This window comes from Streptomyces sp. NPDC055243 (genome assembly GCF_044544025.1).
In the GTDB taxonomy this organism is placed as follows: domain Bacteria; phylum Actinomycetota; class Actinomycetes; order Streptomycetales; family Streptomycetaceae; genus Streptomyces.
Genome location: NZ_JBITWR010000003.1, coordinates 560,797 through 618,467 on the forward strand (window position 1 = coordinate 560,797; position 57,671 = coordinate 618,467).

General features: G+C 72.4%; 45 protein-coding genes, 3 tRNA genes and 2 pseudogenes (2 of these 50 only partly in view). 28 read left to right on the top strand and 22 right to left on the bottom strand.

The genetic code is table 11. The features are described from left to right. The 3 genes and pseudogenes from ACIGXX_RS12355 to ACIGXX_RS12365 all read left to right on the top strand — a co-directional run. Positions 1–450: the 3' portion of a TetR/AcrR family transcriptional regulator gene (locus ACIGXX_RS12355; RefSeq protein ID WP_361462608.1), read on the top strand. 150 nt of this gene lie to the left of the window's left edge; the window shows 450 of its 600 coding nt (coding positions 151–600); its start codon lies beyond the left edge, outside the window; it ends in the stop codon at positions 448–450. A gap of 100 nt (positions 451–550) precedes the next feature. Next, positions 551–1,437 (top strand): annotated as a pseudogene (locus tag ACIGXX_RS12360) (aminoglycoside phosphotransferase family protein). A gap of 60 nt (positions 1,438–1,497) precedes the next feature. After that, positions 1,498–2,820: a pyroglutamyl peptidase gene (locus ACIGXX_RS12365; RefSeq protein ID WP_399975061.1), complete on the top strand. Its 1,323-nt coding sequence runs from the start codon at positions 1,498–1,500 to the stop codon at positions 2,818–2,820. Here the strand turns inward: ACIGXX_RS12365 and ACIGXX_RS12370 are convergent. Continuing rightward, the gene (locus ACIGXX_RS12370; protein WP_399975064.1) at positions 2,801–3,658 is read right to left on the bottom strand and encodes an EI24 domain-containing protein; all 858 of its coding nucleotides are present in this window, start codon (positions 3,656–3,658) and stop codon (positions 2,801–2,803) included. The genes ACIGXX_RS12365 and ACIGXX_RS12370 overlap by 20 nt on opposite strands. A 125-nt stretch (positions 3,659–3,783) precedes the next feature. On the opposite strand from ACIGXX_RS12370, the gene ACIGXX_RS12375 reads away from it, so the two are divergent. Both ACIGXX_RS12375 and ACIGXX_RS12380 read left to right on the top strand, forming a co-directional pair. Then, the gene (locus ACIGXX_RS12375; RefSeq protein WP_399975067.1) at positions 3,784–6,384 is read left to right on the top strand and encodes a M14 family zinc carboxypeptidase; all 2,601 of its coding nucleotides are present in this window, start codon (positions 3,784–3,786) and stop codon (positions 6,382–6,384) included. A 101-nt stretch (positions 6,385–6,485) separates the two neighbouring features. Continuing rightward, positions 6,486–7,640 (top strand): serine hydrolase domain-containing protein, encoded by a 1,155-nt coding sequence (locus ACIGXX_RS12380; protein WP_399975069.1) that lies wholly within the window; start codon positions 6,486–6,488, stop codon positions 7,638–7,640. 64 nt (positions 7,641–7,704) lie between these two features. On the opposite strand, the gene ACIGXX_RS12385 is transcribed toward ACIGXX_RS12380, so the two are convergent. Both ACIGXX_RS12385 and ACIGXX_RS12390 read right to left on the bottom strand, forming a co-directional pair. Next, positions 7,705–8,133, bottom strand: coding sequence for an organic hydroperoxide resistance protein (locus ACIGXX_RS12385; protein WP_351160091.1), 429 nt, complete (start codon positions 8,131–8,133; stop codon positions 7,705–7,707). Positions 8,134–8,248: 115 nt separating this feature from the next. Next, entirely contained in the window at positions 8,249–9,292 is a 1,044-nt protein-coding gene (locus ACIGXX_RS12390; RefSeq protein ID WP_399975073.1) for an NADP-dependent oxidoreductase, read from the bottom strand. 127 nt (positions 9,293–9,419) lie between these two features. Between ACIGXX_RS12390 and ACIGXX_RS12395 the strand changes: the two genes are divergently transcribed. Beyond that, a complete protein-coding gene (locus ACIGXX_RS12395; RefSeq protein ID WP_351160096.1) occupies positions 9,420–9,869 on the top strand; it encodes a MarR family transcriptional regulator in 450 nt (149 codons plus the stop codon). A gap of 24 nt (positions 9,870–9,893) precedes the next feature. Here ACIGXX_RS12395 and ACIGXX_RS12400 read toward each other — a convergent pair whose 3' ends face one another. From ACIGXX_RS12400 to ACIGXX_RS12415, 4 genes are all read right to left on the bottom strand, one after another. Beyond that, positions 9,894–10,604, bottom strand: a complete 711-nt coding sequence (locus ACIGXX_RS12400; RefSeq protein ID WP_366462066.1) for a hypothetical protein — start codon at positions 10,602–10,604, stop codon at positions 9,894–9,896. A 137-nt stretch (positions 10,605–10,741) separates the two neighbouring features. Further along, positions 10,742–11,590 (bottom strand): SMP-30/gluconolactonase/LRE family protein, encoded by an 849-nt coding sequence (locus tag ACIGXX_RS12405; protein WP_399975076.1) that lies wholly within the window; start codon positions 11,588–11,590, stop codon positions 10,742–10,744. 76 nt (positions 11,591–11,666) lie between these two features. Further along, positions 11,667–12,968, bottom strand: a complete 1,302-nt coding sequence (locus ACIGXX_RS12410; protein WP_351160701.1) for a helix-turn-helix domain-containing protein — start codon at positions 12,966–12,968, stop codon at positions 11,667–11,669. A 15-nt stretch (positions 12,969–12,983) separates the two neighbouring features. Beyond that, on the bottom strand, positions 12,984–13,136 hold the full coding sequence (locus tag ACIGXX_RS12415; protein ID WP_351160102.1) for a hypothetical protein: 153 nt from the start codon (positions 13,134–13,136) through the stop codon (positions 12,984–12,986). A 193-nt stretch (positions 13,137–13,329) separates the two neighbouring features. Between ACIGXX_RS12415 and ACIGXX_RS12420 the strand changes: the two genes are divergently transcribed. From ACIGXX_RS12420 to ACIGXX_RS12465, 10 genes are all read left to right on the top strand, one after another. Further along, positions 13,330–14,364 (top strand): DUF3068 domain-containing protein, encoded by a 1,035-nt coding sequence (locus tag ACIGXX_RS12420; protein WP_351160104.1) that lies wholly within the window; start codon positions 13,330–13,332, stop codon positions 14,362–14,364. A 217-nt stretch (positions 14,365–14,581) separates the two neighbouring features. Continuing rightward, positions 14,582–15,760, top strand: a complete 1,179-nt coding sequence (locus tag ACIGXX_RS12425; protein WP_351160107.1) for a glycosyltransferase family 4 protein — start codon at positions 14,582–14,584, stop codon at positions 15,758–15,760. Further along, positions 15,757–16,476 carry a class I SAM-dependent methyltransferase gene (locus tag ACIGXX_RS12430; protein WP_351160110.1) on the top strand — a complete coding sequence of 240 codons (720 nt, stop codon included), beginning with the start codon at positions 15,757–15,759 and terminating at the stop codon, positions 16,474–16,476. Before ACIGXX_RS12425 ends, ACIGXX_RS12430 begins: the two co-directional genes overlap by 4 nt. After that, the gene (locus ACIGXX_RS12435) at positions 16,473–21,032 is read left to right on the top strand and encodes an alpha-(1->3)-arabinofuranosyltransferase family protein (protein ID WP_399975081.1); all 4,560 of its coding nucleotides are present in this window, start codon (positions 16,473–16,475) and stop codon (positions 21,030–21,032) included. The genes ACIGXX_RS12430 and ACIGXX_RS12435 overlap by 4 nt, the downstream gene beginning before the upstream one ends. Continuing rightward, a complete protein-coding gene (locus tag ACIGXX_RS12440; RefSeq protein WP_399975084.1) occupies positions 21,029–22,651 on the top strand; it encodes a condensation protein in 1,623 nt (540 codons plus the stop codon). The genes ACIGXX_RS12435 and ACIGXX_RS12440 overlap by 4 nt, the downstream gene beginning before the upstream one ends. Further along, on the top strand, positions 22,648–23,388 hold the full coding sequence (locus ACIGXX_RS12445; protein ID WP_383818719.1) for a class I SAM-dependent methyltransferase: 741 nt from the start codon (positions 22,648–22,650) through the stop codon (positions 23,386–23,388). Before ACIGXX_RS12440 ends, ACIGXX_RS12445 begins: the two co-directional genes overlap by 4 nt. Positions 23,389–23,404: 16 nt before the next feature. Next, positions 23,405–24,310, top strand: coding sequence for a hypothetical protein (locus ACIGXX_RS12450; protein ID WP_351160703.1), 906 nt, complete (start codon positions 23,405–23,407; stop codon positions 24,308–24,310). Beyond that, complete coding sequence (locus tag ACIGXX_RS12455; protein ID WP_351160119.1) at positions 24,310–24,537, top strand: Trm112 family protein; 228 nt, start codon at positions 24,310–24,312, stop codon at positions 24,535–24,537. The genes ACIGXX_RS12450 and ACIGXX_RS12455 overlap by 1 nt, the downstream gene beginning before the upstream one ends. Continuing rightward, on the top strand, positions 24,534–25,373 hold the full coding sequence (locus ACIGXX_RS12460; protein ID WP_351160122.1) for an FkbM family methyltransferase: 840 nt from the start codon (positions 24,534–24,536) through the stop codon (positions 25,371–25,373). Before ACIGXX_RS12455 ends, ACIGXX_RS12460 begins: the two co-directional genes overlap by 4 nt. Continuing rightward, positions 25,354–25,977 (top strand): hypothetical protein, encoded by a 624-nt coding sequence (locus ACIGXX_RS12465; RefSeq protein ID WP_399975089.1) that lies wholly within the window; start codon positions 25,354–25,356, stop codon positions 25,975–25,977. Before ACIGXX_RS12460 ends, ACIGXX_RS12465 begins: the two co-directional genes overlap by 20 nt. On the opposite strand, the gene ACIGXX_RS12470 is transcribed toward ACIGXX_RS12465, so the two are convergent. The 6 genes and pseudogenes from ACIGXX_RS12470 to ACIGXX_RS12495 form a co-directional block, all read right to left on the bottom strand. Beyond that, positions 25,905–27,116: a Cmx/CmrA family chloramphenicol efflux MFS transporter gene (locus ACIGXX_RS12470; protein WP_399975092.1), complete on the bottom strand. Its 1,212-nt coding sequence runs from the start codon at positions 27,114–27,116 to the stop codon at positions 25,905–25,907. The genes ACIGXX_RS12465 and ACIGXX_RS12470 overlap by 73 nt on opposite strands. A 239-nt stretch (positions 27,117–27,355) precedes the next feature. After that, a complete protein-coding gene (locus tag ACIGXX_RS12475; protein WP_399975095.1) occupies positions 27,356–28,240 on the bottom strand; it encodes a RimK family alpha-L-glutamate ligase in 885 nt (294 codons plus the stop codon). Between the two features lie 99 nt (positions 28,241–28,339). Further along, positions 28,340–29,044: a response regulator gene (locus tag ACIGXX_RS12480; protein ID WP_399975098.1), complete on the bottom strand. Its 705-nt coding sequence runs from the start codon at positions 29,042–29,044 to the stop codon at positions 28,340–28,342. Beyond that, positions 29,041–29,642, bottom strand: a pseudogene (locus ACIGXX_RS12485) (sensor histidine kinase); the annotation flags it as partial. The pseudogene ACIGXX_RS12485 and the gene ACIGXX_RS12480, both read right to left, overlap by 4 nt. Positions 29,643–29,706: 64 nt before the next feature. Next, the gene (locus ACIGXX_RS12490) at positions 29,707–30,441 is read right to left on the bottom strand and encodes an HAD-IA family hydrolase (RefSeq protein WP_366462059.1); all 735 of its coding nucleotides are present in this window, start codon (positions 30,439–30,441) and stop codon (positions 29,707–29,709) included. Between the two features lie 121 nt (positions 30,442–30,562). After that, positions 30,563–30,859, bottom strand: coding sequence for a hypothetical protein (locus ACIGXX_RS12495; protein ID WP_399975101.1), 297 nt, complete (start codon positions 30,857–30,859; stop codon positions 30,563–30,565). Between the two features lie 219 nt (positions 30,860–31,078). Here ACIGXX_RS12495 and ACIGXX_RS12500 point away from each other — a divergent pair, with 219 nt between their 5' ends. Next, positions 31,079–32,788, top strand: coding sequence for a serine/threonine-protein kinase (locus tag ACIGXX_RS12500; protein WP_399975104.1), 1,710 nt, complete (start codon positions 31,079–31,081; stop codon positions 32,786–32,788). Positions 32,789–32,845: 57 nt separating this feature from the next. On the opposite strand, the gene ACIGXX_RS12505 is transcribed toward ACIGXX_RS12500, so the two are convergent. From ACIGXX_RS12505 to ACIGXX_RS12515, 3 genes are all read right to left on the bottom strand, one after another. Next, positions 32,846–33,232 (bottom strand): DUF488 domain-containing protein, encoded by a 387-nt coding sequence (locus ACIGXX_RS12505; RefSeq protein WP_399975107.1) that lies wholly within the window; start codon positions 33,230–33,232, stop codon positions 32,846–32,848. A 401-nt stretch (positions 33,233–33,633) separates the two neighbouring features. Further along, complete coding sequence (locus tag ACIGXX_RS12510) at positions 33,634–34,869, bottom strand: acyltransferase family protein (RefSeq protein WP_399975110.1); 1,236 nt, start codon at positions 34,867–34,869, stop codon at positions 33,634–33,636. Then, the gene (locus ACIGXX_RS12515) at positions 34,866–36,176 is read right to left on the bottom strand and encodes a glycosyltransferase family 2 protein (protein WP_399975113.1); all 1,311 of its coding nucleotides are present in this window, start codon (positions 36,174–36,176) and stop codon (positions 34,866–34,868) included. Before ACIGXX_RS12515 ends, ACIGXX_RS12510 begins: the two co-directional genes overlap by 4 nt. A 124-nt stretch (positions 36,177–36,300) precedes the next feature. Between ACIGXX_RS12515 and ACIGXX_RS12520 the strand changes: the two genes are divergently transcribed. Continuing rightward, positions 36,301–37,191, top strand: coding sequence for a hypothetical protein (locus tag ACIGXX_RS12520; protein ID WP_399975116.1), 891 nt, complete (start codon positions 36,301–36,303; stop codon positions 37,189–37,191). A 349-nt stretch (positions 37,192–37,540) separates the two neighbouring features. On the opposite strand, the gene ACIGXX_RS12525 is transcribed toward ACIGXX_RS12520, so the two are convergent. Continuing rightward, complete coding sequence (locus tag ACIGXX_RS12525; protein ID WP_399975119.1) at positions 37,541–41,239, bottom strand: S8 family serine peptidase; 3,699 nt, start codon at positions 41,237–41,239, stop codon at positions 37,541–37,543. A gap of 221 nt (positions 41,240–41,460) precedes the next feature. On the opposite strand from ACIGXX_RS12525, the gene ACIGXX_RS12530 reads away from it, so the two are divergent. Genes ACIGXX_RS12530 through ACIGXX_RS12545 form a run of 4 tightly spaced genes read left to right on the top strand, consistent with a single transcriptional unit; the run spans position 41,461 to position 49,081 of the window. Further along, entirely contained in the window at positions 41,461–41,811 is a 351-nt protein-coding gene (locus ACIGXX_RS12530) for a CU044_2847 family protein (protein ID WP_366462053.1), read from the top strand. 13 nt (positions 41,812–41,824) lie between these two features. After that, entirely contained in the window at positions 41,825–43,903 is a 2,079-nt protein-coding gene (locus tag ACIGXX_RS12535; RefSeq protein WP_399975227.1) for a trypsin-like peptidase domain-containing protein, read from the top strand. A gap of 44 nt (positions 43,904–43,947) precedes the next feature. After that, on the top strand, positions 43,948–44,964 hold the full coding sequence (locus tag ACIGXX_RS12540; protein ID WP_361462556.1) for a MoxR family ATPase: 1,017 nt from the start codon (positions 43,948–43,950) through the stop codon (positions 44,962–44,964). After that, positions 44,954–49,081, top strand: coding sequence for an SAV_2336 N-terminal domain-related protein (locus tag ACIGXX_RS12545; RefSeq protein WP_399975122.1), 4,128 nt, complete (start codon positions 44,954–44,956; stop codon positions 49,079–49,081). Before ACIGXX_RS12540 ends, ACIGXX_RS12545 begins: the two co-directional genes overlap by 11 nt. A 12-nt stretch (positions 49,082–49,093) precedes the next feature. Here the strand turns inward: ACIGXX_RS12545 and ACIGXX_RS12550 are convergent, their stop codons facing one another. Then, entirely contained in the window at positions 49,094–50,356 is a 1,263-nt protein-coding gene (locus ACIGXX_RS12550) for an MFS transporter (protein ID WP_351160710.1), read from the bottom strand. 250 nt (positions 50,357–50,606) lie between these two features. Between ACIGXX_RS12550 and ACIGXX_RS12555 the strand changes: the two genes are divergently transcribed. The 3 genes from ACIGXX_RS12555 to ACIGXX_RS12565 are packed head-to-tail and all read left to right on the top strand — an operon-like array spanning position 50,607 to position 53,560. Beyond that, positions 50,607–51,644 carry a rod shape-determining protein gene (locus ACIGXX_RS12555; RefSeq protein WP_249590079.1) on the top strand — a complete coding sequence of 346 codons (1,038 nt, stop codon included), beginning with the start codon at positions 50,607–50,609 and terminating at the stop codon, positions 51,642–51,644. 51 nt (positions 51,645–51,695) lie between these two features. After that, a complete protein-coding gene (locus ACIGXX_RS12560; protein ID WP_351160159.1) occupies positions 51,696–51,962 on the top strand; it encodes a hypothetical protein in 267 nt (88 codons plus the stop codon). Beyond that, the gene (locus ACIGXX_RS12565) at positions 51,959–53,560 is read left to right on the top strand and encodes a GAF domain-containing protein (protein ID WP_399975125.1); all 1,602 of its coding nucleotides are present in this window, start codon (positions 51,959–51,961) and stop codon (positions 53,558–53,560) included. The genes ACIGXX_RS12560 and ACIGXX_RS12565 overlap by 4 nt, the downstream gene beginning before the upstream one ends. A gap of 91 nt (positions 53,561–53,651) precedes the next feature. Here the strand turns inward: ACIGXX_RS12565 and ACIGXX_RS12570 are convergent, their stop codons facing one another. From ACIGXX_RS12570 to ACIGXX_RS12585, 4 genes are all read right to left on the bottom strand, one after another. Further along, entirely contained in the window at positions 53,652–53,885 is a 234-nt protein-coding gene (locus ACIGXX_RS12570; protein WP_351160165.1) for a hypothetical protein, read from the bottom strand. A 187-nt stretch (positions 53,886–54,072) separates the two neighbouring features. Continuing rightward, positions 54,073–54,146: transfer RNA gene (locus tag ACIGXX_RS12575), tRNA-Ile, on the bottom strand. Between the two features lie 175 nt (positions 54,147–54,321). After that, positions 54,322–54,394: transfer RNA gene (locus tag ACIGXX_RS12580), tRNA-Asn, on the bottom strand. A gap of 5 nt (positions 54,395–54,399) precedes the next feature. Further along, positions 54,400–54,472, bottom strand: a tRNA-Asn gene (locus ACIGXX_RS12585). Positions 54,473–54,652: 180 nt separating this feature from the next. Here ACIGXX_RS12585 and ACIGXX_RS12590 point away from each other — a divergent pair. The 3 genes from ACIGXX_RS12590 to ACIGXX_RS12600 all read left to right on the top strand — a co-directional run. Beyond that, the gene (locus tag ACIGXX_RS12590; RefSeq protein ID WP_351160168.1) at positions 54,653–54,955 is read left to right on the top strand and encodes a YtxH domain-containing protein; all 303 of its coding nucleotides are present in this window, start codon (positions 54,653–54,655) and stop codon (positions 54,953–54,955) included. Between the two features lie 62 nt (positions 54,956–55,017). Then, positions 55,018–56,454, top strand: coding sequence for an FGGY-family carbohydrate kinase (locus ACIGXX_RS12595; RefSeq protein WP_383818746.1), 1,437 nt, complete (start codon positions 55,018–55,020; stop codon positions 56,452–56,454). Between the two features lie 160 nt (positions 56,455–56,614). After that, a protein-coding gene (locus tag ACIGXX_RS12600; RefSeq protein WP_351160174.1) for an ABC transporter ATP-binding protein crosses the window boundary here: on the top strand, positions 56,615–57,671 show its 5' portion. It continues 677 nt past the right edge of the window; the window shows 1,057 of its 1,734 coding nt (coding positions 1–1,057); its start codon is at positions 56,615–56,617; its stop codon lies beyond the right edge, outside the window.

The following is a 57,671-nucleotide window of genomic DNA, read 5'->3' on the forward strand; positions in this document are numbered from 1 at the left end:
CTGACCCAGCAGGGCCTGCTGCACTACTTCCCCACGAAGGACGCCCTGCTCGTCGCCGTCCTGGAGGCCCGCGACCAGTGGGACGCGGTGCCGGCGAACGAGATCCGCCTGGACCTGCTCGGCTCGCTCGTCGAGTACAACGCGATGCGCCCCGGCATCATCCAGACCTTCTCGGCCCTGCTCGGCGAGAGTGTCACGGACGGGCATCCGGCACGGGAGTACTTCACCGAGCGGTACGGCTCGGTGCGGGAGAAGTTCGCGGCGGTCCTGCGCGTGGAGTACGGCGACCGGCTCCCCGGCGGCCTCACCCCGGAGGCGGCGGCGCCGCTGCTCGTCGCGGTGATGGACGGCCTCCAGTACCAGTGGCTCCTGGACCCCGAATCGGTGGACATGGCGGGGGCGTTCAGGGATTTCCTGGCCCTGCTCGGGGGTGGCGGCGGCGGTGAGTGACGGCGGGGAATCCGGTTGACCCGACCCGCCCCGGGCGGCTTCGATCAACGTCGGTCCTCGCTCCCCCGACGTCCCGGAAGGCCCCATGTCCCGCGCCAAGATGCACGCCGACGAAGCCGACATCGACACGTCACTCGTACGCCGGCTGCTCGCCGCGCAGTTCCCCGCCTGGTCGGATCTCGCGGTCGAGCCCGTCGACTCGAACGGCACCGTCAACGCCATCTACCGGCTGGGCGACGACATGGCCGTCCGGCTCCCGCGCATCGAGGGGGCGTCGAGGACGTACAGAGGGAGGTGCGGCATCTGCCGCGGCTCGCGCCCTTGTTGCCCCTCGCCGTTCCCGCGCCGCTGGGGATGGGCGAGCCCGGTGAGGGTTTCCCCTGGCCCTGGTACGTCTACCGCTGGCTGGAGGGCGAGAATCCGGTCGTCGGCGCGGTGGACCAACCCGGCCTGTTCGCCGCCGACCTGGCGGAGTTCGTCCGGGCGCTCCAGCGCGTCGACACCGCCGACGCGCCTCCCGCGTACCGCCGCGGGCCCCTCGCCTCCCGTGACGGCGCCACCCGCGAGGCCATCGCGCGGCTCGACGGGATCATCGACACCGGTGCCGCCACCGCCGCCTGGGACGCCGCCCTGCGCGCGCCCCGGTGGGACGGGCCGCCCGTCTGGGTGCACGCCGATCTGCAGCCGGGGAACCTGCTCACCGCCGACGGCCGGCTCAGCGCCGTCATCGACTTCGGGTGCATGGGGCACGGCGAACCCGCGGTCGACCTGATGACCGCGTGGAGCCTGCTGACGGCCGACTCGCGGCCGGGCTTTCGCGCCGCGCTGGACGTCGATGACGCGACGTGGGCGCGGGGGCGCGGCTGGGCGCTCTCGATCGCGCTCATCGAGCTGCCGTACTACCGGACGAGGAATCCCGTCGTCGCGAGGATCGCGCGCCACGTGATCGGGGAGGTCCTCGCGGATCACGCCGCCGTGGATCACTAGCGGGCGTCGCCTCTCTGCCGGGATACTGCGGCCACCCCCACCGGCCACGGAAGGACTCCCGTGTCACTCACGCCCAACGCACCCCACCGCATCGCCGCCATAGGCGTCACCCTCCTGCTGTCGCTGGCCGCCGTGCCCGCGTCGGCGGCCACCACCGCACCGGCCGCCACCGCCGAGGAGCAGCGCCTCGACCGGGCCGCGCCGCAGGAGATCCTGCGCCGCAGCGGATTCGACGCCGTGGCACCGCAGTTCGCGCGGGCCCTCGGCCGCGCCCACTCGTACGGCGAGGCCAAGCGCGTCGTCGAACGGCAGGGAGAGGCCCTGTGGCGGCGTGCCGTCGACCGGGCGCAGGGTCGGGGTCCAGCGGCAGGAGGAACCGACGAGCTGAGCCGGGACGACGACCGGCCGCTGTACTGGGCCCGGCTCGGCATGACCCGGGAGCTGCGGCAGTGGGAGCCGACCCGCTTCGGGGTGAGCCAGGCCCAGCACGGCCGTCTCGTAAGGGCGTTGGAGGACGCCTCGCGCGGGCACGACTCCATCGACTTCCCGAGGAAGGACCGTGCGGGGAAGGACGGCGCGGGGAAGGACCGGTCGGGGAAGGACCGCGCGGGCCACCGCATCAAGCGCATCCTCGTCACCGGCTTCGACCCGTTCACGCTCGACCGGGACGTCCGCATCAGCAACCCGTCCGGCGCCACCGCCCTCGCGCTCGACGGCACCGTCATCGACACCGCCGACGGGCCCGCCCGCGTGGAGGCCGCCGTCTTCCCCGTCCGCTGGGACGACTTCGCCAAGGGGACGGTCGAGCGCACCCTGCGCTCCCATCTCCCCCGCGTCGACCTCTTCACCACCATCAGCCAGGGCCGTGCCGGACGCTTCGACATCGAGCGGACCAACGGGGCCTGGCGGGGCGGCTTCCCCGACAACGAGAACCTCTCGCGCACGGAGACCGTCCCGGTCACCGACCCGGCTACGCAGCCGCAGTGGACGTCGACGACCCTCCCGTACAAGGAGATCGTGAGCGCCGAGACGGGGCGTTTCCCGGTGTACGACAACACGTCGGTGACCGAGATCCCGGCGGGCCAGACCGCTCCCGTGGTCCGCCCCGAGGGGCCCACCGCGGGGTCGACGGCCCGCGAGGGCGGCGGCGGCAACTACCTGTCGAACGAGATCGCCTACCGGGCGACGCTCCTTCGCGACCGCCTCGGGCTGCACGACCGGCTGCCCGGCGGCCATGTGCACACGCCGATCCTCCAGTTCGGGGCGGGCAACACGGACCCGGCCACGGGCAAGATCACCGATGCGGAGTTCGTGCGCAACCGCCTCGACATCATCGCGCAGGTGCGGGGAATCCTGACGACCGCTATGGACGCCCGCCGGTAGCGGACGCCTGCCCGCCGGGACCGGTCGAGTCGGCCGGGTCAGCTGTGTCGGCCGCGTTGGCCGAACCGGCCGGTCCCCGCGGGTCGTCCGGGCCGCCGCCGTCCTCGCCCATCAGTTCCCGCGCCATCAGCGTCGCTCCCGCGACCGCCCCCGGCATCAGGAACACCGCGACGAACGGGACCAGGAAGGCCACGGCGAGCGGAGTGCCGAAGCCCCACGCCAGCTGCCTGCGGGCGCGCAGCAGCGCGAGCCGTTCGCGGGCTTCGACGCCCCGGCGCTGCAGCGCCACCGCCGTCAGCTCCTCGACCAGGAAGAAGCCCGTCACGCAGAGGCCGACCACCGGGACCACGGTCTGGCCGACGACCGGGATGAAGCCGAGGGCGAAGAGCAGGATGCCCCAGACGGCGGCCCGCAGGACGATGCGGAGGCTGTCGCGTGCGGAGATCCACAGTTCGCGCCAGAGCGGCAGGCCCGACTCGGGGGCGTACCCGTCGACGGAGATGTCGACCTTCTCCGACAGCGACTCGTAGAACGGCTGGCCCACCAGGAGCGTGAACGCCGTGAAGGTGATCACCGAGAGCAGGAGCGCGAGGGCGAAGAGCAGCGCCGTGAGGAAGCCGCGGAACAGGCCGATCCACGGCGAGGACCAGTCGTCCGCGAAGGGCGTCGCCCAGCCGACGAAGTCCGCGCCCCACAGGGCGAGCGCGACGAGCGCGGCCGCGTAGAGAAGCAGGGTGATCAGGCCGGGCAGCAGGCCGACCCCGAACTGCTTGCCGTGCTGGGCGACCCAGCGCTGGCCCTTCATCAAATAGCCGAAGCCTCGTCCCAGATCACGCATGCGGCACAGCCTATCCGCCGGTCGGGGCCTCGCGGCCCATGGGACTCGTGCGGCCGAAGGCCCTCTTGTTGCGCGGGGGTTGAGACGGTAGACCACGCGTACCGACTTCATTCCCGGAGGTACGTATGGGCATATCCCGGCCATCCAGACCCGTTCTGCTCACCACCCTCGCCTCGGCGGGCGCCCTTCTGTTCACTACGCTCGCCCCCGGCAGCGCGACCGCGGACCCGAGTCCGGGCGGTCGCGACATCCTCCGCGAGGGCTCGCCCCTCAGCAGCACGGACCGGGCCGCCAAGGCGCCGAAGAGCGCCGCCGACCGGGCGCTGGGGGCCGCAAAGAGCCCCGGGCTCGATGCCGGGCGCGGCAAGAACCGCGGTTATCCCCGCGAGCAGAAGCTCACGCCGCCTCCCGCCAATCCTGACGACAAGTCGATAAAACTGGGCCTTTCCCCTTATCACTCCATAGCCCCGAAGCTGAACGACATCCAGGGCATCGGCGACCGCGTCAGCGTGGAGATCGCGGGCCGTTCGGCGGGCGGTCACCCGCTCTACCTGGTCACGGTCACCGCGCCGGAGTCGGCCAAGGAGACCGCCCGCCAGGAGCGGATGCGCGACCTCATCGAGAACGCGCCGGGCGCCGCCGCCAAGGATCCGGCGGTCAAGTCCTCGTACAAGACGCCGGTCTTCATCAACAACAACATCCACGGCAACGAGTGGGAGGGCACGGACGCCGCCCTGAAGCTCATCGAGAAGCTGGCGAAGGCGAAGGACGCCACGTCGAAGGACCTGCTCGCCCACAACCGGCTGTACTTCAACGTCACGGCCAACCCCGACGGCCGCATCGCGGGCACCCGCTCCAACGCCAACGGCTTCGACCTCAACCGCGACTTCATCACCGCGTCGCAGCCCGAGGTCCGCGCGATGCGACAGGTCGCCATCGACAAGCAGCCCGCGGTCATGATCGACCTGCACGGGTACGTCAACGGCACGCTGATCGAGCCGACGACTCCCCCGCACGGCGAGAACTACGAGTACGACCTCTTCCTCAAGAACACCTACGCCAACGCCCTCGGCATGGAAGCCGCGGTCAACGGCCTCGGCTACACCCCCGAGAAGGACGGCGTGGAGCCGGCCGTCATCCCCTTCCGCGACCAGGAAGAGGGCTGGGACGACTGGCCGCCGATCTTCACCCCGCAGTACATGCCGTTCCACGGCGCGGTCGCCGCGCACACCATCGAGTTCCCGATGGCGGTCAACAACGACGAGTACGACGAGTTGCCCGTGCCGGAGCTGCGGCGCCGCTCCGCGATCAACGTGGACATCGCGGGGGCCGCGATGACGGCGACGCTCGACTACACGCACAAGCACCGGACGTCGGTGATCGCCGACCAGATCGAGACGTTCCGGCGGGGCGCGACGGGCGCGGCGCAGGTGCCGGTGTCCCCGGAGACCGTGCCCGGGGTGCCGGGCATCGGCCCGGAGGACGTCTACACGACCGAATTCCCCCGTGCGTACGTGATTCCGCGGGGCAAGGAGAAGGGCGAGCGCGGCCAGCGTTCGGCGGCGGCAGCCTCGCGCCTGGTGGCACACCTGCTGGACAATGACGTCGAAGTCCGGCGTGCGACACGGGACTTCAGGCTCGGCGGCGTCTCGTACTCCGAGGGTTCGTACGTCATCGACATGCGTCAGCCCAAGCGCGGGCTCGCCAATGTGATGCTCGCCGACGGTCGGGACATCAGCGACAAGGTGTCCACCATGTACGACATCTCGGGGTGGAGCCTCGGGCGGCTGTGGGGCGCGACGGTGGACTCCGTGCGGGGCGGCTCGCTGACCGGTGTGCGCTCGCGCGTCGTCGACTCCGCGTCACGGGTCGGCCAGGTCGCATCGCGCGGGGATCTTCGGCTGCGGCTGGACGACGCGCGGGAGGTCGCTGCCCTGAACTGGCTGCTGGCGCGCGGGACTTCCGTGCGGCGGGCCGATGACGGGAGTGTGATCCTGCCGTCCTCGGCGCGGGGCGCGGCGAGCGCGGCGGCGAAGAAGTACGACGTCGCCTTCGACGCGACCAAGGCGAAGGGCGGGGCGCTCGTGCGCGCGACGCGGGTCGCGGCGGCCGTCACTCCTGGGGAGCTGTTCGCGCTGCGGGAGATGAACTTCGACGTGGTGCCGGTTTCCACGGATGTCCTCAACGCCGGTTTCGACTGGAAGAAATCGGGTGCGGACGCGCTGTTCGTTTCGGCGGGGCTTTCCTATGGCGAGCTGAATTCCGGGGCTCGGGCCGGGCTCGACGCTTTCCTCGCCGGTGGGGGCGGACTTGTCGGGCGTGGTGCGCAGGGCGCCGCGTTGAACTCGGACGCGAAGCTGCTTTCCGTTGAGGCGGTCTCCGGGAACGGGGATGCGAATGGCGTGGTGCGGGTGGTGAATTCCGGCGGTGCCGTGACCGGGGGTGCGGTGGAGCATTCGTTCGTCTATGCGCCCATGTGGTTCAAGGGGCTCGGGAGCGGGGTGCGGGTCGAGCAGTCCTACGGTGCCGGGAATCCGCTGCTTTCCGGGCACTGGCGGGCGGCGAACGGTGCGGGTGGCCCCGCGGACGCCGCGGGCCAGGCTTCTGTGGTGAGTGGTTCCGCCGCGACATCGCGTGTGGTCCTGTTCGGCACGGAGCCACTGTTCCGCGACCATCCGAAGGGAGTGTTCCCGCAGGTGGGGCGGGCTTTGTTGAGTGTGGGCTAAGGGGTAGCCCACACCGCCGAGTTCGTCCTCGAACGCCGGAGGGGCTGATAATTCAGCCCGTCCGGCGTTTGCGGGGCAGGCCCAGGGAGGTGACGCAACACATGACCCGTGAGATCAGGGTTCAAGGCACCACCGCGACCGGATACGAAGCCGTGCGGAGGGAATTCACCTCCCTGCTCGCCGGGGAGAAGCCCGATCACGCCGCGCAGCTCGTCGCGTACGTACGAGGAAGGCCCGTCGTCGATCTGTGGGTGGGACCGGACACCGGGCCCGGGACGCTGTTCGGCGTCTACTCCTCCACCAAGGGCGCCGCCCACCTCGTCATCGCCCTGCTCGTCCAGGACGGCGTCCTGGAGCTGGATCGCGAAGTGGCCCACTACTGGCCGGAGTTCGCCGCCGAGGGCAAGGGACGCATCACCCTGAGGGAGCTCCTCTCGCACCGCGCGGGCGTCGTCGGCGCCGACAGCGGGTTCAGCCCCGAGGAGATCGCCGACGACCGCGCCGTCGCCGCCCGTCTCGCGACCCAGCGGCCCTACTGGCGCCCCGGCAGCGCCTTCGGCTACCACGCCCTCTCCATCGGCGCGCTGGCCGGCGAGGTCGTCCTGCGGGCCACCGGTCGGACACTGCAGGAGACGTACGAGGAGCGGGTCCGCGCCCCGCACGGGCTCGACTTCCACCTCGGGCTCCCCGAGGCGCTCGAACCCCGCTTCCGCTCCGTCCTGCCGATGATCCCGTCCGCCACGGAGCAAGCCACCCTCGACGCGCAGCCGCCGCAGCCGGACACCCTGAACTCCATCGCCTTCAACCGCAACGGCGCCCACCCCACCGATCTGGAGGCGCTCCCCAACTCCCGTCTCGTGCGCGCCAAGGGGCCCGCGTCCGTCGGCGGTGTAGCCTCCGCGCGCGGTCTCGCCGGGATGTACGCGGCGGCGGTCACCGGGCTCGACGGCCGGGAGCCGCTCCTGAAGGCCGACACCGTGGCCGAGTTCGGGCAGATCCATTCCAACGGGTACGACCTGGTGGCGCAGGCCCACAAATCCTTCGGGGTGGGGTTCCAGAACACCGCCGAAGCGGGGTATCCGTTCCTCGGCGCGGGGTCCATCGGGCACAAGGGCGTCGGCGGCTCGCAGGCGTTCGCCGATCCGCGCAGCGGGCTCGCCTACGGCTACACGCGGCGCAGGTTCCCCTTCCCCGGCGGGCCGCCCCCGGAGGACGAGCGCCTTGTGCGGGCGATCCACACGGCCGCCGTCACCTGACGTGGCGGAGGGCCGCACCCCTTGTCCGGGGTGCGGCCCTCCGCCACGTAAGTGATCACGCCGATCAGGCGACCGCGAGCTCCACCTTGATGTTGCCGCGCGTGGCGCTCGAGTACGGGCACACCTGGTGCGCCTTCTCGATCAGGGACTGCGCGGTGGCCGCGTCCACGTTCGGGATGGAGGCGGTGATCGCGACCTCCAGGCCGAAGCCGCCGGCCTCGGTCTGGCCTATGCCGACCTTGGCGGTCACGGTCGAGCCGGAGATGTCGGCGTTCTCCTTGCGGGCGACCACGCCGAGCGCACCCTGGAAGCAGGCGCTGTAGCCGGCCGCGAAGAGCTGCTCGGGGTTGGTGCCCGCGCCGCTGCCGCCCATCTCCTTCGGCGGGTTGACGACGACGTCGAGCTTGCCGTCATCGGTGGCGACGCGGCCGTCACGGCCGTTCTCGGCGGTGGCGACGGCGGTGTACTTGACGTCGATCTGCTGGATGGACATAAGTGCCGGTTCCTCCTGAGATGTTCCGCGATGCGCGCCCACAGTCGCGACAATGTGGAATCACTTTATCGGATGCCGGAAAACCATCCGGCGCTGAGCCTCGTATGCCCGCGCCTCAGACCAGGGAAACGATCATCTTTCCCGTGTTCTCGCCGCGCAGCATGCCCAGGAACGCCTCGACGCCGTTCTCGACGCCCTCGACGAACGTCTCGTTGTACTTGAGCTCGCCGGAGCGAATCCACGCGCCGACCTCGGACACGAACTGCGGCTGCAGCGCCTCGTGGTCCCCGACGAGAATCCCCTGGAGGCGCAGGCGCTTGCCGATGATCATGGCCATGTTGCGCGGGCCCGGCGTCGGCTCGGTGTCGTTGTAGCCCGCGATCATGCCGCAGATGGTGGCGCGGCCGTGCACGTTCATGCGGCTGATGGCCGCTTCGAGGTGCTCGCCGCCGACGTTGTCGAAGTAGACGTCGATGCCGTCGGGGGCCGCCTCCTTCAGCTGCTCCACGACCGGGCGCGGGTCCTTGTAGTTGAACGCGGCGTCGAAGCCGTACTCCTCGACGAGGAGCTTGACCTTCTCGTCCGAGCCCGCCGAGCCGACGACGCGCGAGGCACCCTTGAGCTTGGCCATCTGGCCGACCTGGGAGCCGACGGCGCCCGCGGCGCCGGAGACGAACACCGCGTCGCCCTCCTTGAAGGAGGCGACCTCGAAGAGGCCCGCGTAGGCGGTCAGGCCCGGCATGCCGAGCACGCCGAGGTACGCGGAGAGCGGCGCGGCCTGTGCGTCCACCTTGACGGCTTGCTTGGCCGGGACGGTCGCGTAGTCGCGCCAGCCGCCGAAGTGCAGGACGTGGTCGCCCACGGCCAGGCCATCGGCGTTCGACGCGACGACCTCGCCGACCGCACCGCCCTGCATGGGCTGGTCCAGCTGGAACGGCGGGGTGTACGACTTCACGTCGTTCATGCGGCCACGCATGTACGGGTCCACGGAGAAGTGCAGGTTGCGGACCAGGACCTGACCGTCGGCCGGGGCGGCCACCGGGGCCTCGCGCAGCGCGAAGTCCTCCGGGACCGGCCAGCCGTGCGGGCGGCGCACGAGGTGCCATTCACGGCTGACGGCGGGGAGCTGCTCGGACCCGGGGGTGGGGGTGACGGACATGCGGGCGTCCTCCTGCTGCTCAGGCTGCCGTTTCCAGCAGGCTGTCGTATCGAAAATGCTTCATGTTGTGAAACAACCATGCTCCTACATATTTCATGATGTCAAGTAACGGAGTAGCCTGGAGTCCATGGCCACCACCAGCTCCCGCCCCCCGCGCACCGATCCCCTGACGCTCGAAGTCGTCGAGCTCATCGGCACGGTCGTCGCGCGCTACTACGAGGAGTACGACGCGGCGGCGGGCAAGCACGCCCTCACCGGTGCGCAGGCGCGCGTCCTGGGTCTGCTGTCCCTGGAGCCCCTGCCCATGCGCCGCATAGCGAAGAAGCTGAAGTGCGAGCCGTCGAACATCACCGGGATCATCGACCGGCTGGAGGCACGCGGCCTCGTCGAGCGGCGGCCCGACCCGGCCGACCGCCGCGTGAAGCTCGCGGCGCCGACGGAGGAGGGCCTGGAGGTCGCCCGCAGCCTGCGCGAGTCGCTGGACTTCGCGCGGGAGCCGCTGGCCGAGCTCTCCCGTGAGGAGCGGCTCGCGCTGCGCGGGCTGCTGCGCAGGATGATCGGCGAGGACGCGGGCTGACCGTCGCCCCCGGCGGCCGGTCCGTCAGGTGCACCACCACAGGAACCGGTCGCACGTCTGTGACGGCTCCGGCTCGGGCGTCGGGTCCGGCTGCTGCGTGGACGGCGGGGGCGTGGGGCGCGTCGTCCCGGGGGTGTCCGGGGCGTTTGGGGTGCCGTCGGGCGCGGAGGTCGTGGCCGGAGGTGCGGAACCGGGGTCCGTGCCGGCCTCGTCCGTCTTCTCTCCGGCCTTTTCCTTCTCCTTCCGCCCGTCCTTTTCCTTTTCCTTCTTCGCCGCCTCGGACGCCTTCTCCTTCGCGGACCTCGACGCCGAAGCCGAAGCCGACGCATCGGCCGCGGCGGCCTCCGCGTCCGCCGCCGTGCCGCTCTCCGGATCATCCGGCGTACGTGACGCGGACCTGCCCGCTCCCCCGTCCGGCGACGACGCCGCCGTCGGCTCCTCCGAAGGGCCCTCGATGCCGAGCTCGGCCAGGCTCAGGCCGCCGGCCGCGAGCGCGAGCCCGGCGGTGATCAGCAGGATCTTGCGGCGTCTGCGCCGGTGCGCCCGGCGGCCACGCTCCCGGCGGCGGCCCCTGCCGCGCGGCGCCGCATCGTCGTACGCACGCTCGGAACCGGCCGGTTCGTCCTGCGCGGTGACCGCCTCCGCGTACTCACGGCAGGCTTCGGCCGGCGTGCCGCACCCCGGGCAGGCCAGGGCGCCGTTGAGGTGCCTGTGGCACGGGTGGCAGTAGTCCATGAGGCACGGAGGCTAAGTGAGCCGCGGGTAACAGAGGAAGCCGCTGCCGTGAAGGTTGTGTGCGGAATCGAATGTTCCAACGGCATCGGCTCCCTCTCTGGGGCAAACCGCCTGTTCCGCGCCGGGCGCGGACGCCCCTAACCGGCGAACGCCGCCTGCGCCACGCCCTGCCCGGCGTCCGGCACCACCAGCACGGAGCCCGACAGGGGGTGCGGCGCCCCAAGTCCCGTGCGGGCGGAAGTGATGTACAGGTCGCGCAGCCCCGGACCGCCGAAGGCGCACGCCGTCGGGCGGCGCACCGGGAGCTCGATCACCCGGTCCAGGACGCCGGAGGGGGTGTAGCGGCGGACGGCGGCGCCGTCCCACAGGGCCACCCAGACGCAGCCCTCGGCGTCGACGGTGAGGCCGTCGGGGTACCCGGCCTCCTCCTCGATCGTCACCAAGGGGCGGCGGGAGCCGGGGAGTTGGTCGTCGCGCAGGTCCAGTACGTCGATGCGCCGGGTCGGGGTGTCGATGTAGTACAGGGAGCGGCCGTCCGGGCTCCACCCCAGGCCGTTGCTGACGGACACCTCGCCGAGGAGCTCGGTCGCGGCGCCGTCGCCGGTCAGCCGGATGAGGTTGCCGCCGCCCGTCCCCTCGTCGTAGCGCATCGTGCCCGCCCAGAGCGCGCCGTCGGGGGCGACCGCCGCGTCGTTGCCCCGGCGGCCGGGCACGACCTCGCGGTGCAGCCAGCGGAAGGCGCCGCCGTCGGCCACGGAGTCGTAGAGGCCCACGCCGTCCCGGAGGTTGACCACCAGGCCGCCGCCCGCGCGCGGCTTCGCGGCGCCGACGTGCTGCTCGGTGGCCATGACCGAGCTGTGCCCGGTCGACGGGTCGTACGTGTGGACGCGTGAACTCAGGATGTCGACCCAGATGAGCCGCTGGGCGGCGAAATCCCAGGTGGGGCCCTCGCCGAGTGCTGCCTGCGCGTGTACCGCCATGTCCATTGCGGCAGGCTACCCGCAGGGCTGTCCGTACGGCTGTCCGAACGCCCGGCTCAGTTCGCCCGCCCGAGCGCCCGGCTCAGTTCGCCCGCCCGAGCTCCCCTCGCAGCCGCCTCGCCCTGAGGACCAGCTCCATCTCGAAACGGCGGTCCGGGTCGTCGACCTCGTCGCCCCACAGCTCCCTGATCTGCCGAAGGCGGTAGCGCACCGTCTGCGGATGCACCCCGAGCCGTGCCGCGACCTCCGGAGCGCCGCCCCGCGTCTCCAGCCAGGCGAGGAGGGTCTCGGCAAGGCGGCGGGCGTGCGCGGGCCCGCAGTGCGCCAGCGGGGCCAGGCAGCGGCGGGCCAGGTCCTCGATGAGCTCCTCGGGCTGGAGCAGGACCAGGGCCTCGGTGTGCTCGGTGCAGTGCAGGACCTCGCCGGAGGGCAGCAGTCCGCGCTCCATCAGGCGGACCGCGGCCTCCGCCCAGCGCAGCGACTTCGCGGCGTCGGCCAGCGGCACGGGCGGGCCGATCGCGCCGGACCAGCCGGCCATGGCGCGCCGCAGGAGTTCGGGGCGGCCCGCCGCGTCCGGGTCGGGGACGACCATGCGGGGCTGTTCGGTCTCCATGTCGAGCAGGACGCCCTGGCCGACGGCGGGTGCCACGGCCTCGCGCGCGGGGCGCAGCAGTACGCCGACGGCGACCCGCTCGGGCAGCTGCCAGCCGACGCGGGCGGCCCGTTCGTCGAGCGCGCTGCGGGCGCCGGGCTGGCCCGACCCGGACGGCCCGGAGCGCGAACCGGAACCGGAATCGGCCGGTCCGCCGGAGCCGGATTCCCCGCGCCGCTCGGAGAGCAGCAGCTCCATCAGCTTCCGCTGAAGCCGCAGCCGTTCACCGGCCTGCCGGGCCGCGGCCTCGGCGTATCCGCGGACGGACTGGTCGACCAGGCCGTCCAGATACTCGAAGCCCGACTCGGCCAGTTCGTACATGGCCGGTGGCGGGATCTCGATCTGCTGGCCGATCTCGGCCAGGCGGCGCCAGGCGAGCCGTACACCGAGCCGGTAGATCGCCTGGAGCGAGTCGAGGCTGCGGCCGTGCAGGCCCTCGCCCCTGCCGAACTCCTGGAAGACCTCCAGCGGATAGCACGGCCGCCCTTCGGCGGACGCGATCTGCTGGACGAAGCCTTCCAGGGCACGGCGTATGCCGATGAGCGCCATGGGCTCGCCCGATTCGTCCAGGACGACGGGCAGGCCGGGGTACTCGGCGCGGATCTCCCGCAGTATGTCCTGGGCGAGTGCGGGCACTTCGTCCAGGGCGAGCGCGGCGAACCGCCGCACCTGCAGGGGAGGTACGTCCCGCCAGGCCGAGCGGACGGACAGCGAACCCTGGCTCTCGGTCACGGGCACGGCCGCCACTCACTGTCCCCGAGGGGCAGTCTCGTAGTGCACAAGGGGCGTGTTGGGCTGGTCGGGCGTCGCGTTCAGGGCAGCGACGATGCCGAGCGCGGCGGCCACGGCGAGTGCCGCGGCGGCTACGACGGTCAGACCGGCGGCGAGCAATCGGTGCATGTCAGGGTCAGCCTCTCTGCTGGAGGTCGTCCCCACCCAGGTCGCGCGGAAGATCGTGCGCACAGTCCCCTGCCGGCCCCGTCCGGCAGGTGCACAGTCTCATCAACGCATTGACACTTCGTCAAGGGTCCGCCTAGCGTTCCGGCCCCATACGGCTCGGTAACACTTCTCACCTGCCTCCAGGAGTGCCGGAATGCGCCGCACAGCCTCGCCCCTCTCGCTGATCCTCCTCGGACTCGGCGTCTTTCTGCTCGTCCTGGCCCCGATGCTCGCGTGGTACGTCGAGCCACGCGCGAAACGCACGCCCGTGGACATCGACACCACCACCGTCTTCAAGGGCAAGGGCAGCTATTTCGACACCGGGAAAATCAAGACAGTTCATGATAAAAACCTCACGATCACGCGTCAGGTACGCGGCGACGTGGACGACAGCAACAGCGACCACGCGGTCTGGGACGTGGTCACGTCCGTCGATCCGGACAAGTCCCTGCCGGCCGCGGACCCGCACGATTCGCTCCAGTTCACGACGGAGCGCTGGGTCACCGACCGCAAGACGAACAAGCCGGTGCACTGCTGCGACGAGAAGCCGTACTTCGAGGGTGAGGCCTACCTCAAGTTCCCCTTTGACGTGCAGAAACGCTCCTACACCTGGTGGGACAACACCCTCGGCGCGACGGTCCCGCTGACCTTCCGCGGCACGAAGAAGATCCAGGGGTACGAGGGCTACCGCTTCACCGCCAAGGTGAAGCCCGCGAAGACCGGCACCCGCCTGGTGCCGGGCCGCCTGGTGGGCCAGCCCAAGCGCAGCAACGTGCTCGCCGAGGAGTGGTACTCCAACCACGGCGTCGAGCTGGTCGCCGACAAGCGCACGGGCCGGATCATCTTCGCGGCCATCGGCCCCCGCAAGACGCTGCGCGCCCCCGGCTCGGACAAGGACGCGACGGTGCTGCTGGAGAGCAAGCGCATCGCGTTCACCACCGAGACGCAGAAGACGCAGGTGGGGCTCGCCGACGACGACAGCAGCCGGCTGAAGCTGGTGGGCGAGACGCTGCCGGTGGCCACGGGTGCGCTGGGTGCGCTGCTGGCCATCGCGGGAGGCGTGCTCGTCCTTCGCGGACGGCGGTCCGAAAGTGGGACACAAGGGTCGAACGGTCCCGGTTCGGCGCCGGAGTCGAACGGTCCGAATAGCGATACGTCCCCAACCGCCCTGCAACCCACCACGATGTGATGAGACGTCAGCTGTTGAAACACCGGAAGTTGTCACTTCGGTGAGTAGCCGCGTCGAACACGGCGGCGAAAACTAACCACCCCACCCCAAACACAGTCCCCGCACCGCCCTCGCACAGTCCGAGCACAGCACCTCCGCAAGCGACCCCGAACGGTGCACCCCCCTCTACGCCCCACAGCACCCTCACGGTTCCGCACCCTGACGAGTTGGAGCACGCATGCCCCAGCACGTGCCTTCCCCGCTGCGCACCGCCACACCGCGGGTCGCGCAACGGCTTCCGGCACCTCCCCCGCAGCCGCGCCGGATCGTTTTCCTCGCCCGGCGCGACCTCGGAAATCCGGCCGCGGGCGGATCCGAACTGCTCGTCGACCGGCTGGCCGACGGCCTCAGCAAACTCGGCCACCAGGTCACCCTCCTGTGCGGGGGTCCGGCCGCCTTCCGCGACTACCGCGTCGTGTCGGCGGGCGGTGACCTCGGGCACTACCTGCGCTCGCGCTCCGCCTTCACCCGGCAGGTCGGCGACTGCGACCTGCTGGTCGAGGTCTGCAACGGCATGCCGTACCTGGCGCCGCTGTGGCACCGCGGGCCCACGCTGTGCCTGGTCAACCACGTCCACACCGATCTGTGGGCGATGCGCTTCCAGGGCGCGCTCGCTCCCGCGGCCCGGCTCGGCCGAAGACTCGAGCACTGGTCGCTCTCCGGCGCCCAGCGCGGCAATCTCCTGGTGGCCGTCTCGCCGTCGACGGCCACCGCGCTACGCGCGATAGGCGTCGAGCGTGAGCGAATACGAATAGTCCACAACGGGGTCGAGGAGCCGGGTCCGCTCCATCCCCGCTCGGACGAGCCGCTGTTCCTGGCGATGGGACGGCTCGTCGAGTACAAGCGCATCGACCTGCTGCTGCGGCTCTGGGAGCGCGTCAGACCCGTCACCGGAGGACGCCTGGTGATCGTGGGCGACGGCCCGGAGCGGGCCCGCCTCGAACAGCTCGCAGGACCCGGCGTGGAGTTCAAGGGCCACGTCTCCGAGGCCGAGAAGCACCGGCTGCTCTGCGAGGCGTGGATGCTGCTTCACCCCTCCGCCGTGGAGGGCTGGGGCCTGGTCATCACCGAGGCGGCGACCCGCTCGACCCCGGCGATCGGCTTCGACGTACCGGGCGTACGCGACTCCATCGAGGACGGCGTCACGGGGCTGCTCGCCCGGGGCGAGAGTTCCTTCGCCGCCGCCTGGTGCACCCTGGCGCTGAGCGCCGAGCGCCGCAGGTCCTTCGGCAAGGCCGCCGGTGAGCGGGCCACCAGCTTCCGGTGGGCCAATTCCGTGCGCGAGTTCCAGGCGGTGGCCAACGAGGCGATCGTCACGCACCAGACCACCCACCAGACACCTCAGGGGTCCGTGTGAAGGACCCGTCCCTGCGCCGTTCCGTCACCCTCTTCCGGGCCTTCATGCGCGAACAGCAAGAGCCCGAGCGGTGTTACACCCTGCTCGCCCGTGACGCCGCCGACCAGGTCGAGGCCTACGGGCCGGTCAGGGACCGCGTCGTCGTCGATGTCGGCGGCGGCGGCGGTTACTTCACCGAGGAGTTCCGGCGGCGCGGCGCGCAGAGTTTCCTCTTCGAGCCGGACCCGGCCGAACTGGGCGCCAAACCGCCGGAGGGCTCCGTCGTCGCCGACGGCTACCTCCTCCCCCTGGGGGACGGCGTCGCCGACGTCACCTTCTCCTCCAACGTCCTCGAGCACGTGGACGACCCCCAGACGTTCCTCAGCGAGATGGTGCGGGTGACGAAGCCCGGCGGTCTGATCTACGTCTCCTTCACCAACTGGTACTCACCCTGGGGCGGCCACGAGTGGGCGCCCTGGCACTACCTGGGCGGAGCCCGCGCGCGGGCCCGCTATGAACGACGTACCGGCAAGGCAGCCAAACACACGCTCGGCGAGAACCTCTTCGCTCACCACGTCGGCCCGACCCTGCGCCAGGTGCGGGCGAGGAACGACGTGACCGTCGTGTCCGCACGGTCCCGCTACTGGCCCTTCCTGGCCAGTGGCATCACCAAAGTGCCGGGTGTACGCGAGTTCGCCACCTGGAATCTCCTTCTCATCCTCAGGCGGTGTCCATGACCACGGTGCAGGCCCCACCCCCGGCGGCAGTCCGGCCCACGGCTGACGCCCCCGAACCCGGCAGAGGCCCGCGCTCCAAGCGCTGGCTGCTGGGTTTCTGGGCCGTGGTGTTCGTCCTCTTCCTCGCCGTGAAGCCGGGGCGGATGACGTTCGACACCAAGCTGGGGGTCGCCGTCGACCCCTGGCAGTTCCTCTCCGACCTGGGCCAGCTCTGGCACGACCGGGGCGGCTTCGGCGGCATCCAGGACCAGTACGTCGGCTATACCTGGCCGATGCTGCCGTTCTACGGCCTCGCGGACCTGGTCCAGCTCCCCGTGTGGTTCGCGGAGCGGCTCTGGCTCTCGCTGATCGTGGCCACCGCCTTCTGGGGCGCGCTGCGGCTCGCGGAGCGGCTGCGGATCGGCAGCAGCTCCAGCCGGCTGCTCGGCGCGGTGGCGTACGCCCTGTGGCCGACGTTCACCGTCGTCGTCGGATCGACGTCGGCGGCCGCGCTGCCCGGCGCCCTGCTGCCGTGGGTGCTGCTCCCGCTGACCGACGACCGCATCAGCGCGCGGTCGGCGGCCCTGCGCTCCGCGCTCTTCATCCCCTTCATGGGCGGTGTGAACGCGGCGGCGACGCTGGCGTCCCTGCTGCCGGTGGGCCTGTACCTCCTGTCGCGACCGAACGGCCCGCGCAAGCGGAAGCTGATCACCTGGTGGGTGCCGGGCGTCATCCTCGCCACCGCCTGGTGGGTCGTGCCGCTGCTGATGCTCGGCATCTACGGCGAGAACTTCCTTCCGTACGTGGAGAACTCGGCCACCACGACCGGCACGATGTCGGCCACCGAGACACTGCGCGGCGCCGGCAACTGGGTCGCGTACCTGCACTTCGGCGAGGCCTGGCTGCCCGCGGGGTGGTCGGTCGCGACATCCGTGGTCGTCGTGGTCTGCTCCGCGTTCGCCGCCGCCCTCGGCCTCGCCGGGCTCGCGCGGCGCGATCTGCCCGAGCGGCGCTGGCTCGTCCTGACCGTCCTCTCGGTCGTGCTCGTCACGCTCGCCGGGTACGGCGGCTCGTTCGGCGCCCCCTTCCACGACACCGTGCAGTCGTGGCTGAACGGCGGGCTCGTCCCCTTCCGCAACATCTACAAGTTCCAGACGGGCCTCGCGCTCGCGCTGGTCTTCGGCCTGATGCACCTCGTCGGGGTGGCCGCGCAAGCGCGCGGGGCGCGGCCGGTGCGGGGGCGCAAGTTCGCCCCGCTGATCGCCGCCGTGCTCGTGCTGCCCGGTCTCGCCTTCCCCTACCTGAACGGCTCGATCCTCCAGCCCGGCTCCTTCCAGAAGCTGCCGAACTACTGGGAGGCCACGGCCGACTGGCTGGAGAAGTACTCCCCCGACTCCCGCGCCCTCGTGGTGCCCGCCACCGCGCACGGCATCTACACCTGGGGCTCGCCCATCGACCAGCCCCTGGACGTGCTCGCCGAGTCGCGCTGGGCGCAGCGGGACTACGTCCCGTTCGGCACGCCCGGCAACCGGCGCGCGATGGACGCGGTCGAGCAGGCGCTGGCGACGGGCGGCGCGGTCCCCGGCCTGCGCGACTACCTGACCCGTGCGGGCCTGTACTACGTCGTCGTACGCAATGACCTCGACCCCGACCAGATCGGGAACGTGCCGACCTCGACCGTGAAGCGGACCCTGGAGGAGTCGGGCTTCGACCGCGTCACCGGCTTCGGTCCCAAGGAGACCGGCGGGACCATCCCCGAGGACACTCCCCTCCAGGTCGAGGGCCTCTACCCGCGCGAGCGCGCGGTGGAGATCTACGCCCCGGGAGCGGGCGCCGAGCGTCCCGGCCAGGCCGGGATCAAGCCGGTCTCCAACACGGCCGTGGTGAGCGGTGGCCCCGAGTCGCTGCTCCAGCTGTCCGCCGACCCGGCGATGCGCGACCGCCCCTCCGTCCTGACGGGCGACAACCACCCGGGCGTCGGAACCCCCGGCCTGCAGGCGGTCGGTGACGGCCTGCGCCGCGCCGACACGCGCTTCGGCCTGGTCAGCTCCAACACCTCCTACACGTACACGCCGGGCGAACGCAACGCGAGCGACGCCCTGCAGGAACCGGGCAAGAAGCCGCATCAGATCCTGCCCACCACGGGGATCGCGCACCAGACGACGGCGGTGCTGCGCGGCGCGAAGTCCGTGACGGCGTCGAGCTACGGCAGCTGGCTCTTCCACCTGCCGCAGTACGACCCCGTGAACGCGTTCGACGGGAACCCCAGCACGGCGTGGGCCGAGGGCAGTCCGGGCAAGCCCAAGGGCGCCTGGATCAAGGCCGAGTTCCGGTCCAAGGAGTCGATCCCGTCCTCGATCCGGGTCATCCCGCTGCCGCAGGAGGGCGTGCGGGCCGCGCCCACCCGGGTTCGGGTGGAGACGGAGCAGGGCAGCCGGACGAGTTCGCTCCAGCCCAACGGCATGCGCCAGAGCATCAAGGCGCCCGCCGGTGAGTCGAGCTGGCTCAAGGTCACCATCCTGGACGCGCAGATCGGCTCCGAGGGTCTGACGGGTGCCGGGTTCTCGGAGATCACCGTCCCGGGTGTGCGCGTGACGAAGCTGCTTCAGCTGCCCAAGGACACCGGGGCCGACGCCGGCCGCGAGGCCGCCGCGGGCGCCGATGCCACGACGTACTCGATGCACCGTGCGTCGGACCCGGGCGCGCTGGCGCCGGTGAACGCCGAGGCGGGACTGCACCGCCGCTTCTCGACCCCGGCCGAGGCCGAGTTCGAGGTGCGGGCCAGCGCGGTCGCCCTGCCGGGGTCCGAGCTGGACAAGCTGCTCTACAAGGTGGCACCGGAGCAGAAGGACCAGATCGTCGCGAGCGCCGACTCCACGTCGAAGCTCGGCGGCAGCCTGTCGCCGCGCAACCTCACGGACGGCGACCTGACGACGGCCTGGATCGCCGGTGACAGTCCCGTGGTCCACCTGAAGTGGAAGGGCAAGCAGCCGATCGGCGAGATCGTCCTGCCCGCGGCGGGCGGACTCTCGACACGCCCCGAGAAGGTCGAGATCAGCTCGCCGGACGGCGCGGCGATCGTCGGCGTCGACGAGAACGGCAACGCGCGGTTCTCACCGATCACCACGGACGAGCTGACGATCAAGGTCACCGAGACCGCGCCGCTGGCGGTCCACAACCCGGTGGCGGACGACAATCTGCAGCTGCCGGTGGGCCTCACCGAGGTCTACGTCCCGGCCCTGGACCAGTACCGGACGAAGCAGCCCAAGGCGTCGAAGACCTTCGAACTCGCCTGCGGCGAGGGCCCGGACCTCGCCGTCGACGGCAAGCTGCACGCCACGAGCGCGAAGGGTTCGGTACGGGACCTGATCGAGCGGCGGCCCATCGAGGTGACGCTCTGCTCGCGGGGTTCGGAGAACACGGCCCTGACGCTCGGCTCCGGCGAACACACCGTCGAGGCCGGGGACGCGGGCCCGCTCACCCTCATGGACGTCTCGCTGACGCAGGGGACGCCGGGCACCATCGACAAGGAGTCCCGCTCCCTCGACATCAAGGACTGGCTCGGCGACCGCCGCGAGGTGTCGGTGGGCGCGGGCTCGGCCTCCTACCTCTCGACGTACGAGAACATCAACGACGGCTGGAAGGCCACGCTCAACGGCAAGGAGCTGTCGTCCGTACGGCTCGACGGCTGGCAGCAGGGCTTCCTGGTCCCCAAGGGCGAGGGCGGCACCGTCAAGCTGAGCTACGAGCCCTCGCGGATCTACGAGATCGGCCTGATCGGCGGCGGTGTCGGCGTCCTCGCCCTGATCGCCCTGGTCCTGATCCGGCGCCGCGACCCGAACCCGGACGGGCCCGACGTGGCGCCGCCCGCGCCCGGTCTGATCCTGGGCACGGTCGCGCTGACGCTGGTGGCCGTGGTGATCGCGGGCTGGTTCGCCCTGCTCGTGCCCGCGCTCGCGCTGCTCGCGTGGCGCCGACACGCGCTGCTCGTCCCGCTCGCCTTCGTGGCGATGGCCGGGGCGGGGATCGTGGCGGCGACGGGAGCCGGTGAGCCGACCACGTCGGACGCGGGTGCCTTCAGCCCCGCGGCCCAACTCCTGGCGCTCATCGCGCTGTTCGCCGCGCTGGTGAGTGTGCGGGGCAGCGCCACGGTTGCGCCGGCGGGATCCGGGGACACGGGTGGAGGGGGCGAGGCCGCCGCATGGGGGCCGCCGCCTTCGCACCAGCCGCCTTCGCACCAGCCGCCCGCGGCTCCGCCGGTGACACCGGTTGCGCCTTCTCCGGTGAGCGGCAGTACGCCCGCGCCGGGTCCCGACCGGGATCTGGGGACGACGCCGCTGCCGCGCCGGAAGCGTGGGGAGAGCGGTCCTGGTGCGGATGGTGCGGATGCCGACGGCACTCCGCAGGCGGCCACCAGCTCGACCATCTCCGCCAGGGGCCCCGCTTCCGCCCAGCCGGAACCGACGCCGCCGGGCAGCACGCGGACCACGCGCTTCAGGCGGCGCAGGGCAAGGACGACGGACGGGCTCGCGGGAGCCGCGGCGCCGTCCGCCCCCGGGGAGGACACGGACCGATGACCGCACTCGATCAGCCGGCACGCCACGCGGACGGGCCCGAGCGGCCCCCGCGGCGTGTGCCGTTCCCCGTCGTCGACGAAGTCTCCCGGCACTGCCTCCAGGAGGAGGAGCCGGAGACGGTGCACATCGAGGTGCACCTGCCCGGCACACCGGACCCGGCCCGCCTGAAGGCCGCGTTCGACGAGGCCCTGCGCCGCCACCCGCGCATCCTGATGCGGGAGGCGCGGGGGCCCTGGTACCGCCGCCGTTACGAGTGGGAGCTGACGGCGGGGCCCGACGTGGAGGTGGTCACCTTCCCGACCCCGGAACGGGACGCCCTGAAGAAGGCCCGTACCCGCTCCCTCTCCGAGGCCCCGCCCCTGACGGCTTCCCCACCGATCCGCCTGGAGGTGATCGCTTCCGGCGAGGGTGCCGGGGCAGGCGGGGCGGTGGGCACGGGCGGTGCGGCGCATGCGGGCGACGCGGCGAGCACCACCGCCTCGGGCGACGCGGCCGGAGCGGGCGGCTCGACAGGGACGAGCGGCACGGCAGGGGCGGGCGGCACGGCCGGAGCGGGCGGCGCGAGCCGCGCGGCCGGTCTCGCCGGGCCCGGCAGTTCCGGGGCGGCCGACAGCCCGTCCGCGTCGGGGGCCGGCGCCCCCGACGCGGGCGTCACCCCATCCAGCTCAGGGCGCCCCGCCGGCAGCGGCAGCGTCCTCTTCCTCACCATCAACCACACCGCCCTCGACGGCCCCGCCTGCCTCCGTGTCCTCGCCACCGCCGCCGAGCTGTACGGCGGACAGGACAACTCCCCCGCCGCGCCCCCGCTGCGTACGCCCTCGGCCTCCGCGCCCGAGAGCGCGGAGCCGGTCGACGACGCGCCCGGCAGCTGGGCTCCCCCCGCCCGCGTCTCGCGCGGCACCCCCGAGCCCTCGCCCGGCAACGGCATGCTCGTCGCCGAGTTCCCGGTGCCGCGGCGGCCCAAGGGGGCACCGTTCACCGTGAACGATCAGCTCATGGTGGCGACCGCGCTGATGATCGCGCACTGGAACCGGGAGCACGGGGCCCGGCCGAAGCCCTTCCGGATCACCATGCCCGTCGACGACCGGCCCCGCAGCATGGAGATGCCCATCGGGAACGGCACCCGGCTCGTCGAAGTGCCGTTCACCGCAGCCGAGTTGACCTCCGAGGACTGGGGCCCGGAGGACATCGGCGCGCTGCTGCGCCGCACCGCCGACCGCACCCGCGCCCTCAAGGCGCTCCCCCGGCCCCAACTCGGCCGCGGCGCCGCCCTCCTGACCTCGCCCGTCCTGCCCGTCACCCTCAGGGCCGCCGTCACGCGCGGCCTGCGCAGAGCAGCCGCGCCCTGGACCTCCACCACGCTGCTCAGCAACATCGGGCGGGTTCCGTACTCCCTCGACTTCGGTGACGCCGGACGCGCGCACGCCGTCTGGTTCTCCGCGCCCGCACGGCTGCCCCGCGGCCTGACCGTGACCACGGCGTCCACCGCGGGCCGGCTGCACGTCGCCCTGCGGTGGTCGAAGACCCTGCTCAGCAGCGGCGACGGGGCCCACCTGCGCGACCTCTTCGAGCACTACCTCCACGCCACGGAGCACACGGAGGAGGGGACGACACCATGACGAGCACCAGCACCAGCACGGCACCCCGCGACCTGCGGGACTTCTACGAGGACCCCTCCGTCCCCGTCGCGTCCGGCGACGCCCGCAGCCTCCGCCAGGCCCGGATGCTCGCCGACGCACTCGGCCCCGCCACCGCCCGCACCTGCGTCGTCCTCGACATCGGCTGCGGCGACGGCACCGCCGCCGCGGCCGCCGCCCCGTTCCTCGCGGGGCACCGCGTCGTCGGCGTCGACTGGTCCCAGGACGCGCTCAAGCGGGCCCACGCGCATCTGCCGTACGTCGTACGCGGTGAACTCACCGACGGCGGGCTTCCGTTCGCCGACGGTTCCGCCGACGCCGTCCTGTTCAGCGAGGTCATCGAGCATCTCGTCGACCCCGACAGCGCCCTCGACGAACTGCGCAGAGTGCTCAGGCCGGGCGGGCATCTCATGCTGTCCACGCCCAACCTCGCCGCCTGGTACAACCGCGGGCTCCTGCTCGCCGGGGTGCAGCCCGTCTTCTCCGAGGTCAGCCTGCGCGGCATCCACGGGCGTCCGGGGAGCGAGGTCGTCGGACATCTGCGGCTCTACACCGCCCGCGCGCTGCGGGAGTTCGTCGCCGCGTCCGGCTTCGACGTGGTGCGGGTCGCCGGTGCGCCCTTCCACGGCGTACCGCGTCCGCTGCGCGCCCTGGACCGGCTCGCCTGCGCCGTGCCCAGCGCCTCGTCGATCCTGCTGCTGCACGCCCGAAGGACGTAGCGTCATGTGGTGGGGTGTGGCCGCGGCCCTGCTGGCGAACCTCCTCTACAGCACCGGGTTCGTCCTGGAGAAGCGGGCCCTGACCGCGATGCCCTCCGTCAGCGTGCGCAACCCCGCGCGGCTGCTCCGGCAGGTGATCTCCAGCCCGCTGTGGATCGGCGGATCGCTCGCGCTCGCCGCCGGGTTCGGCGCGCAGCTCGCCGTCTACCGGACGCTGCCGATCGCCGCCGCGCAGGGCATCTTCGTCTCCGGCCTCGTGCTCCTGCTGCTGCTCTCCTCCGTGCTGCTCGGGGAGCAGACGTCGGGGCGCGAGCGGTACGCCGTCGGGGCGATCCTCGCCGCGCTGCTCATGGTCGTCCTCTCGCTGAGCGAGGAGTCCGACACCGTGAGCCGCAGCGCGCCGGTGCCGCTCGTCCTCATGGTCTGCCTGCCCTCGCTCGCGGCGGGGGTGCTGCTGTACGGCTCCGCCGAGCGCCGGGCGAAGCACCGGCACCGGCTGCCCACGACCGGCGTCGAGTACGGGGTCGCCGTCGGCCTCCTCTACGGGGTCAGCTCGCTCGCCATCAAGGGCGTGTCCAGCTACCTGACCACGGACGACCTCGGCTCCGCCTTTCTCGACCTGCTGCGCTCCCCGTATCCCTATCTCCTGCTGTTCACCGGCGCGTTCGGCCTGATCATGTCCCAGGCCGCGCTCCAGCGCTGCCGGGCCTCGCTCATCGTCCCCGTGTGCACAACGGTTACCGCGCTGTTCACCGCGGTACTCGGGACGCTGGCGTTCGGCGAGCCGCTGCCCGACGAACCGCTGCGGCTCGCCCTGCGGATCGCGGGCACGGCGCTCGCGGTGTCCGTGCTCCTCGCCATGCCCAAGCATGACGCGCCCCCGCCCCAACCAACGCCCCCGACCAAGGAGTTGACCAGCTGATGAACCCCGAAGACCCGCTTCTGAAGATCCTTGCCTGCCCGCTGGACAAGGGACCGCTGCACCTCCTGGAGCCCGCGGAACCCCTCGTACCGCAGGAGGTGCTCTACAACCCGCGGCTGCGCCGCCGCTATCCGATCGTCGACGGCATACCGCAGCTCCTGCCCTCGTCGGGGGAGCAGATATCGGAGGACGAGCACGAGCAGCTCCTGAAGCGGATCTCCCCGTGACGGGGCCCGAAAGGCCCGACACCAAGCCCCACAAGACCGTGGCCGCCCGGCTCGCCCCGCACCTGCCCGGCCGGCTCATCGGCGCCCTGGCCCGCCTCGTCTACCCCCGCTTCGAACCGGAGCTCGCCCGCCTCGCCGACCTCTGCCCGCGCGGCTGCGGCACGGCGGTGGACGTCGGCGGCTGGTACGGCCCCTGGTCGCGCCGCCTTGCCTCGCGTGCGCGCCGCGTGGTGACCGTGGAGCCCGTGCCGCACCTGGCCCGGCTCCTGGAGTCCTCCACGCCGCGCAACGTCCGGGTGATCCAGGCGGCGGCCACCGACCGCCCCGGCACGGCCCGGCTCTGGCTGCCGCAGGGCGACCGCGGGGAGCGCGGGGTCTCCTCGCTCATCCGCAGGGACATCCACGCCAAGGCGGTCGAGGTGCCCTGCCTCACGCTGGACGGGCTCGGCCTGCGCGACGTCGACTTCATCAAGATCGACGTGGACGGCAACGAACTCCCGGTGCTCCAGGGCGCCCACGACCTGCTCACCCGGGACCGGCCCGCCCTCTTCATCGAGCTGGAGTCCCGCATCCAGCCGATCAAGCCGATCATCGAGCTGCTCACCGGGCACCACGGCTACCAGGGCTGGGTCCTGCCCCACCACACCTGGCTGCCGCTCGCGGACTTCGACCTGGAGGCGCACCAGAACGACACGTCGTACGTCGTGTCGCAGGGGCTGCTGCGCAGGGTGCTCACACCGCGCCGCCCCCGGTACGTCAATTCGGTGCTCTTCCTTCCCGGCGGGCGCCGCCCGGGAGCGGCCGTGGTGCGCGACCATGGAGCCCATGTCCGCTAGCTCCGCCCACGGCCCCGGCCCCAGGTCATCGGGCCCCTTCACGCCTCTCGACTTCCAGCTGGTCCTGTTGCGCCGCATGGCCGACCACAATCCGGACCTGGTGGAGGCGGCCCGCCACGAACTCGGCGTCTCCATCGCCGACATGCGCGAGGCCAACCGCCGCTGGCAGGCGATGAGCCGCTCCGCCCGTTCGCGCGGCGCGGTCTCCCGCTACCGCTCGGTGCTCGGCGCCCCCGAGGCCACCGTGGCCCGGCGGATCGGCGACCTGGAGTGCGAGGCCCTGCTGTGGCCGGTGCCGCTCTGGCCGAGCCTGCGCTTCGAGGTCCTGCGCGCACCGAACGGCGCGGTGTGGAACGAGTGGCTGATCCGCGCGCCCGGCGCCCCGGGGCCCGCGCTCGGCACGCTGGACGACCTCACCCCCTGGTCGTGCACGGTGGACGAGGCCGCCCGCGCGTTCACCCCGGCCCGCCCGATGGAGGGCACGGCGCCCACGCGCTGGCGGCTCGCCTTCACCGCGCCGGACGGGGCGGGTCAGCCGCGGCGCTGCGTCGCGGAGTTCACCTGGGGGCTGCTCCAGCGGCTCTCGTTCCCCGACGGCGGCTGACGCCTGCGGGCCAGGGCCACCGCCCCCACCACGAGGGCCGACGCCACCAGCAGCGCGCTGACCCACAGCGGCGCGCGGTGGCCGAGCCCCGCCGAGAGGGCGATGCCGCCGCCGACGGGGCCGACCGCCGCGCCCACGTTCAGGGCGGCCGTGGCGAAGCCGCCCGCGAGCGTGGGGGCGCCGGTCGCCGCGTACAGCGCCTGGGTGATCAGTGCGGAGCCGACGCCGAAGGACAGCGCGCCCTGGACGGGGACGAGGACGACCGCCGCCACCGGATGCCCGGCGGTCAGCGCGAGGAGCACCCATCCGGCGAGCAGCGCCACCGCGCCCGTGAGCAGGAACGGAACGGGCCGTGCGTCGGCGCACCGCCCCGCGACCGTGACCCCGACGAACGATCCCGCCCCGAAGAGCGCGAGCAGCGCGGGCACCCAGCTCTGCGAGAAACCGGTGACGTCGGTGATCACGGGTGAGAGGTAGGTGAACGTGCAGAAGGTCGCGCCGTTCACCAGCGCCCCGAGCAGCAGCGTCACCACGAGGCGCGGCGCGCGCAGCGACCGCAGCTCCCCGCGTGCGTCGGACCCCGCGGTGCCGGGCGCTGCGGCGGGCACGGACCGCAGGATCGCGAGGACGGCGGGCACCGAGACGAGGGCCACCGCCCAGAAGGCGGACCGCCACCCCCAGAACTGCCCGAGCAGCGCACCGCCGGGCACGCCCGCGACGCAGGCGAGGGTGACGCCGCCGAGCAGCACCGAGGTGGCCCGCCCCTTGGCGTTCGGCCCGACCATGCCGGCGGCGGCGACCAGGGCCACCGCGAGGAAACCGGCGTTGGCGAGCGCACCGACGACGCGGGTCGCGAGCAGCACGGCGAAGCTGGTGGTCAGCGCGCCGACGACGTGGACGAGCAGGAAGGTGACCAGGAAGGCGAGCAGCGCGGTCCTGCGGGGCCAGTTCCGGCTGAGGACGGCCATCACCGGCGCACCGATGACCATCCCCACGGCGAAGGCCGAGGTCAGGGTGCCCGCGGTGGACAGGGACACGTTCAGGTCGGCGGCGATGTCGGGGCCGAGACCGGAGAGCATGAACTCGGAGGTGCCTTGCGCGAAGACGGCGAGTCCGAGGATGTAAAGGGCAAAGGGCATGAGGAAGCTCCGCAGGGCGGCGCATGGCCGCCGGCCGGGAAAAGGGGGACGTCAGTCCGCGCGCCGGCGAAGGGTCCAGTGGCGCGCCCCCGTAAGGGGCGCGGGGCTTCCCGCGAAGCACTCGGCTTCGGCAGAACCGCTCAGCCACCGGACATGCCGGGCCGGTGGCTGGAGTCTGTCGGACTCGGGACTGGACATGGCGGCAGGCTATTCACGCCTCGCTCGCCACGTCCACCCGATTAACTCGCGGCGGTCAGGATCTCCTTCGTCACGGCTGCCAGCGAGGCCTGGTGCAGATCGAGGAAGAGGTTCGGCTCGACGAGTTCGAGCTCCATGACGCAGGGCCCCTCGTCATCCGCCACGTCGACCAGGTCGACACGCGCGTACAGCAGCTCGGGCGACCCCGGCACCGCGGCCAACGCCCGCTCGGCGACGTCGAGTTCGGCGGGGGTCGGCTGCCACGGGCGGAGGTCGGGGTGCGGCATCTTCTCGTCGTCGTACGCCGTGCCCGGCGCGAGCACCGCGCCCTTCTGTATGGCATGCAGGAACCGTCCGCCGACGTAGACGAGCGCGCGCTCGCCGGTCTCGTCGATGCGCGGCATGTACGGCTGCACCATCGCGGTCAGGCCTTCGCCGTGCATCCGCTCGATGTGCCGTACGGCGGCTTCGCGCTCGCCCTTCCCGTACCGGCCCGCGTAGCGTGCGCCCGCACCGGACGTGGGCTTGACGACGAACTCGCCGTCGTCCGGGACCTCGACCGTGTCGTCCGGCGCCAGATAGCGGGTCGGCACGACGGGCACCCCTGCCCCCGCCAGCTCCTCCAGGTACCGCTTGTCGGTGTTCCAGCGCACCACGGACGCCGGATTGGCCAGGACGGTGAGCCGCGCGACGCGTCCCGCCCAGGCGACGAACTCGGTGACGCGCTCGCTGTAGTCCCAGGCGGACCGGATGACGACGAGGTCGAACCGTTCCCAGTCCGCCTCCGGGTCGTCCCAGGACACGGTGGCGATGTCGGCGCCCGCCGCGCCGAGCGAGCGTGCCAGCTCGGGGAGGTCACGGTCGAGGCCGGTCTCCAGCTGAGGCCTGCTGGTGACCAGGGCGATCGTGGGGCGGTCGGGTGACACGTGGTCCTCCTGGGTTCGATGATCCGCCCCGCAGGCTAACAACTTGTCGACGTGCTCCCGACAAGACCCTTGCCCAGGTCAGCAGGAGTGCGGCGGAGGTCAGCGGGGCGACCCGACCAGGCCCGTCTCGTACGCCAGGATGACCAGCTGCACACGGTCGCGCGCGTCCAGCTTGGCGAGCAGGCGGGTCAGATAGGCCGTGGCGGTGGCGACGCCGATGGAGAGTTCGGCGGCGATCTCCGTGTTGGAGGGGCCGCCGACGACGAGGGTCAGGACCTCGCGTTCGCGGTCGGTGATCCCCGAGATGCCGCTCCGGGGGCGGGAGTTGGGCTTCGGACGGGCCGCGAACTCCTTGATCAGGCGGCGTGTGACGCTCGGTGCGATCAGCCCGTCCCCGGCGGCGACGACGCGGATCGCGGCGAGGATGTCGTCGAGCGCCATGTCCTTGACCAGGAACCCGGCCGCGCCGACGCGCAGCGCGCCGTAGACGTGATCGTCGTCGTCGAAGGTGGTCAGGACGGTGACGTGGGTGTTCCGGCTCGGCCCTTCGACGATCAGACGGGTGGCCTCGATGCCGTCCATGCCAGGCATGCGGATGTCCATCACCACGACGTCCGGCAGCAGTTCCTCGGCGAGCCGGACGGCTTCGGCTCCGGTGCCCGCCTCGCCCGCGACCTCGATGTCGGGGGCCTCGGTGATCACCATGCGCAGGGCGGCGCGGACGAGGGGCTGGCCGTCGACGAGTACGACGCGGAAGGGCGCCGGGGGTGCCGAGGCCGCCGCCGGGTGGCTCCGCGCGTTCACCGGACCCCCGCCGGGACGGGCAGCCGTGCCGCGACCCGGAAGCCGCCCTCGGGGCGTGGCGCGGCGGAGAACTCGCCGCGCCGCAGGCCGACCCGTTCGCGCATGCCGATCAGGCCGTAGCCGCCGTCCGGGGTGCTGCCGTGGCCGCGTCCGGCGTCGATCACCTCGATGGCCAGCTCGTCGGCGCGGCAGTCGACGGAGACGCTGCACGATGCGGTGCCCGCATGGCGTACGACATTGGTGAGCGCCTCCTGGATGATGCGGTACGCGGACACGTCGATCTCCGTTGGCAGCGGCCGGAGTTCGCCGAGCCACCGCACGTCGACGCGGACACCGGCGGCGGGCGTCGTCTCAGCGAGGCGGTCGACGGCGGCGAGACCGGGTCCGGCACCGAGACACACCTCCGCCCTCTCCGCCTCCCCCCCCCTCTCCGGCCTCCCCTGTTCCGCCGTTCCCGGTTCGCCTCGCGCAGGGCGCCGAGCATGCGGCGCAGGCCGGACAGCGTCTCCCTGCCGGTGGCCTCGATGACGGTCAACGCCTCGCGCGCACCGGCGGGTTGGGTGTCGATGACCCGGCGTGCGGCGCCCGCCTGGAGGGACGGTCTACGTCGTGTGGGCCCTGGCGGCGGCAGCGATCACGGTGGCAGCGGTGCGACGCCGCGATCAGTGAGGCCCCTCGACGAGCCGGAGCACGGCCCGCAGCCCCCGCACCGCCCCCGGCGCCGCCCCGCCCGGCAGCACGTAGGACCGCAGTCCCGCACTCGCGGCCCCGCCGTCCTTGGCGGGGTGGTCGCCGACCATCAGGGTGTCCGCGGGGGCCACGCCCAGCTCCGCGCACGCGTGGCCGAAGAGCCGCGGGTCGGGCTTCTCCGTGTTGTGTTCGTACGAGTGGACCCAGCTGCCGAACCAGCGGTCGAGGCCGTGCCGGGCGAACGTCGGCCGCAGATCCCAGCCGACGTCGCTGACCACCCCGAGCGCGATGCCGCGCGCGTCGAGCTCGGCCAGCGTGGGCCCGGTGTCCGCGTAGGGCAACCAGTGCTCCGGGGAACGGAGTTGATCGTAGAGAGCTCCGGCGTAGGGGGTGAGCGCCGGGGCGGAGGCGTACCAGGTGGTGAACGCGCGGCGGTGAGCCTCGGCCGAGACATCGCGCGCGTGCTGGGCCGCGACGACGGCGGGGTCCGCGAGGCCCGCCTCCAGGGAGGTGAGGATGGCGTCCATCGTGGGCCCGTCCACCGGGTCCGGCAGCGCGGCGCGGATGCGGTCCTCGTACGGCTGGATCTGGAACAGCGTCCCGGAGAAGTCGAAGAGCACCGCCCTGGGGCGCGTCACCGGGGCGGGGGCGGTGGCGCGGATCGGGCCCTCGGGGCCACGGACGGGCGGGAGCTGGGGAGTTGGCATGGGGTCTCCCTATCGGCCGCCGCGTAAAGCCGCGATGAGGGGCTGTCGGCACACGGCACCCGGCGCCCCGCGGGGACGGGGCGCCGGTGGCTCGTACTTTCTGGCAGGGCTCGGCAGGTGGTCAGAGGATGAAGACGCTCCGGGCGGTCTCCGTGTAGTACGTCTCGCCGGGGTGGACCAGCCATTCGACCGGGCCGCCGCAGCCGGGGCCGGAGTGGACCTCGGCGATGGCGTCGGTGTGGTTGGTCACCGAGGACGGGAACCAGTCGACGGGGTAGCAGCCGCTCGGGTCGTCGTACTCGACGCCGTTCACGATCAGGGTCCCCTCCGCCGCGTACGCCGATCCCGGCACCGCGATCGTCAGGGTCGCGGCCGCCGCGAGCGCCCCCAGGGTCACGGCCATGCGTCGTCGCATCATGTTGATGTCCCCTCCACCGTGCGGACCGCTCCCGACGCGACCCGCTGGAGTCACCCACAGTAGGCGATCAGGCACGCCTCGTATCCGGCGCGCGGAGGCACCTGCCCCCAGCATGTGCGCCGTTCACTTCCCTTCACCGCTCGGTCACGCCGCTTCCGCACCATGGACACCGATCGGCCCAACTGACCTGTGTGCAACGTGAGTTCGTATGATGCGGCCATGGCACGTCACGGGGATCTCATAGCGGGGCGCTACCGCATCACGACGCCGCTCGGGCGCGGCGGCATGGGCACGGTCTGGCGGGCACAGGACGACCTCCTGGGCCGCACCGTCGCGGTGAAGGAGCTGCACGTCGACGCGGGGCAGTCGGCGGCCGACGCCGCCGGCCGGCGCGAACGCACGCTGCGCGAGGCGCGCTCGGTCGCGCAGGTGAAGCACCCCGGCATCCTGGTCCTGCACGACGTCGTCCAGCACGACGCGCAGCCCTGGCTCGTGATGGAGCTGATCGACGGCCACTCGCTCGCCGACCGGATGGCCCTGGAGGGCCCGGTCCCGCCCGCCGAGGCGGCCCGCATCGGCCTCGCCCTGCTCGCCGCGCTGCGCGCCGCGCACCTGGCCGGGGTGCTGCACCGTGACCTCAAGCCCGCGAACGTACTCCTGGAGGCGGGCACGGAGCGCGTGGTGCTCTCCGACTTCGGGATCGCGCAGGTCGCCGGGCAGACGACGCTCACGGAGACGGGCGCGTTCGTCGGCTCGCCCGAGTACACCGCCCCGGAGCGCATGTCGGGCAAGCGCACGGGCCCGGAGTCCGATCTGTGGTCGCTCGGGGTGCTGCTCTGCGCGGCCGTCGAGGGCGAGTCGCCGTTCCACCGCGACTCGGTGGCGGGGGTCCTGCACGCCGTCGTCATGGACGACATCAGAATCCCGGATTCCGCCGGTCCGCTGGCCCCCGTCGTACGCGGCCTGCTGGAGCGGGACCCCGAGCGGCGGCTCGGCGCGGACGAGGCCGAGCAGGTGCTGCGCGGCTTCCTGGTGGAGGAGCGGATGCCCACCGTGCCCCGCACCCCGGTGGCCCCCAGGCCCGTACAGCCGCCCCCGCCCGACGAGGCGATCGTGCTCGGCTCCGCCCCCGCCGCACCGGCCGCGCGCCCCCGCATCCGTACGGCACTCCTGGCCGCCGCCCTGGTCGCCGCCCTCGCGGCGGGCGGCACCGGCACGTGGCTCCTGACGCGGGACGACTCCCGTACGGGCTCGGAGGCGCGGGGCGGCGGCGCCGCGGACGAGGTGCGCGAGAAGCAGGAGACCAAGGAGCCGAGCAGGACGCCGTCCAAGAACGCCGGCAAGCCGAAGAACCCCGGTAAGAACGGCAAGAACGACAAGGACGGCGAGAAGAGCCCCGCCGCTCCCAAGCCCTCCCCCGCCGAAGGCACCGGCAGGCCCGCCCCGACCGGGACGGGCGGCGCCGGCGAGGCGGACACCGACCCGGCACCCGCGGGCTACCGGACGGTCGCCGACCCCACCGGCTTCAAGATGGTGACGCCCACCGGCTTCGCCCGCTCCGCCGAACCGCCCCGCGTCTACTACAACTCGGCGGACAACGCCTTCCGCATCGGCGTCCACCCCCAGCCCCTGGACCCGGACGGCCCCGTGGCGGTGATGCGGCAGGCGCACAAGGACGGTCCCTCGGACTACCCCGGCTACCGCGACGGCTCGGTCCGGCAGACCACGCACAACGGCCACCCCGCGGCCGTCTGGGAGTTCACCTGGGACGGCGGCTCCGGGGACGGCGGACCGCGCCGCACGTACGACCTGAGCTGGGACGAGGGCGGCAAGATGTACGACCTGTGGGTCTCCGCGCCCGCCGGGCAGGCGGCGAAGGGCGAGCAGCACTTCGTCAAGGCGCACCGCTCCTTCGCCCGGACGGGCTGACGGCCCCGGCGCGCGTCGCCCTCAGACGCGCCCCTCAGACGCGCCCCTCCGACGCCCTCAGGCCCGCCCCTCCATCAACTCGGCCCGCAGCGTCGGCAGATGGCCGTGCTCCACGTCCTTCACGGCGGTGACCAGGGTGACCGTCCCCGCGTCCGCCAGTTCGCGCAGGCGGTGGAGGGCGTCCTGCTGCTCCGGGCCCGCCAGCTCGGCGCGGTAGCGGCGGCCGAACTCCTCGTACTGGTCGCGGTGCTGGTGGAACCAGGTCCGCAGCTCGTTGGAGGGCGTGACCTCCTTGGGCCATGCGTCGACGGCGGCGCGCTCCTTGGAGACGCCGCGCGGCCAGAGCCGGTCGACCAGGACCCGCACACCGTCCGCCTCGCCGGGCGGGTCGTACACGCGGCGCACGGGAAACACGTCGGCGGCCTTCATGGGCCCATCGTCCATACGCCCATCGTCGCGCCGCGCCAGGGCCTCCGCATCTCGAAAATGCGAACAGGGGAGCAGTTGTTCCCTGGAACAGGTGATCGTCGCGCCAGGGATTGCATGTGACGCATGTGATTGACGATGATTACGGAACGCAAGCAACGGGCTGCAGACCGTAGTTGCCGCGTTCCCGGTCCATGTCCCATACGAGGGCCGGGAGTTGGAACACCCTGAGAAAGTCCCACAAGGAGAAGCACCACCATGAACATCATCACTGACGTCGTCGCCGGTCTCGCCCACTTCCTCGGCTGGCTGATCTGACGTCACCCAGAACCTCTCGCAGCGACGCCGCCTCCCCCGTCCCACGGGAGGCGGCGTCGCCGCGTGCGGCGCACGCCACGTGCCGTACGCACCGGACGGCGTCAGCGCGTGGGTTCCGGATAGAAGTCCCGCGTCGCCCCCTTGGCGTCCTTCGCCCTGCCGAGCAGGCCCGCCGGATACTCCACGAGCCAGTAGCTCGCCGCCCCGACCGCCAGCGCCACCGCGAGGACCATCAGGGCGGCGACGGGAAAGCCCGCCTGTCCGGTCGGCACGAGCCCCGACTCGATGAGGTGCAGCATGACCGGCTCGTGCCAGATGTAGACGCTGTAGCTGATGAGCCCGACCGCCGTCACCCAGCGCGCTCTCAACAGGCCGTGCCAGCGCACCTGTTCACGCGGGCGGACGTGCAGCGTGGCGTAGAGCAGCGTGAACCACAGCAGGGCCGCGATCGGGTGGTAGAAGGTGTGGGCGACGTTCTCCGCCTCGGAGACGTACGACAGGGCGTAGAGCCCCGCGAGCGCCGCCACCGCGAGCGGAACCGTCGCCCGCGCGCTCAGCTTGCCCCGCTCCCCGAGCGCCACGAGCAGCACCGCGAGCGCCATGCCCGCCGCGAAGCCCCCGAAGCGGGCCTGCGGCCCGAAGTACACCGGCCAGTCGGTGTGCGGCGCCCCGACGACGTAGTGCGCGACAGAGATCCACACCAGCGGCAGCACGAAGAGCGCCGCACACCCCGACAGACACACGGCGACCCGCGCCCGCCGCGTCCCGAGCCCCCGGCACACCCGCACCGCGAGCGGCCCCAGCGCGACGAGCGCCAGGTAGAAGGTGACCTCCAGGGAGAGGGACCAGGTGGGACCCAGGGTGTAGAAGATCCGCTCGCGGTCGAAGACGTGCGTGAACGTGAGGTGCCCGACCAGATCGCGCCAGTCGCCCGGCAGCGTCGGATTGCGGGAGGACCAGACGACGAGCACCGCGAGGAAGTACAGCGGCAGGATGCGGATCGCCCGCCGGAAGAGGAACGTCCTGCCCGTACGGATCGGGCCTCCGTCGATGGCGGCGCGGGCGTACGACAGCGTGAGCAGGTACGCGGACATCACGAAGAAGAGGTCGATCACTTCGAGCGAGACCAGCGCGCCCAGCCACCGGCTGTCGACCGGCGGATGCGCACCGGCCGCGTCGTACGTGCAGTACTCCTGCCACACGTGGAAGAGGACCGTGCTCAGGGCGGCGAGACCGCGGTATCCCTGGAGTTCGAGCGCGCGCCCACGGGAGGCGGGCGGAGCGGGCGCGGGCTCCGACGCGTCGGCGAGCGGCCGGGCGGTCGTCAGCGCGCTCATGCCCGCACCGCCGGCTCCGCGACCGCCCCTGGTTCCGTGGTGGCGCGCGGCGTGACCCGCCACTGCCGGTCGCCGAGCGCCTCCTTCAGATGCGCCTGCCGCGCCACCATGTTCTTGAAGTGGGAGTAGAAGAACGTGGAGACGAGCAGGTAGCGCCAGAACCACGCCTTGCGGCGGCGCAGTTCGGGCACCGCGAGCCGCCACGCGAAGGCCGCCTGCACCACCCCGGCCGACATGGTGAACGCCGCCGCCGTCAGGCAGACCGGCACCGCCCAGTCCAGGCGGTCGGCGCCGCCCGCGCGCCACGCCGCGTGCATCAGGATCGGCAGGATCTGCAGCGTCAGCCACGGCTGGACCTCGCGCCAGCCGAGCAGCACGAGCAGGCCCGTCTTCTGCCTGCGCGAGTACACCGGCGAACGCAGCGCGCCCCACAGGTGCCGCAGCGAGACCTGGAGCCAGCCCTGCGCCCAGCGCGAGCGCTGGTTCCACAGCGGGCGCAGCAGCGTGGGCGCGAGCTCGCGCGAGATGAGCGTGCGGTCCATGGCGATCCGCGCGCCTTCGTTCAGGGCGCGCATCGTGGAGTCGATGTCCTCGGTGAGCATCGAGCCGTGCATCCGGGTCCTGGCGAGCAGATCCGTGCGCCAGAAGCCGTTCGACCCGCCGAAGACCCCGAAGCCGTACATCCGGGTCCGTCCGGGATGGCTGACCGCGTAGATCGTCTCGAACTCGACGCCGACGGTCCGCGCGACCCACGAGCTGTCGCCGTTGCGGATCACGCAGTGGCCCTGGACGACGTCGTAGCCGTTGGACAGCCAGTCCCACGCGTGCCGGAAGGCGTTCGGCGCGGGGTGGTGGTCGGCGTCGAAGATGCCGACGAACTCGCCGCGCACCCGCGTCACGGCCGCGTTGATGTTCTGCGCCTTGGACGTGCTCCCGGCCACCGGAAGCAGCACGAGGCGCGGATCGCGGGCGGCCATCTCGCGCAGGGTGTCCTCGACCGGCAGCGGGTGCGGGGTGTTGTACGCGAGGACGATCTCCAGCTCGGCCGGGTAGTCGAGCCGCAGGAACGACTCGACGGTGTCGACGATGGTCGCGGCCTCGTTCGGCAGGTACGCGGCGATGACGGCGCTGGCGGACGGATAGGGCTGGCCCGGCCGCTCCGGGCGGTCCGTCGCGTCCAGCGAGAACAGGCACTCCAGCATGATGAGCAGGGCGGAGAGCACGAGCCCCGCCACCACCACCCAGTACGCGGACCCGGCCGCGTCCCAGCCCAGTTCGTACGCCTGCTGATAGAGCAGGAACGGCACGCCCACCCCGAGGACCAGCGGAAGTCACGGGCGCAAGGAGCCGCGTTGCCCAGGTGAGCAGCGTCCGCAGCCCGGCGCGGGCCCTGCGGTGACCGTGCGGGGCGCTCCTCCGCATCCACGGCTCGTGGCGGACCGGGCGCAGGTCCCGGTGGCGCACGGCCTCGGCGACGGCGTCCCGCGCGTGCTCGACCGCCCGGGTGTGGTCGGCGTACTCGGCGAGCGGGGTCCAGCCGACGGCCGGGGTGAGCCGGACGTTCTCGTCGGCGACGACGAAGCGCGTCCCGGCCACGGCGACGGCGAACTCCCGCAGGCTCCGGGTGGCCGTCTCCTCGTCGACGCCGGGCATGAGGACGAGCAGCTGCCCGTCCTCGTCCCACCCGAGCCGGTCGCAGACACCGCCGAGCCTTCCCCGAGCTCCCGGCTCCGCTCGAGCGGGGGATGCCCCCATCGCCACCCCGGCGAGCCGCTCGGCGACCTCGCGCCGCACGCGCGGCCCGAGCCGTGTCTCCAGGGCCGCCATCTCGGCGACGCCGACCACGGCGAGGACACCGCCGCGCCGGGCCGCGGACGGGCGGCCGAGCTCGCGGTCGAGTTCGTCCATGAAGTGCGGCCCCGAGTAGAGGCCGGTGCGCGGATCGCGCGGCAGGTTCTCCACCGGGACCGGGACGCGGTGCAGCTTGGCCGCTATCCGCGCCGAGAGCTCGCGCGGGTCGGCGGCCTCCGGCAGGCAGTCGTCGGCGCCCTGCGTCAGCAGATCGGCGACGGCACCGGGGGCGTGGGTCCGGGCCGCCGTGACCATGAGCAGCGGAAGCGCCTGCCCCGCCGGGTCGGCGCGGACCTCGCGTATGACGTCGAGGCCCTGGCGCCGCCCGTCAGGACCGTCGTCGAGGGCCACGATCGCGTCCGGTGGCGCCTGCCTGACCTGGCGTTGTACGTCGCCGGGGACGGCGTGGGTGACGTCGTACCCGGTGAGTCTCAGGGTCCGGGTGAGCAGTTCACGGCTCGGCCCCGGTGAGCCGACGGCCAGGACGTGGCCCCCGGGAGCGGGGTCGGGCCGGGAGGAAATACTTTTCGGGCGCACGAGAGCACGCCCGGCGGGCGGTGAGATGGACATCTATGTGGTCCCATCCTGTTCGGATTGTGGGGGGAGGACCGTTTGGTTCTCGTCGAGCCGCCAACTGGCCCCGGAACAGGGGCCAATCGGCCTCACCAGCCTCAACGATCACTGTGACACCACACCTTCAGCGACGTAACGCTCGCATTACGTCCCCGTGCACAGAGTGAGCAGGCCGGGCCGGACATCCGGCCCGGCCTGCGTCCCAGGTGCGTCCACGTACGTCCGAGGTGCGTCCTAGGGGGTCCCGCTACCGCACCCCCACCGCCCGCACGATCTCCTGCGTGACCGACCCGCCCCGGTCGTCCTTGGCGGAGGCCCGCAGCGAGACGAACTCGGCGGAACCAGGCACCTTCAACTCCCCTTCCCAGGCGGCCCTACCGCCGTCCCGGTCCAGCGCGACGCCCTTCCAGCTCTTCCCGTCGTCGTACGAGACCTCCAGCTTCCCGCCGCCGATGGCCCCGGTGTCCACGGCTCCCTTCACGTACTCGGAGAAGATCCCGACATCCACGGAACGTCCGCCCCGGACATTCCCGCCGAGGTCCGTGTCCACATCGAACCCGAGATTCAGCAAGGGCAGGAAACTCTTCTTGTCGCTCGCCGTCTCCTTCGACGTGAAGGTCCACTCCGAGTGCCCCTTCGTGGCGAGCCGCCACCGCTCGGGATCGAGCGTCGTGTCCGTCACGACCTTGTAGGTGGTCGACGCCGGATCGGCGTCCCACACATACACACCCGAGCTCCGCCGCCGGTCGACCAACTCCCCGTCCGCATACACCTCACTGACCTGCGTCATGGAGTCGTCGTTCCACACGTCACCGAACCCCGTGTGATCGGGCCCGGAATCACCCCACCCGGGCACATTGAACTCCAGCGTGTTCCCGTACCGCTGCTGGCCCCAGCCGAGCCCCGTCCCCAGCCACGGATGCCACACGGGCTTGAACCAGTTCAACTCACCGCGCTTGCCGCCCCGGTAACTGACCAGACCACTGCGCTCCTCCAACGCGCCCGGCCCGACCGAAACAGACTCGTGCCACAGCTGCCCGGCCCCCGTGGACGCGTAGTCCGTCCGCTCGACCGGATAGTCGATCTTCTCCTGGAAGCCGATCCCGACGGCGAAGGTATCGGTCAGCGAGTAGCGGAACTCACCACCCGCCACAGGCTTCACCGCATGGAACTTGGTCTCCAGAACAGCGAGTTCACGCTTCGACGGCTCGTACGTCAGGTCGCGGGGCACCGCTCCCTCGTGCCCCTCCGACACGTCGTAGACATAGGGCGTGCGAGACGTCGCCGCAGTCTCAACAGCCCGCCCCGCCCTGGCCGCCGCGAGCAGCCGTGCCCCGTCCGCGGCGTTGACCGTGCCGATCTGCAGCGGCCGGTCCGCGTTGTCGTCCGTGCCGAACCAGGCGTTGAGCCTGCCCGGCGCGTCGTCCGTCACGAACAGGGCCTTCACACCGGCGTCCTGGGCGGCCTGACCGATCTCTTCAGGCGTCACCCCAGAGTCACCGGACCGCCGCACGACGACAGCCTTGCCCTTGACGTCCTTGCCCGCGTACTCGGCGGCGGTGCCACCGCCCACATCCACCACCCGCAGCCTGCTGCGGCCGTCGGTCACCGTGCCGCCGGGCTGCGCGACCACCTCGCCCAGACCCCTCACGTCCAGGGTGGGCTTGCCCAGGCGCCAGACGGTGCGGTACTCGAAGCTGCCGTCGGCCACCTTGGCGGTGGGCGCCGCGAAGATGCTGTCGTACTTGACCGGCACCTGGACCGCGCCCATCAGCTCGGCGCCGTTCGCCTTGCGGTCGTACTCCATCAGAAGCTGCCGGGTCTCCGTCCGCCTGCCGACGTCCACACCGACTTCCCGCAACTTCCTGCCGTCCAGGGTGACTTCACGGTCCCGGTCCAGGACGACCTCCGGCGCGGCGAGGAAGCCGAGGCCGAGGGAGTCCTCGCCCTTGCTGCCGCGCACGTCGAGGAACGAGGAGAGGGCGTACGTTCCGGGCTTCAGGCGCAGCTCCAGGGTGCCGGACTCGCCGACCTCCGCCTGGACGGGGTCGACCTGCTCGGCCAGCCGCTGGAACACGAGCCCGGCGCCGGTCGCCGCTCCGTCCCGGTCCTTGACATGAACGGTGAGCGAGTACCGCTCCTCCTCCTTGACCAGCCCGAACGCGGTGTGCGCGACCGGCTTCCCGGCGGCGCTGGCGACGATGCGGCCACTGGTGTTGCCGACGGGCGCCTTCGAACCGTCTCCGGTCACGGTGGTGGAGGCGGTGCCGTGCGCGGGAACGGTGAGCGTCTTGTCTCCGAGGCGCGCGACACCCTCAGCCGCACCTTCGACGGCGAGACTCAACTCGACTGCAGAGTCGCTCGAGTTCGAGTACGCGACTGTCTCCTTGACGGGTTCATTGCCCCCATAGGGCCAGGAGTAGAAGCCGAGATCGACGCTCCCGCTCGCGGTGACCTGCGCACCGACGGCATCGGGCACACTGACACGCCCCGCACCCAACTCGTATACGGACGCATCCAGTTGCTCGGAGGTCGACATCAACGCGTCCTTGAGACGCGCACCGCTCCACTCCGGGTGCTTCTCGGCGAGCAGGGCGGCGACGCCCGCGACGTGCGGGGTCGCCATCGACGTACCGCTCATCTCGGTGTAGTAACCCTCGCCGGAGACGAGTTGCGAGCGGGCGGCGAGGATGTCGACGCCGGGCGCCGACAGGTCGGGCTTGAGGGCCTGGTCTCCGTGGCGCGGGCCCTGGCTGGTGAAGTACGCCGCCTGGTCCTCGGAGTCGACCGCGCCGATGGTCAGCGCGGAGTCGGCTGCGCCGGGCGAGCCGATCGAGGAGGGGGCGCCGGTGTTGCCGGCGGCGATGACGAAGAGGGCGCCGGTTTCCTTGGAGAGGGTGTTGACGGCGGCGGCCATCGGGTCGGTGCCGTCACTGGCCTCCTGCGAACCGAGGCTCATCGACACGACCTTGGCGCCGACGTCCTTGGCCGCCCACTCCATCCCGGCGATGATCTGCGACTCGCTGCCGGACCCCTCGTCACTGAGCACCTTGCCCACGGAGAGAGCGGCGCCGGGCGCGACACCCTTCTCCTTGTCGCCCTCGGACTCGGCGCCGCTGCCGCCGACGGTCGAGGCCACGTGGGTGCCGTGGCCGTTGCGGTCGGCGACTTCCTCGCCCGGTATGAAGCTCTTGGTGGCGTCCAGGCGGTCCTTGAGGCCGGGGTGACCGCTGTCGACACCGGTGTCGAGGACGGCGACCTTCACCCCCTTGCCGGTGAGCCCGGCCTCCCAGGCCTTGGGGGTGCCGATCTGCTCGTTGCTCTGCGCCATGTCGGCCTCGACACGCCCGTCGAGCCAGATCTTGCCGATGCCGTCGGCGAGAGTTCCCGCCGAACCGGCCTTCGTACGCCCCTCCTTGAAAGCGCCCGGGGCCACGTCCCGCCAGAACGCCTCCGGCTCGTCCGCCTTCACGGCCAGGCCGCCCACACTCGGCAGCGCACGCACCGTGTCGGCACCACGGGGCCCCGCACCACGGCGCGCGCCCTTCTCATACGTGACGATGAGCGGCAGCGCACGCTCTCCGATCCCCTGACGTATCAGCTCCGTCACGTCGAAGAGGCGCTCGTCGAGGGCGCCCGCGCTCAGATAGGGCCGGGCCTCGTCCGGTACGACGGTGATGCGGTCGCCCGCGATCTCGCTCCGGACGGCTCCGGTGGCCCCGGCGGGCCGGTCGACGGTGACGGTCTTCTTGCCGCCGCCGAGTTCCGTGACGGTGACCTTGTCGCCGGTCACCAGGGTGACCGTGTGGGCGGCGCGGGCGGCGGGGGTGGCCTGCGGCACGTCGGAAGGAGCCGCGGTAGCGGCCTGCCCTGCCGGTAGCAGCGCGAACGCGAGGCCGACGGCCGGCAGCAGCCTCGCTCTTCGCCACGCGGGTGATCGGGTCATGGGTGCCCTCTCTTCGTCGGACCCGGGCGGGGGTGGTTCCCGGGTGCTGCGAAGAGTGTCGGGGGGCTTGTGTTGCCGGGGTGTTGACGGGTGCTGGCGGGAAACCGCCAGGGCACCTTCCCGCCAGCCCCACCCGCACGATTCCGTTGCCCGTGACTTAGGTGACAGCCGCAAGCACCGTCCGCAACAATGCAGTTGGACCGCGCTACGAGGGGGCTTTGATGGACGATCTGGTGGAGTTCACGACCGCTGACGGCACGCAGGTCGTGATGGCCGACGTCGAGGACACCCACGGCTCCCACCTCATCTCCTCCCGCGGCGACGGCCCCTCCCGGGCGGTCCGCACCTTCGAGGAGTCGCTCGCCGGGGCACGCGCGGCCGCGGAGTCCGCGCTGCGGGTGTTCCGCGACGGCACTCTGCGCCCGGACTCGGTGGAGATCGAGTTCGGCGTACGGATGTCGGCGGAGGCGGGCGCGGTGATCGTGAAGGGCACGGCGGAGGGCCACTTGGTGGTACGCCTCGCCTGGACCCCGGACCCCCCGACGGCCACGCCGGCACCGGACCCGACATGACCCCGCATCGCCCCTGCGCCCACCGGACGCCAGCGAGGACGGACATACCGGCCCGGCACCGACCCCACAACAGGACTGGCCCCGCAGCACGCCCCACGCCCCGCAGCCGGCAACGCGACGCAAGGGGACGGGCCGCTATGTCCGCCCGGAGCACGGCTCCCAACCCTCCGGAACCGCAGCAACCCCACGGCCACCGGACGCCAGCGAGGACGGACATACCGGCCCGGCACCGCACCCACCACCTCGGCGACGCCGCAGCACAAACGCACCCGCAGTCGGAAGCGCCCGCGCACTCCCCGGAGGCCACCCCCACCCCATGAGCAGCGCATCGTGGCACGCCCGCATCGTCTGCGGCAGCGAGATCGGGGCCGGGTTCCTCGTGTCCGAACGGCACGTCCTGACCTGCGCCCACGTCGTACGCGGCAGCAACACCCACCCCGCCCCCAGCGCCACTCCCGTCACCGTCACCTTCCCCCACCGCGAAGACCTCGGCACGGTCACCGCCGCCGTCACCGTCCACGGCGGCTGGGACGGACACGGCGACAACCTGGGCGACCTCGCCGTCCTGGAGCTGGCGCACACCGTGCCGGTCCGCCCCGCCGAGTTCGCGGCCCCCGAAGACGCGTACGCCGACCCCCGCCCCCGCCTCCTCGCCTACGGATTCCCCAAGGGCTACCGCGAAGGCACCCTCGCCGAGTACCGCGCCACCGCCGCCCAGCGCATCGCCGACGAGTGGGTCCAGCTGGAGGCATGGAGCGCCCACGGCCAGCCCCTCGCCCCCGGCTTCAGCGGCGCCGCGGTCACCCTCGCCGACAGCAACCGCGTCGTAGGCATGGTGTCCGCCGCCACCCGAGCCTCCAGCGGCGTACGCAACGGACGGATGCTGCCCACCTCCGTCATGGCCCGCTACTGGCCCGCCCTCGGCGACCTGATCCCCACCCCCGGCCACCAGCGCGCCGCGAAGGAACGGCTGCGCGCCCTGGTGGACAGGGCGGCGGCGGACACCACCGCCGCCCGCGACCCGGAGCGCCTGTACCGCGACGCGGTGGGCCCGCTCGGCCCGCCCGTACCGCCGGAGGGCTTCAACTCGCTCTGGTCGGCGGCCTGGTACGTACTCTCCGAAGTGGACGACCCGGACGCGGTGACCCGCCTGGCCGACCGCCTCGCGGGCCTGCTCGACGCACCCGCGGCCCCCGCCGCACCGGCACCGGGCGAGCCACCGGCCTGGTCCCCCATCCTCATCGAGATCGACCACAGCGGCGCGGGCGACGACCAGCTCCTGGTCGAGGTGTCCGCGTACCGCGAGGGCCTGCGCCACCCCGTCGGCTCCCACACCCTCGCCGCGAGCAACGTCCGCCGCTACGTCCAGGAACGCGTCGACGACGCCTTCTCCCATCTCACCCCCGGCACGGACGAGTTGCTGGCCTTCGTGCTCCCCCGCGCCCTGCTCAACTGGCCGGTGGCCCACTGGGAGTGCGGCGCCGACGACCCGACCCCGCTCGGCTGCTCGTACCCCCTGGTCGTGACCGACCGGTCCCGCCGCAAGGGCGGACTGCGTCACCAACTCGCCAGGAAGTGGGAGGACTTGGACGACCGCCCCACGACCGTCCTGCACCGCGTCGAGTGCGGCACCCGGGAGAAGCCGAACAAGCTGAGGTTCCGGCTGCGGCACGACGGCGTGGACCTGGCGGGGTTCGCGGCGCCACCACGAACCGACCGCACCGGCCCCGGCCCCGGCCCCGACGGGACCGCGACACACGGAACAGCGGCACACGGAACGGCGGTGACCCACTTCGACGTCACCCTCACCGCACCCGTACCCGTACTCCTCTGGCCCCGCACCGGCTGCGAGGACACCGATCACACCAGCGACACGCCCTGCGCAGGCTCCGACTTCCTGGACCGCATCGCCGCCCACGTCGACGGCCACCCGCCCGCCGAACTCCCCCGCACCATACTGACGTTGCGCGAGAGCGCCGAGGCGTCGGACGAACCGGACAAGCACTGGGCGAGGGACGTACAGCTCCTCTGGGACGACCCGCGATGCTTCCCCGACGCCCCCGCGACCCACCGCCACTCCCCCGTCGCCTGAGCCCGCCGCCCGAGCCCGACGTACGAATACGGAGAACCCCGATCATGTCCCTGTGGCCCGTCTACACCGGCACGAACGAGCCCCACGACGGGATCTCCGAGCTGCCCCCGCCCCCGCCCTGGCGCGCCTTCGACGGCGGCCCGGTCCTGCGGACGCCCACGGACGACGGATCGGCGACCTCCCCGGACCGCGTGCACCGGGCGCACACGTACCGGGCGACGGAGACCTGCGTCCAACTGGTCAACGCCGCGCTGTACTTGCGGCGTCCGCTCCTCGTGACGGGCCCGCCCGGCAGCGGCAAGTCGAGCCTCGCGTACGCGGTGGCACGGGAGCTGGGCCTCGGCCCGGTCCTGCGCTGGAACATCACCAGCCGCAGCGCCCTGCGCGACGGCCTCTACCAGTACGACCCACTGTCCCGGCTGTACGCCGCGGGGCGCTCCCCGCGGACACGGGCGCCCCGGGACGGCGCGGGCGTCGAGGACCACCTCCGCCTGGGCCCGCTGGGCACCGCGCTCCTGCCCTACGACCGCCCCCGCGCCCTCCTCATCGACGAGATCGACAAGAGCGACCTCGACCTGCCCAACGACCTCCTGAACATCCTGGAGGAGGGCCAGTACGAGATCCCCGAGCTGGTGCGGATCGCCAAGCAGACCCCCAGGGCGGACCTCCTGACCGACGGCTCGGACGACCCGGTGACGGTGGAGCGCGGCCGCGTGCGCTGCCGGGCCTTCCCCTTCGTCGTCCTCACCAGCAACGGCGAGCGCGAGTTCCCGCCCGCGTTCCTGCGCCGCTGCGTCACGCTGCGCCTCCGCCAGCCGCGCGACGAGCATCTGGAGGAGATCGTCCGCGCCCACCTCGGCGAGCCCGACGCCTACGCCCGCACCCTCATCGCCCGCTTCCTCGAACGGGGCAGCGGCGGCGAACTCGCCACGGACCAGCTCCTGAACGCGATCTACCTGACGGGTGCGGCGGGCATCGACACAGCCTCGCGCGACGAGCTCGCGCACCAGCTGATGCCGTATCTGACGCAGGCCGCGGATCCGGGCCCCGATGCCCTCTGACGCGCCCCGGGGCCCCGTCGCACGCCTCGCCGATGTCCTGGCCCAGGCGTCGGAAGGCGCCCGCCCCACCTCGATCGAACTGGCCGAACTGCTGTGGCTGGCCGGGCAGACGGGCGGCGACGACCCGACGCCGCGAGGACAGGCCGCGGCCACACCGCCGACGACGCCCCCGCACCCGCCGGTGACCCCGTCGTCCCCGCCACCCCCGAAACCGGCCGACCCCGCTCCGGCCACCCCTCCGCCGGACGCCCCGGCCGACCGGGTGCCCCTGCGGCTGCCGACTCCGACGGGCAGGGACGCCCCGACGACGGCAGCCACCGCACCAGAGAGCCCGTCGAGCGCCACCGGCCCGACGACCTCGCCCGGCCACACCCCTGTCCGCGTCCCCGTCCCCCCGATGGTGACGCACCCCCTCACGCTGCAGCGCGCCCTGCGCCCCCTGAAGCGCCGCGTCCCCTCCCCGGTGGGCAAGGTCATCGACGAGGAGGCCACGGCCGACCGCATCGCCCGTCTGGGCGGCCACCCGCGAGGCTGGCTGCCGGTGCTCCGCCCCGCCGAGGAACGCTGGCTGCGCCTGTGCCTGGTGTACGACGCGGGCCCGACGATGCCGATCTGGCGCCCCCTGGTCCACGAACTGCACACCGCGCTCGCCCAGTCCGGCATCTTCCGCACGGTGGAGCTGCACCGGGCGGAGCCGGACGGCACGGTCCCGCCCCAGGCGGCCCACGCACCCGCCACGGGCCGCACGGTCACCCTGGTGATCAGCGACTGCATGGGGCCGCAGTGGCGCGACGGCGACGCGGGCGCCCGCTGGTACCGCACCCTTCGGCGCTGGGCGACGCAAATGCCGGTGGCCGTGATTCAGCCACTCCCGGAACGCCTCTGGCGCACCACGGCGCTGCCCACGACTCCGGGAACCCTCTCCTCACCGCACCCGGCGGCACCTTCGAGCGCCCTCACCTTCACTCCGTACGCCGCCGACGCGCCACCGCCCGCCGGGGCGCTGCCGGTCCCGGTGCTCGAACCCTCCGGGCCGTGGCTCGCGCACTGGGCGGGGCTGGTGGCGGACTCGGGCGGGGGCCGGCTGCCGGGCGCGGTGGGGTGGCTGGACCGCAGCCCGCCGTCACCGGCCCCCGGCGCCGACACCCCGGACATCGCGGACCTCACCCCGGAGGACCTCGTACTGCGCTTCCGCTCCACGGCATCCCCCGAGGCCTTCCGCCTGGCGGGCCATCTGGCGGTGGGCGAACCGCGGTTGCCGCTCATGCGGCTCGTCCAGGCGGCGGTGGAGGAACGTCCGCGCCCGCAGCACCTGGCGGAGGTGATCCTGAGCGGGATGCTGGCCTCGGACGGGGCCACAGGGTCGTACGCATTCCGCGACGGCGTACGGGAGTTGCTGCTCCGCACCCTGCCCCGCACCGCGCGGGGGCGTACGCGAGAACTCCTCGCCCGGGTGGGCGGGCTGATCGACGAGCGGGCGGGGGCGGCGCCGGGGGTGCTGCGGGCGGTGGCCCCCTCCTCGGGGGGCGCAGGGCCGCAGACCCCGGTGGGCGAGCCGTTCGCGACGGTCACGCGGGAGAGTGCGCGGCAGCTGGGCGCGGACGCGGGGCTGTTCGCCGGCCGCTACCGGCTCCTGGAGCGGCTCGGGCGGAACAGCGGCACCTGGCGGGCGGAGGACGTCCGCCGGCCGGGGAGCACCGTGGTGGTGAAGCAGTACCCGCAGCGTCCGCCGCACTCCTCGCAGTGGGCCGACCGGCTCGTCGCGTTCCGTCACGAGAGCGTGGCGCCCGTCGTGGACCACGGCGTCGACGGCTCGTCCGGTCGCCCCCTGCCGTACCTGGTCACGGAGTTCGTGCCGGGGGCCGGCCTGCAGTCCCTTCTCTCGCAGTACCGGTCCGGCCTCCGTGTCTCCCAGCTCCTGACCGTGCTACCGCCGTTGGCCGCTGCGATCAAGGCGATCAGCGACCACCGGCTGACCCTCCAGACCCTTCGCGCGTCGCACGTCGTCGTGGCGTCGCGCGGCGTGGTCCTGACCGGCGACTTCGCCGTCGACGCCTTCCACGAGCAGAGCCGCGGCAGCAACCTCCTCGCGCTCGCCGGCCTGGTCGACCAGATGCGCCCGCATCCCCGGGCGGCGGACGCCCGGTCAGGCGTACCGCTCGCGGACGTGCTGATGTCGGCGGTGCAGGACCTGCGTTCCAGCAGCCCGGACGTCCAGGACCGCGGCCTCGACCGGCTCATCCGCCTCTCGTCGCCCTCGGACCACGCCCGCTCCTACTCCGTGCTCGGCCCGCTGCGCGTCACCCTGAACGGCCGCCATCTCGCCACCGGCACCCCCCGGGAGCAGGCCATGCTCTGCATGCTGCTGCTCAGGCGCGGCCGGGCCGTACACCACGACGAGCTGATCGACGGCCTGTGGGGGGCCGGTGCCGCGCCCACGAACGCGCGCCGCATCCTGGGCACTTACGCCTCCCGCCTGCGCAACGCGCTGGGCCCCGACTCCGTGTCGGGCGGGCGTGACACGTACTCCCTGGCCCTGCCCATGGGTCCGGACGTCGTCGACCTGTTCACCTTCCAGCGGCTCCACGACGACGCCCGCGACGCCCGCTTCGCGGGGGACTTCGTCCGCGCCCGTGAACTGGTCCGGTCCGCCCTGGGGCTGTGGCGCGGCACCCCCCTGGACGGCATCCCCGGCCCGGCGCCCGCCGCCGCCCGCGCCGACATCAACCGCCTGCGGCAGTCCCTCCTCCACACGCTGCTCGAACTGAACCGGGAGCTGGGCGCGACCGAGCGGGAGCAGTCCGAACTCGACCAGTTGCTGCAGGAGTTCCCGCACACCGAGGACGAGGTGCTCGCCCCCCACGAGGAGCTCCCCAGCGCCCAGCTCGACGACCTCGGCGTCAGCCGTGAGCTGCCCGACGACCAGCCCACGCCCCCCGCGACCACCCTCACCTTCGAGTACCTGGCCCGCCCCGCGGGACGCCAGGAGGACGTACGGGAGAACCTGGGCCGGGAGATCTCCCACCTCCTCATCCGGGGCGGCATCGGCCCCGACCGGTTCGAGATGCGGGCGGGGCCGCGGGGCTGGGAGGTGATCGTGGCCCCCGAGGTCCACGTCCTGCACGTGCTGACCACGGTGGTCAACGAACTCCCGGCCGCGCTGGCCGCCTTCCCCGTACTGGGGCTCGGCGTCACCCTCACCCACGAGCCGGACCCGACGGTCTCCGCGCCCACGTTCCCCTCCGGGCTGCGTCATCTGCTCGGGCGCGACAGCAGGCGCGCCGTCGTGATCGTCTCCAGCGACCTGCACGAGCGGCTCAACCGCTCGGGCCGCCTGCAACGCCGGTTCCAGGCGGTGCCCCAGTCCGACGACTGGTACTGCGAGGTCACCACCGAGCCGTCCCCCGCCCCGGTGCCCGGCGCCATCGAAGCCGTCCTCCTCGGCTTCGACGGCACCCTCGCCCGGCTGTACTCGGCACAGGCCGCCCGCCACGCCGCCCGCGCCCTCACCTCCCTGATCGCCGAGCGGCGCGACCCCGAGGCCGCCCTGGCCGGTACCCCCCTCCTGCCCGAGCCCCGCACGGCCGACGGCACGGCGGACCGCATCCACCCCATGGACGTGCTCCGCTCCTTCGCCCGGCGCCGCTCGCTCTCCCAGGAGCTGCACGCGCGCCTGGAGGAGATCGAGATGCAGGCCGCGCTCACCGCGAAGCCCTCGCCCCACGTCGCGAGCCTGCTGCACACCCTGGCCCGGCCCGAGGAGACCCTCCGCCTGGCCATCGTCACCGACACGTCGCCGCGCGCCGTCACGGCCTACCTGGGCGCCAAGGGGCTCCACCTCCCCGGTGCCGGGATCCACGGCCGCACCCCGGACCTCACCCTCCTCATGCCCGACCCCGACTGCCCGCGCCGGGCGCTGGAGCAGTTGGGCACCCCGGCGGACCGCTGTGTCATGGTCGGTTCCTCACCGGCGGAGGCCGCCGCCGCCGAGAGCCTGCGCATCGCCTTCATCGGATACGCGACGAGCCGCACGGCCCGAGAGCGCCTCGCCGCCGCCGGAGAGCGGACGACGGTGAGTGATCTGTCGCGCCTCGTCGACCTGCTCCACGACCGGTGAACTCCCGCGTCCCTACGCCTGCGGCGCCCGCGCGTCGTACCGGGCGAACCTCCGCCACTTGACGGCGAGGAGCCCCACGGCGACCACGCACGCGAGGCCACCGCCCACGACCGCCACCCCGGGCGACCCCAGATCGCCCACCGACCCCGCGACGAAGTCCCCGAGCCGGGGCCCGCCCGCCACCACCACGATGAAGACCCCCTGCAACCGCCCCCGCATCTCGTCCGGCACCGCCGCCTGCAGCATCGTGCTGCGGAACACCATCGAGATGGTGTCCGCACAGCCCGCCACGGCGAGGAAGAACAGCCCGAGCCACAGGTTGCGCGTGAGGCCGAAGACGGCGATCGCCGTGCCCCACCCGGCCACCGCCAGCAGGATCGCGAGCCCGTGTCGCCTGATCCGCCCCAGCCACCCGGAGAACACCCCGCCGAGCAGCGCTCCCACCGCGGGCGCCGCGACCAGCAGGCCCACCGTCTTCGCGTCGCCCCCGAACCACACCACCGCCACCGCGGGGAACAGCGCCCGCGGATGCGCGAGCACCATCGCGCACATGTCCGTGAAGAAGGTCATCCGCAGGTTCGGCCGGGTGGCCAGGAACCGCAGCCCGTCCAGGACCGAGGCCCGCTTCCCGCGCACCCCCGCCTCCGCTCCCTGGGGCCGCATCGCCGGCAGCCGCCACATCGCGTACAGCGCCGCGCTGAAGGCCACCGCGTCCACCGTGTACGCCGCCTGATAGCCCCACAGGCCGACGACGAGGCCGCCCAGCATGGGGCCGATCATCGTGCCCGACGTCGTCGTGATCGACGACAGCGCGTTGGCCGCGGGCAGCTGCTCCGGCGGGAGGAGCCGGGGGATCATCGACGAGCGCGCGGGGGAGTTCAGCGCCCCGCAGACCGCCTGGAGCGCGACCACGGAGTACAGGAACCACACGTGGTGGAAGCCCGCGAACGCGCCCGCCGCAAGGGCGAACGAGAGCGCGCACGAGCCGAGCGACGAGTAGAGGCCGAGCTTGCGCCGGTCCACCGTGTCCGCGATCGCGCCCCCGTACAGGCCGAACACCACGAGGGGGACCAGCGAGCAGAGCCCGACGAGGCCGACCGAGAAGCTGGAGTGCGTGATGTCGTAGACCTGGAGGGAGACCGCGAGGGCGGTCATCGCCTGGCCGGTCCAGGAGATCGTGTTGCCGACCCAGAGACGTCGGTAGTCGACCGACGTACGCAAAGGCGTCAGATCGGCGAGTATCCGCCTTTTCGCGACGGGTCCCTGGGGCTCCACTGGTAGCGGGGGCAGCGGGGGGTTGTTGTCGGCTTCGGGTATGTGGGGGCCGTCGGCTTCGTCTTCTTCCGGGGTCGTATGCGTCACACGGGATGCTAACTGCGGCGCCCGCGGCGCGATCAAGACCACCCGTGCGGCGGCACCCCGCCCGGCTCAGCCCAGCGCGCGCGCCGCCCGCGGCCACCACACGATGCGAGACAGGACCGTCGTCCGACGGTCCGTACGGTCTGCGCTCTCGGGAGGATCTGCCATGACCGTCAGTCTGGAGCAGTTGCGCCGCTGCCACATCGCCGTCGACCTGGGGGCCGCGAGGACCCGGGTGTTCGTGAAGGGCGCGGGTCTCGTCGTCGACGAGCCGAGCGCCGCCGCCGTGAACACGCGCACGGGCGCGCTCATCGCGGTCGGTCAGTTCGCCGAGCAGATGACGGGACGTACGCCGGGATACATCCGGGTCGTACGGCCGGTCTCCGGCGGCACCGTCGTCGACATCGAGATGGCCCAGCGCATGCTGCGCCACCTCCTCGGCGAGAAGCTCCGCCGCACCCTGCGCCGCAAGCCGCGGCTTCGCGCCGCCGCCTGCACGCCGCACGACGCGGACCCGCTGGCGCAGCGCGCCGCCGTCGAGACGATGGTCGGGCTCGGCGCGCGCAGGGTCGAGCTGGTGGACACGCTCATCGCCGCCGCGGTGGGCTGCGGTCTTCCCGTGGAGCGTCCTGAAGCGACCATGATCCTGGTGTGCGGGGCCGCGACCACGCAGGTCGCGGTGTTGTCGCTCGGGTCGATCGTCACCGCCCAGCGCATCCCGGTCGGCGGCGAGGCCATCGACCACGCGATCGTCCAGCACCTGCGCCACCACCACGAGCTGATGCTGCCCAGCCAGTCGGTACGCCCCCTTCAGTTGGCCCTGCGCGGCAACGGCCTGACTCCGCACGGGCCGGAGTCGACCGAGATCCACGGCCGCGACGTCGCCACGGGGCTCGCCCGCTCGGTGCACGTCGACACCGCGGCCGTCCGCGACGCGATCCACACCCCGCTCACCGCCGTGCTCGACGGCATCGGCAAGGTGCTGCGGGACTGTCCGCCGGACCTGGTGGCCGACCTGGCCGATCGCGGGATCATGATGGTCGGCGGCAGCGCGCTGCTCCCGGGGCTCGACCAGATGCTGCGGGACGCGACGGGGATGCCGGTGGCGATCGCCGAACGGCCCGACGTGTGTGCCGTGCTCGGGCTCGGGGCGATGCTGGAGGGCAAGATCCAGCCGCTGGTCCTCGACCCGCTGTCCGGCTGATCCCGGCGCTCCCCCGCTGATCCCAGCACCACACCGCGGAAGAGTGCCCGTATGTCGATGACCGTGCAGCTGATCGGCTCCGCGCTGATCCTGCTCGCCTTCGTCCTGGCCCAGGCGGGCAGGCTCGGCACGGGCACCTGGACCTACCTGTGGCTGAACTTCGCCGGTTCGGGGCTCACCGCGGGTGATGCTCTCCACGAACGGCAGTGGGGTTTTCTGCTTCTGGAGGGTGCGTGGATGGTGGTCTCGTTGCTGAGCCTGGTCAAGAAGGCGCGGGGCGGCGGGGCCGCCGGGGGCGCGGCGGGCACCGCGCGGTGAACGGCGACGACCTGCCCCTCTCCCTCGTGCCCCTCCTGGACGCGGTGCTCGGCGTCGGCACGGACCTCGAACTGCACGCCACGCTCCAGCACATCGTGGAGAGCGCGACGGAGCTGACCGGCGCCCGGTACGGCGCGCTGGGCGTCATCGACCCCGGGCACGGCAAGCTGACCGACCTGTTCACGGCGGGCCTGACCCAAGCCGAGCGGGACCGCATCGGCGCCCTCCCGGACGGCCACTCGGGGCTCCTGGGCACCCTGATCCGCGAGCCGAAGCCGCTCCTCCTGGACGACCTGACGGCGGACCCGCGCTCGTGCGGCGTGCCGCCGGGCCACCCGGAGATGCACAGCTTCCTGGGCGTTCCGGTGCACGTGCACGACGAGGCGTTCGGCAATCTCTACCTCACCGAGAAGCGCGCGGGCCGCTTCACGGACGAGGACCTCCAGCTGCTGCGCGTCCTGGCGAGCCAGGCGGGCATCGCGATCGGCAACGCCCGCCTGTACGAGGCCGCCAGACAGCGGGAGCGGTGGATCGACGGCGCGGCCGCGGTCACCACGGCGCTGCTCACCGGCGAACCGGCGGCCGACGCGCTGATGACGGTCGCCGAGCAGGCCCGCATCCTCGCGAACGCCTCCGCGGGCGTGATCCTGCAGCCCACGGATCAAGGCGGCATGCGGATCGTGGCGGCGGCGACGGCGACGGAGGAGGACGCCGAGCCCCCGAGCGAGCTTTCTGCCCACCCCCACGAGCTCCAGAACGACCTCATCGGCACCACCATCGAGCCCGGCAGCGCGGTCCTGGAACAACTGCTCGGGGGCGAGCCGGTGTTCATCGAGGACTCCGCGACCGACCCCCGGATGACCACCCATGTGCGGACCAACTTCGGGCCGAGCCTGATGCTGCCGCTCCAGGCGGGCGGCCGGCTCATCGGGACGCTCGCGCTGCCCCGCCGCAGGGGCGAGCGCGTCTACACCTCCGTGGAGCGTCTCCTCGCCACCCAGTTCGCCTCGCAGGCCGCGCTGGCCCTCGTCCTGGCGGACGCTCAGCAGAGCAGGCAGCGCCTCGCGGTGTTCGAGGACCGCGACCGCATCGCCCGCGATCTGCACGACCTCGTGGTCCAGCGGCTCTTCGCCACCGGCATGATGCTGGAGTCGACCCGCCGCAGGGACCGCTCGCCCCAGGTCGAGTCCACCCTGGACCAGGCCGTGGACGAGCTGGAGTCGACCATCCAGGAAGTCCGTACGGCGATCTTCGCGCTCCAGCAGCCGCCCGCCGACGCCCCCACCACGTTCCGCGGCAAGGTGCTGCGCGAGACGGCGGGCGCGGCCGCCGTGGTCGGCGTGCAGCCGTCCGTGCACTTCACGGGCGCCGTCGACACCCGCATCACGGACCCGGCCGCCGGCCACCTCCTGGCCGCCCTGCGCCGCGCCCTGGCCACCGCGTCGCGCCGCCCCGACGTCACCCGCATCGAGGTGGCGGTGGACGCCCGGGCGACGCTGCCGGACGGCCGCACGGGCGTACGCCTGACGGTCTACGACGACGGCACGACGGACGGCGTCGGATCGGGCACGACGACGACCTGGCAGGCCCCTCTCTAGGCCGGTCCAGGCAGTGGTCCGGTCCAGGCTCCGGTCCGGTCCAGGCTCCGGGCCGGTCCAGGCTCCGGGCCGGTCCAGGCTCCGGGCCGGTCTAGGCAGCCTCGTACTGGTGCGCCCGCCCGCCGCGCCACTTCACCCACGCCTGATCGTCCAGGAGCCCTTCGGCGTCCGGCAGCCCGGCCTGGCGCAGGAACTCGACCACGTCCGCGTCCGAATGCGCGAGACCGAGGATCTCCCCGCGGACCGTCACCCGGCGGCCACCCGTGCCGGACGGCGGATGCACGGCCACCGGCGCGGCAGCCGTGGACCCGGCCCGCGCGTTCAACGGCGCTTCCGTGACTGCATGTACCAAGCTGCGGCTAGGCCGACGACCACGAGGACGATCAATATCTTCATGAGGCCCTGGTGCCCCGGATCCCGGGACTGAAGCTCGCATGTCGCCACAAAGAGGAGGGCGGCGAGGTTTGCGCTGTTGACGCAGGTGGAATCGTTCCTGCGCCCCAGCGCTTCGGTGGGGCGGGTGGGACTCGAACCCACGGCCGACGGATTATGAGTCCGCTGCTCTAACCGGCTGAGCTACCGCCCCTAACGGCGCGTCGCGCACATTTGTGCGCGCCGTCTGCCGCAGCATAGCCGCTCATACGATCTCCTGCTTCGGATGGTCGGCATCGCTCGACCATGAGGACCTCCGTGCTGCCCACATGGTTCCACCGGGCACGAAAAAGGACCCTTGAGGGCAATCTCAAGGGTCCTTCTCACAGCTCTCCCGACTGGACTCGAACCAGTAACCTGCCGGTTAACAGCCGGCTGCTCTGCCAATTGAGCTACAGGAGACCGAGCTCCCCCGACTGGACTCGAACCAGTAACCTGCCGGTTAACAGCCGGCTGCTCTGCCAATTGAGCTACAGGGGATCGTCTCGTTTGCATCGAACGCACTTACCTGGGAACTCTCCAGGCGGCGGGCGGTCGCTGCGACACATACATTAGCGCAAGCAGGGGGGTGCTCCGCCAATCGGTATCCCCCCACCGCCGACGCAGAGCAGCAGACGGGCGACAGACGCTCGACGCCGACGCAAGGGAAGGGTGGCAGCCATGCGCTACCGGCTCACATTCGTGGCGGGACTGGCTCTCGGGTACGTACTCGGTACCCGGGCCGGACGCGAGCGCTACGAACAGCTCAGGAAGTCCGCTCGCGAGTTCGCGCAGAACCCGGCCGTGCGCAACACCGTGGAGTCCGCGACGCAGCAGGGGCGCGAGGTGGCGGGCAAGGCCTTCCACTCCGTGTCCGAGAAGGTGGGGGACAAGGTCCCCGACTCGGTGGCCGACCGCGTGCGGTCGCTGCGCGAGCGCGGGCAGGGCAGCGGCGAGGACGACTGGGGCACCAGCAACACGTAGCCGGGGACGCTCCTGGGAGCTGAGGTACGGCAGACGTCGCCCGGTGCGGCAGAATTCCAGGTATGGGGATAGTCGCAGGGTTGGACAGTTCGCCCGATTTCACGCGCATCGTGGTCTGTGACGCGGACTCGGGCGCCGTACTCAAGCAGGGCTATGCCCCGCATCCGACGGAGAACCCCGACGGCGGGCGCCCTTCGGACGTGGATCCGCAGGCCTGGCTGCTCTCGCTCGGTGAGGCGGCGGGCGGCGGGCTGCTCGAAGGCGTGCAGGCCATCGGCGTCTCCGCGCAGCAGAACGCGGTCGTCCCCCTGGACCAGCACGGCAACACCGTGCGGCCCGCGCTCGTCGGCAACGACCGGCGGGCGCAGGTCGCCGCCGCCGACCTGATCGACGGGCTCGGCAGCCGCGAGGCCTGGGCGCAGGCCGTGGGCTGCGTCCCGCAGGCGGCGCACCCCGTGACGAAGCTGCGCTGGCTCGCGCGGGCCGAGCCGGAGGCGGCGCAGCGCGTCGCCTCCCTCATGCAGGCGCACGACTGGCTGGTGTGGCAGCTCCTGGGGCGGCCCGCGCGGCGCACGACCGACCGCGGCGGCGCCTCCGGGACCGGCTACTGGTCGGCGGCGACCGGTTCGTACCGCCCCGATCTCATCGAGCTCGCGCTCGGCCACCAGGCGATGCTGCCCGAGGTGATCGGTCCCGCCGAGGCCGCGGGGACGACGCCCGAGGGGCTGCTGATCTCGGCGGGGACCGGCGAGACGATGGCGGCGGCGTTCGGGCTCGGGGTCCAGCAGGGCGACGCGGTCGTCTCGTTGGGGGCCTCGGGGTCCGTGATGGCCGTGCACCACGAGGCCCTGGTCGACCCGAGCGGGACGATCACCTCGCTCGCGGACGCCACCGGCATGCATCTGCCGGTGGTGCACACGCTGAACGCCGTGCGGGTGCTGCGGGGCGCGGCCGAGATGCTGGGGGTGCCCGATCTGGAGGGGCTCTCGGAGCTGGCCATGAAGTCGACGCCGGGTGCGCACGGGCTCGTACTGCTGCCGTATCTGGAGGGTGAGAAGACGCCGAACCTGCCGCACGCGGCGGGCACCCTGACCGGGCTCCGGCGCGAGTCGATGCGGCCCGAGCATCTGGCGCGGGCGGCCTTCGAGGGCATGCTGTGCGGGCTCGGGGACGCGCTCGACGTGCTGCGGGGGCGCGGCGTGGACGTGCGCCGGGTCTTCCTGCTCGGTGCGGCGGCGGAGCTGCCGGCCGTGCAGGCCTCGGCGCCGATGCTGTTCGGTACGCAGGTCGTGGTGCCGCAGCCCGCGGACTACGCGGCGATCGGTGCGGCGCGGCAGGCGGCCTGGGCGCTGAACGGCCAACTGCCCTACTGGCAGGGGGCGTCCGCGCAGGTCTTCGAGCCGGGCGAGGAGCAGGCCGTGGGCCAGGCGGTCCGCCAGCAGTACCGGACGGTGCGGGAGCAGGCCCATCCGGGCGCGTTCGAAGCGAGCGGCTTCTAGGGCGCCCCGCCACAGGAGAGGCGCAGCGGCACGGCCAGTTCTTGACCCAGCCCATTTTTTTACCGGGTCATGGCTTAATCGGTTGCGCACGCCGGGGTGCGATATCGGAGTATGGGGGCGACCTCGCCGAAAACCCCGCCCACGCCTCTCGAGAGACCTCGTGCTCATACGACTCCTGCGGGCCCACCTGGGCCCGTACAAGAAGCCCATCGCCCTGCTGGTGCTGCTGCAGTTCCTGCAGACGTGCGCCTCGCTCTACCTGCCCACGCTCAACGCCGACATCATCGACGAGGGCGTGGTGAAGGGCGACACGAGCTACATCCTGTCGTTCGGCGCCATCATGATCGCCGTCACCGTCGCCCAGGTGGTCTGCAATGTGGGCGCCGTCTACTACGGCGCCCGCACCGCGTCCGCGCTCGGCCGCGACGTGCGGGCCGCCGTCTTCGACCGCGTGCAGTCCTTCTCCGCCCGGGAGTTGGGGCAGTTCGGCGCGCCGTCGCTGATCACCCGGACCACGAACGACGTCCAGCAGGTGCAGATGCTGGTCCTGATGTCGTTCACGCTGATGGTCTCGGCGCCGATCATGTGCGTCGGCGGCATCGTCATGGCCCTCGGCCTGGACGTACCGCTCTCGGGCGTCCTGATCGCCGTCGTGCCGGTCCTCGCGATCTGCGTGAGCCTGATCGTGAAGCGGCTCCGGCCGCTCTTCCGCACCATGCAGGTGCGCCTGGACACCGTGAACCGCGTGCTGCGCGAGCAGATCACCGGCAACCGCGTCATCCGCGCCTTCGTCCGCGACGACTACGAGAAGGACCGCTTCCGCAAGGCCAACGCCGAGCTGACCGACGTGTCGCTCGGCACCGGCAAGCTGCTCGCCCTGATGTTCCCGATCGTGATGACCGTCGTGAACGTCTCGTCGATCGCCGTCGTGTGGTTCGGCGCGCACCGCATCGACAGCGGCGGCATGCAGATCGGGGCGCTCACCGCGTTCCTGGCGTATCTGACGCAGATCGTGATGTCCGTGATGATGGCCACCTTCATGTTCATGATGGTGCCGCGCGCCGAGGTCTGCGCCGAGCGCATCGAGGAGGTCCTGGACACCGAGAGCAGCGTGGTGCCCCCGGCCTCCCCCGTACGGGAGTTGACGCGCCACGGGCACCTGGAGATCCGCGGCGCGGGCTTCCGCTACCCCGGCGCCGAGGAGCCCGTCCTGAAGG

Coding starts and splice junctions, on each gene's coding strand:
- ACIGXX_RS12465 (WP_399975089.1), top strand. CDS start 25,354: ATGGAGCCCATGTCCGCTAGCTCCGCCCACGGCCCCGGCCCCAGGTCA.
- ACIGXX_RS12385 (WP_351160091.1), bottom strand. CDS start 8,133: ATGTCCATCCAGCAGATCGACGTCAAGTACACCGCCGTCGCCACCGCC.
- ACIGXX_RS12560 (WP_351160159.1), top strand. CDS start 51,696: ATGTCGATGACCGTGCAGCTGATCGGCTCCGCGCTGATCCTGCTCGCC.
- ACIGXX_RS12445 (WP_383818719.1), top strand. CDS start 22,648: ATGACGAGCACCAGCACCAGCACGGCACCCCGCGACCTGCGGGACTTC.
- ACIGXX_RS12415 (WP_351160102.1), bottom strand. CDS start 13,136: ATGCACCGATTGCTCGCCGCCGGTCTGACCGTCGTAGCCGCCGCGGCA.
- ACIGXX_RS12490 (WP_366462059.1), bottom strand. CDS start 30,441: ATGCCAACTCCCCAGCTCCCGCCCGTCCGTGGCCCCGAGGGCCCGATC.
- ACIGXX_RS12510 (WP_399975110.1), bottom strand. CDS start 34,869: ATGAGCGCGCTGACGACCGCCCGGCCGCTCGCCGACGCGTCGGAGCCC.
- ACIGXX_RS12500 (WP_399975104.1), top strand. CDS start 31,079: ATGGCACGTCACGGGGATCTCATAGCGGGGCGCTACCGCATCACGACG.
- ACIGXX_RS12405 (WP_399975076.1), bottom strand. CDS start 11,590: ATGGACATGGCGGTACACGCGCAGGCAGCACTCGGCGAGGGCCCCACC.
- ACIGXX_RS12395 (WP_351160096.1), top strand. CDS start 9,420: ATGGCCACCACCAGCTCCCGCCCCCCGCGCACCGATCCCCTGACGCTC.
- ACIGXX_RS12590 (WP_351160168.1), top strand. CDS start 54,653: ATGCGCTACCGGCTCACATTCGTGGCGGGACTGGCTCTCGGGTACGTA.
- ACIGXX_RS12375 (WP_399975067.1), top strand. CDS start 3,784: ATGGGCATATCCCGGCCATCCAGACCCGTTCTGCTCACCACCCTCGCC.
- ACIGXX_RS12420 (WP_351160104.1), top strand. CDS start 13,330: ATGCGCCGCACAGCCTCGCCCCTCTCGCTGATCCTCCTCGGACTCGGC.
- ACIGXX_RS12440 (WP_399975084.1), top strand. CDS start 21,029: ATGACCGCACTCGATCAGCCGGCACGCCACGCGGACGGGCCCGAGCGG.
- ACIGXX_RS12555 (WP_249590079.1), top strand. CDS start 50,607: ATGACCGTCAGTCTGGAGCAGTTGCGCCGCTGCCACATCGCCGTCGAC.
- ACIGXX_RS12505 (WP_399975107.1), bottom strand. CDS start 33,232: ATGGACGATGGGCCCATGAAGGCCGCCGACGTGTTTCCCGTGCGCCGC.
- ACIGXX_RS12530 (WP_366462053.1), top strand. CDS start 41,461: ATGGACGATCTGGTGGAGTTCACGACCGCTGACGGCACGCAGGTCGTG.
- ACIGXX_RS12495 (WP_399975101.1), bottom strand. CDS start 30,859: ATGATGCGACGACGCATGGCCGTGACCCTGGGGGCGCTCGCGGCGGCC.
- ACIGXX_RS12470 (WP_399975092.1), bottom strand. CDS start 27,116: ATGCCCTTTGCCCTTTACATCCTCGGACTCGCCGTCTTCGCGCAAGGC.
- ACIGXX_RS12380 (WP_399975069.1), top strand. CDS start 6,486: ATGACCCGTGAGATCAGGGTTCAAGGCACCACCGCGACCGGATACGAA.
- ACIGXX_RS12435 (WP_399975081.1), top strand. CDS start 16,473: ATGACCACGGTGCAGGCCCCACCCCCGGCGGCAGTCCGGCCCACGGCT.
- ACIGXX_RS12390 (WP_399975073.1), bottom strand. CDS start 9,292: ATGTCCGTCACCCCCACCCCCGGGTCCGAGCAGCTCCCCGCCGTCAGC.
- ACIGXX_RS12455 (WP_351160119.1), top strand. CDS start 24,310: ATGAACCCCGAAGACCCGCTTCTGAAGATCCTTGCCTGCCCGCTGGAC.
- ACIGXX_RS12595 (WP_383818746.1), top strand. CDS start 55,018: ATGGGGATAGTCGCAGGGTTGGACAGTTCGCCCGATTTCACGCGCATC.
- ACIGXX_RS12370 (WP_399975064.1), bottom strand. CDS start 3,658: ATGCGTGATCTGGGACGAGGCTTCGGCTATTTGATGAAGGGCCAGCGC.
- ACIGXX_RS12525 (WP_399975119.1), bottom strand. CDS start 41,239: ATGACCCGATCACCCGCGTGGCGAAGAGCGAGGCTGCTGCCGGCCGTC.
- ACIGXX_RS12545 (WP_399975122.1), top strand. CDS start 44,954: ATGCCCTCTGACGCGCCCCGGGGCCCCGTCGCACGCCTCGCCGATGTC.
- ACIGXX_RS12425 (WP_351160107.1), top strand. CDS start 14,582: ATGCCCCAGCACGTGCCTTCCCCGCTGCGCACCGCCACACCGCGGGTC.
- ACIGXX_RS12540 (WP_361462556.1), top strand. CDS start 43,948: ATGTCCCTGTGGCCCGTCTACACCGGCACGAACGAGCCCCACGACGGG.
- ACIGXX_RS12400 (WP_366462066.1), bottom strand. CDS start 10,604: ATGGACTACTGCCACCCGTGCCACAGGCACCTCAACGGCGCCCTGGCC.